34 protein-coding genes are annotated in these 43369 nt (G+C 69.6%); 11 read left to right on the top strand and 23 right to left on the bottom strand.

Features of this window, described 5'->3' with window-relative positions:
* Positions 1–187: 187 nt before the first annotated feature.
* The 4 genes from ACLQ2O_RS40625 to ACLQ2O_RS40610 all read right to left on the bottom strand — a co-directional run bounded on the left by ACLQ2O_RS40625 (position 188) and on the right by ACLQ2O_RS40610 (position 4690).
* The gene (locus tag ACLQ2O_RS40625; protein ID WP_425842987.1) at positions 188–1159 is read right to left on the bottom strand and encodes a TRM11 family SAM-dependent methyltransferase; all 972 of its coding nucleotides are present in this window, start codon (positions 1157–1159) and stop codon (positions 188–190) included.
* Between the two features lie 1182 nt (positions 1160–2341).
* A complete protein-coding gene (locus ACLQ2O_RS40620; RefSeq protein ID WP_425842985.1) occupies positions 2342–3988 on the bottom strand; it encodes an NAD(P)-binding protein in 1647 nt (548 codons plus the stop codon).
* Positions 3985–4110, bottom strand: coding sequence for a hypothetical protein (locus ACLQ2O_RS40615; protein WP_425842983.1), 126 nt, complete (start codon positions 4108–4110; stop codon positions 3985–3987). Before ACLQ2O_RS40615 ends, ACLQ2O_RS40620 begins: the two co-directional genes overlap by 4 nt.
* A gap of 142 nt (positions 4111–4252) precedes the next feature.
* The gene (locus tag ACLQ2O_RS40610; protein ID WP_425842981.1) at positions 4253–4690 is read right to left on the bottom strand and encodes a DoxX family protein; all 438 of its coding nucleotides are present in this window, start codon (positions 4688–4690) and stop codon (positions 4253–4255) included.
* A 56-nt stretch (positions 4691–4746) separates the two neighbouring features.
* Between ACLQ2O_RS40610 and ACLQ2O_RS40605 the strand changes: the two genes are divergently transcribed.
* The gene (locus ACLQ2O_RS40605; RefSeq protein ID WP_425842979.1) at positions 4747–5601 is read left to right on the top strand and encodes a sigma-70 family RNA polymerase sigma factor; all 855 of its coding nucleotides are present in this window, start codon (positions 4747–4749) and stop codon (positions 5599–5601) included.
* A 306-nt stretch (positions 5602–5907) separates the two neighbouring features.
* Here the strand turns inward: ACLQ2O_RS40605 and ACLQ2O_RS40600 are convergent, their stop codons facing one another.
* Entirely contained in the window at positions 5908–6042 is a 135-nt protein-coding gene (locus tag ACLQ2O_RS40600; RefSeq protein WP_425842977.1) for a hypothetical protein, read from the bottom strand.
* A gap of 1275 nt (positions 6043–7317) precedes the next feature.
* On the bottom strand, positions 7318–8778 hold the full coding sequence (locus ACLQ2O_RS40595) for an NAD-dependent succinate-semialdehyde dehydrogenase (protein ID WP_425842975.1): 1461 nt from the start codon (positions 8776–8778) through the stop codon (positions 7318–7320).
* 87 nt (positions 8779–8865) lie between these two features.
* Here ACLQ2O_RS40595 and ACLQ2O_RS40590 point away from each other — a divergent pair, with 87 nt between their 5' ends.
* Positions 8866–10122 (top strand): aspartate aminotransferase family protein, encoded by a 1257-nt coding sequence (locus ACLQ2O_RS40590; RefSeq protein WP_425842973.1) that lies wholly within the window; start codon positions 8866–8868, stop codon positions 10120–10122.
* Positions 10123–10182: 60 nt separating this feature from the next.
* Here ACLQ2O_RS40590 and ACLQ2O_RS40585 read toward each other — a convergent pair whose 3' ends face one another.
* Positions 10183–11556 carry an MFS transporter gene (locus ACLQ2O_RS40585; RefSeq protein ID WP_425842971.1) on the bottom strand — a complete coding sequence of 458 codons (1374 nt, stop codon included), beginning with the start codon at positions 11554–11556 and terminating at the stop codon, positions 10183–10185.
* Positions 11557–12502: 946 nt separating this feature from the next.
* Here ACLQ2O_RS40585 and ACLQ2O_RS40580 point away from each other — a divergent pair.
* The gene (locus ACLQ2O_RS40580) at positions 12503–13267 is read left to right on the top strand and encodes an N-acetyltransferase (protein ID WP_425842969.1); all 765 of its coding nucleotides are present in this window, start codon (positions 12503–12505) and stop codon (positions 13265–13267) included.
* Positions 13268–13815: 548 nt separating this feature from the next.
* Here ACLQ2O_RS40580 and ACLQ2O_RS40575 read toward each other — a convergent pair.
* The gene (locus tag ACLQ2O_RS40575; RefSeq protein WP_425842967.1) at positions 13816–14526 is read right to left on the bottom strand and encodes a TetR/AcrR family transcriptional regulator; all 711 of its coding nucleotides are present in this window, start codon (positions 14524–14526) and stop codon (positions 13816–13818) included.
* A gap of 93 nt (positions 14527–14619) precedes the next feature.
* Between ACLQ2O_RS40575 and ACLQ2O_RS40570 the strand changes: the two genes are divergently transcribed.
* A complete protein-coding gene (locus ACLQ2O_RS40570; RefSeq protein ID WP_425842965.1) occupies positions 14620–16128 on the top strand; it encodes a DHA2 family efflux MFS transporter permease subunit in 1509 nt (502 codons plus the stop codon).
* Between the two features lie 40 nt (positions 16129–16168).
* Here ACLQ2O_RS40570 and ACLQ2O_RS40565 read toward each other — a convergent pair whose 3' ends face one another.
* From ACLQ2O_RS40565 to ACLQ2O_RS40540, 6 genes are all read right to left on the bottom strand, one after another.
* Complete coding sequence (locus tag ACLQ2O_RS40565) at positions 16169–17149, bottom strand: glycine betaine ABC transporter substrate-binding protein (protein WP_425842963.1); 981 nt, start codon at positions 17147–17149, stop codon at positions 16169–16171.
* A complete protein-coding gene (locus ACLQ2O_RS40560; protein WP_425842961.1) occupies positions 17146–17967 on the bottom strand; it encodes an ABC transporter permease in 822 nt (273 codons plus the stop codon). The genes ACLQ2O_RS40565 and ACLQ2O_RS40560 overlap by 4 nt, the downstream gene beginning before the upstream one ends.
* The gene (locus ACLQ2O_RS40555; RefSeq protein WP_425842959.1) at positions 17964–19169 is read right to left on the bottom strand and encodes an ABC transporter ATP-binding protein; all 1206 of its coding nucleotides are present in this window, start codon (positions 19167–19169) and stop codon (positions 17964–17966) included. Before ACLQ2O_RS40555 ends, ACLQ2O_RS40560 begins: the two co-directional genes overlap by 4 nt.
* On the bottom strand, positions 19162–19803 hold the full coding sequence (locus ACLQ2O_RS40550) for an ABC transporter permease (RefSeq protein ID WP_425842957.1): 642 nt from the start codon (positions 19801–19803) through the stop codon (positions 19162–19164). Before ACLQ2O_RS40550 ends, ACLQ2O_RS40555 begins: the two co-directional genes overlap by 8 nt.
* Before the next feature lie 230 nt (positions 19804–20033).
* Complete coding sequence (gene erpA, locus ACLQ2O_RS40545; protein ID WP_184793950.1) at positions 20034–20396, bottom strand: iron-sulfur cluster insertion protein ErpA; 363 nt, start codon at positions 20394–20396, stop codon at positions 20034–20036.
* A 167-nt stretch (positions 20397–20563) separates the two neighbouring features.
* Complete coding sequence (locus ACLQ2O_RS40540; RefSeq protein WP_425842954.1) at positions 20564–21658, bottom strand: glycerate kinase; 1095 nt, start codon at positions 21656–21658, stop codon at positions 20564–20566.
* A 341-nt stretch (positions 21659–21999) separates the two neighbouring features.
* On the opposite strand from ACLQ2O_RS40540, the gene ACLQ2O_RS40535 reads away from it, so the two are divergent.
* Both ACLQ2O_RS40535 and ACLQ2O_RS40530 read left to right on the top strand, forming a co-directional pair.
* Complete coding sequence (locus ACLQ2O_RS40535) at positions 22000–22884, top strand: endonuclease V (protein ID WP_425842952.1); 885 nt, start codon at positions 22000–22002, stop codon at positions 22882–22884.
* Between the two features lie 275 nt (positions 22885–23159).
* Positions 23160–23642, top strand: a complete 483-nt coding sequence (locus ACLQ2O_RS40530; protein WP_425842950.1) for an NUDIX domain-containing protein — start codon at positions 23160–23162, stop codon at positions 23640–23642.
* Here the strand turns inward: ACLQ2O_RS40530 and ACLQ2O_RS40525 are convergent.
* Positions 23623–24969, bottom strand: a complete 1347-nt coding sequence (locus ACLQ2O_RS40525; RefSeq protein WP_425842948.1) for an NAD(P)/FAD-dependent oxidoreductase — start codon at positions 24967–24969, stop codon at positions 23623–23625. The two genes, ACLQ2O_RS40530 and ACLQ2O_RS40525, sit on opposite strands and share 20 nt — an antisense overlap.
* Positions 24970–25072: 103 nt before the next feature.
* Between ACLQ2O_RS40525 and nadA the strand changes: the two genes are divergently transcribed.
* A complete protein-coding gene (gene nadA, locus ACLQ2O_RS40520) occupies positions 25073–26254 on the top strand; it encodes a quinolinate synthase NadA (RefSeq protein WP_425842946.1) in 1182 nt (393 codons plus the stop codon).
* Between the two features lie 288 nt (positions 26255–26542).
* Here nadA and ACLQ2O_RS40515 read toward each other — a convergent pair whose 3' ends face one another.
* The 5 genes from ACLQ2O_RS40515 to ACLQ2O_RS40495 all read right to left on the bottom strand — a co-directional run bounded on the left by ACLQ2O_RS40515 (position 26543) and on the right by ACLQ2O_RS40495 (position 30880).
* Positions 26543–27862 (bottom strand): glycosyltransferase, encoded by a 1320-nt coding sequence (locus ACLQ2O_RS40515; RefSeq protein WP_425842944.1) that lies wholly within the window; start codon positions 27860–27862, stop codon positions 26543–26545.
* On the bottom strand, positions 27859–28275 hold the full coding sequence (locus ACLQ2O_RS40510) for an adenylyltransferase/cytidyltransferase family protein (protein ID WP_425842942.1): 417 nt from the start codon (positions 28273–28275) through the stop codon (positions 27859–27861). Before ACLQ2O_RS40510 ends, ACLQ2O_RS40515 begins: the two co-directional genes overlap by 4 nt.
* Positions 28275–29021, bottom strand: a complete 747-nt coding sequence (locus ACLQ2O_RS40505; RefSeq protein WP_425842940.1) for a CDP-alcohol phosphatidyltransferase family protein — start codon at positions 29019–29021, stop codon at positions 28275–28277. Before ACLQ2O_RS40505 ends, ACLQ2O_RS40510 begins: the two co-directional genes overlap by 1 nt.
* Entirely contained in the window at positions 29018–29455 is a 438-nt protein-coding gene (locus ACLQ2O_RS40500) for an adenylyltransferase/cytidyltransferase family protein (RefSeq protein WP_425842938.1), read from the bottom strand. The genes ACLQ2O_RS40505 and ACLQ2O_RS40500 overlap by 4 nt, the downstream gene beginning before the upstream one ends.
* Positions 29456–29710: 255 nt before the next feature.
* The gene (locus ACLQ2O_RS40495; protein WP_425843041.1) at positions 29711–30880 is read right to left on the bottom strand and encodes a glycosyltransferase family 4 protein; all 1170 of its coding nucleotides are present in this window, start codon (positions 30878–30880) and stop codon (positions 29711–29713) included.
* A 129-nt stretch (positions 30881–31009) separates the two neighbouring features.
* Between ACLQ2O_RS40495 and ACLQ2O_RS40490 the strand changes: the two genes are divergently transcribed.
* From ACLQ2O_RS40490 to ACLQ2O_RS40480, 3 genes are all read left to right on the top strand, one after another.
* Positions 31010–32713, top strand: coding sequence for a right-handed parallel beta-helix repeat-containing protein (locus tag ACLQ2O_RS40490; protein WP_425842936.1), 1704 nt, complete (start codon positions 31010–31012; stop codon positions 32711–32713).
* Positions 32714–32992: 279 nt separating this feature from the next.
* Positions 32993–34705: a right-handed parallel beta-helix repeat-containing protein gene (locus ACLQ2O_RS40485; RefSeq protein WP_425842934.1), complete on the top strand. Its 1713-nt coding sequence runs from the start codon at positions 32993–32995 to the stop codon at positions 34703–34705.
* An 840-nt stretch (positions 34706–35545) separates the two neighbouring features.
* Positions 35546–37339, top strand: coding sequence for a right-handed parallel beta-helix repeat-containing protein (locus ACLQ2O_RS40480; protein ID WP_425842932.1), 1794 nt, complete (start codon positions 35546–35548; stop codon positions 37337–37339).
* 610 nt (positions 37340–37949) lie between these two features.
* Here the strand turns inward: ACLQ2O_RS40480 and ACLQ2O_RS40475 are convergent.
* The 3 genes from ACLQ2O_RS40475 to ACLQ2O_RS40465 form a co-directional block, all read right to left on the bottom strand.
* Positions 37950–39377 carry a mannitol dehydrogenase family protein gene (locus ACLQ2O_RS40475; RefSeq protein WP_425842930.1) on the bottom strand — a complete coding sequence of 476 codons (1428 nt, stop codon included), beginning with the start codon at positions 39375–39377 and terminating at the stop codon, positions 37950–37952.
* Between the two features lie 316 nt (positions 39378–39693).
* Complete coding sequence (locus ACLQ2O_RS40470) at positions 39694–40629, bottom strand: sugar kinase (protein ID WP_425842928.1); 936 nt, start codon at positions 40627–40629, stop codon at positions 39694–39696.
* Between the two features lie 142 nt (positions 40630–40771).
* On the bottom strand, positions 40772–41755 hold the full coding sequence (locus tag ACLQ2O_RS40465) for a LacI family DNA-binding transcriptional regulator (protein ID WP_425842926.1): 984 nt from the start codon (positions 41753–41755) through the stop codon (positions 40772–40774).
* Between the two features lie 134 nt (positions 41756–41889).
* On the opposite strand from ACLQ2O_RS40465, the gene uxaC reads away from it, so the two are divergent.
* The gene (gene uxaC, locus ACLQ2O_RS40460) at positions 41890–43296 is read left to right on the top strand and encodes a glucuronate isomerase (RefSeq protein WP_425842924.1); all 1407 of its coding nucleotides are present in this window, start codon (positions 41890–41892) and stop codon (positions 43294–43296) included.
* Positions 43297–43369: the final 73 nt, after the last annotated feature.

Here is a 43369-nt window from a genome sequence, read left to right as displayed (position 1 = left end):
TCGCCTGCTCAGCCGGGCGCGTGCTCGTCGGTCGACTATCGCCTGCTCTGCCGGGCGCGTGCTCGTCGGTCGACTATCGCCTGCTCTGCCGGGCGCGTGCTCGTCGGTCGACTATCACCTGCTCTGCCGGGCGCGTGCTCGTCGGTCGACTATCACCTGCTCTGCCGGGCGCGTGCTCGTCGGTCGACTATCGCCTGTTCTGCCGGCGTCGCGTGCCGGAGAGCACGAACACCGTCGGCGTCGCTCCGGAGTACTTCAGCAGGCGTTCGCGGACAATCTTCACCTCGGGCGTCCGCGCGACCGAGTCCTTCAGCAGCCGCTTGTCCTCGGTCAGCAGGACGGCGCGACCGTCGGGGCGCAGCACCCGCGCGATCTCCTTCAGCACCGCCGGGTAGAGCTTCGCGTTGTCGCCGTGGCTGCCGACGAGCTTGCCGAACGGCATGTTCGTGATCACCCGGTCGATGCTCCCGGAGGCAAGCGACGACTTCTCCGCCTGCCCGACCGACAGCTCCGCCGTGATCCCCGCGCGAGCGACGTTCTCGCGGGCGAGCTCGATCGCCTTCTCGTCGCGGTCCGAGCCGACCAGCCGGCCGTACGCGAACGGGTGCGCCGCGAGCAGGATCGTCCCGGTCCCGCAGAACGGGTCAAACACGTGGTGCTCGGTCCCGACCTTCGCCAGCCGGACCATCACCTCCGCGACCACCGGCTTCGTCGACCAGGGCAGGCGTTCGAGTTGCGGGTAGTTCCGCGACCAGTGCAGCGGCCCGATCTCGCCGAGCCAGCGACCGCCGGCGGCCGGATCGGCGACGAAGTTGACCGCCCAGTCGGACGTGTTCTCCGACCAACCGAGATTGTCGACAAGCAAATCCCACAGGGCGCGCGCGTCCGGCGTACCGGGTGCGATCCGGAACCGGACCGGCTGGTCGATTGCTGACAATATGCCGGACTCGGCCGACCGGAGGACGGCGGCTTCGTCTGGCAGCGGTACGGCGGCCGTCAGGTAGAGCCGCGTGTCGTACAGGAGCCGCAGCGGACCGTCGATCCGGCAGGTGATGGCCTCGTCGGCGCGATGGGTGATGTCGAGTCCGGTGATCAGGTCCTCGGCACCGCCGACCGTGGTGAGAACGATCTGGTCCTGGACAGGCCGATCCAACTGCAAGGTGAACTCCTGAGGTGAGCGCCGGACTCGGCAACCACCGACCGTACCAGCGCCGGCCGCCCGGCGAAGGTGTCCGGGCCGGACCAGTCACACGGACCGTCTCGCAGCCCTCCCTGGCGGTGTGGGGGACAGTTGACCGCCAGGTCCCGGCCGTCGGCCCAGCGGCCAGTAACACGGATGTGCGGTACTGGACGGTGCTGGAGCGGGATCTTCGTGTGCATCGGTCGGCGGACGACTTTCTGCGACATCTGCGGTTCGGTCGCGGGTGCGTGGAGAGTACGACGAGGGCATACGCGACGGCGGTGTGCCTGTACTTGTTGTGGTCGCGGCAGGTCCGTCGCGATTGGTGGGATGCGGTCGATCGGCTGGGTGCCTTCATGCTGTGGCTACGCCACGCCCAGGGCCCCGCCGTCGGCCCAGCGGCCGGCCAGGTCTCCGGGATCGTGGTGCGGCAGCCGGGCAGGATCAACGCGGTCCTGGTCGCGGTGCGGGAGTTCCTGAAGCACGCTGTCGCTGTTGGCGATGCGCCGTCGCGAGTGTTGTCGGTGGTGTACGAGATCGGCGTGATATCGCACGGCGACGTCTGCAGGTCCACAACGCGATTGCCGCGCAGACCACCGCCGGAACGCCGGCCACGGTGTCCTCGATCGCACGGACAGCCCGAGTGCGCCGAAGCTTCATCCACCGCCACCCAGACCTCCAGGCAGCCGTACCGGCGGCAGCTGCTGTCCCGGCTGACCTTGACCACCTCGCGCCACTCTGTCGCCTCGTCGACATCGGCGGCCACCGGAGACAACTGCAGCGGGGGGCAACCCGCCCCGAGAGCTCCCAGCCGGGTACGGCGACGATCCAGCGCATCGGGCGTACGTCGATGCTGTCGACGGCGAGGAGGTCGAAGGCAACGAACGACGCCGGCTGAGCGGGCGCGAGGCGCCGTACGGTGTTGGCGGTGTTGGCCATGCCCTGCTGCAGCGCATCGAATCGAGACGCTCCCGGTTCACACCACCAGCTCGCCATCGAGCACACGGGCGACGTCGACCTGGGCGGCGGGCGCGGCATGGACGTCGGGGAACTTTCGCGGTGAAGTCGTGGCCGTTGCGCGACCACGACCGCACCTGGCCGCCGCGGCAGACCGCCCGCCGCGGCTGGTCGACTGAACTCTCTTTCGCGGCCAGTCGATGCTCACCACGTTGCCTGCCGGCCGGGTTCCGGCAGATCGTTGACAGCGCGCTCACCGGCGTCGATCGCCACCTGAGCCCAGCCGAACCTGTGGGAGTCGACGCCCGCGACTGCCAGGCCCTCGATGGGCCGTCGCGTCTTCTTCATCTCCGCCACGAAGGCATCGCGATCATCGACCAGGCTGTTCCAGGGAGGCGAGTAGGTGTGCGGCCAGGCGTTCACCACGACGTCGGCAATGTCACGCTCGGCGTCGAACCCGTAGGGCCCCAGGAGCGCGTCCAGCTGGTCGACGACCGCCGACCGGAACGACTCCGCCCGCGTGTCCAGAAGGGCTTGGCTCGCTTGTCGTGCCTCGTGCCGGAAGTCGATCCCCGCATCATCGCCCAGCGGTCGATGGACCAGCTCGAGTATCCCGGCCCCGCCTCGCGGGCCACCCGCCGGCACTCGAAGCGCCACGTCGTAGAAGAACTCGTCGGGGGACCACACCTCGCGGGCACCCAACGACACCATGCTCTCCCAGGAGCGGACTGCCACGTTCACGTAACACATCGGAGGTTTGACCACGCGCTCGAGCGCGTCGTGGACGTCGACAGGAAGGCCCTCGACCACCCGGGCCATCGAACGGGCCGAGCCTGCGAACACGACCCGGGGTGCCTGGAAGTGGCTCGGCCCCGTCGGCCCGTGGGCCGTCACCGCCACGCCGTCGGCTCCGGGGGTGATCGAGAAGACCCGGTGGCGTAGCGTGACGTCGACCTGTCCCCCTCCGCTCGCCGCGCGGTCGTGGAGCCTTGACAGGAGCGACTCCGCGACAGCGGCCAGGCCGTCGGAGTACTCCAGGGCTGGTTCGTCAATCCACGAGTACCGCTGAACCCCCAAGGACGATGCATGTGCTTCGCCGGGCATGCCGGCGGCGAGCGCATCGAAGGCGGGCACGCGCTCCGCGGGTGAGCCGAAGGTGCCGATCGTCCTCCGGCGAAGGAAGTCCGTGGCTTCGGGCCCGGCGCCGAGATGATCGGCGAGGAAAGACCGATAGCTGATCGCGCGTAACTGGTCGCTGGACACGGGCGCGGGTGCCTTGTCCGGACACCAGATGCGTGTCAGGTCATCACGAACCCGACGGGGAGCGGGCAGTTCGTCGATCGCTCGTCGTACGGCGGGGTCCTGGTCAGGCGTCCAGCACTGAAAGAGCGCGTCAGCAGCGACGACGCGGCCCGGGGACGATCCGGCCCGTCCCATGTGAACCATCTTGTGCAGCCCGTCGAGGGCGGCCGGGTTGGGGTCGGACGCCAGCAGTCCCAGTTCGTTCAGCAGGCCGTGACAGAGAGGGGATGTCCAGCTCCGCGTACCGGAGAAAGCGCGGGCTCCCCCGTTGGTGGTGAGGCGCTGGGTGCCGACCGAGAGCTCTACCCGCTTGGCCATCCCACCGACGCGCGCGGACTGCTCCATGAGAACAATCCGTAGTCCGAACCCGAACCGGCGCTGGGCGAAGTAGGCAGCTGCCAGTCCGCTCAAGCCGGCGCCGACCACCACGAGGTCGGCCTCCTCGATGGAGTTCGGTTCCCCCGGCCGGATCCCGCGGGTGGCGCTGGCTCGATCGGTGGGTGAGTGCAGCCAATCGGGTTCGGTGTCCACGCGTAGCGAGAAGGTCATGCGGCGGAACCTGGGAGCTCAACCGCACTGGAGATCAAGCCCGGCAAGGCCACAGCACCTGCCATGATCATCGCCGGGCCAATGGCCAAGAGACCAGCAACGACACACAGTGCGTTGTTCATGAGCTTCTCCTTCAGGGTGATCACGAGGCTTGCGGTTCATCACCAGTCACGACGAGACTCGCGCGAGGAAGGTAACGGCGCAGGTTTCCCGGATGAGCGGATTTCAGGGATCCTGGGCCGTCCCGGTCGAGCCGGGGCCATGTCAGCCGGGGAAGGACTCCGGCCCCAGGCGCCCCCAGGCCACGAAAACGATCGGCAAGAGATACGCCAGGTCCAACAACATTGCCTTGGGCTCGCGGCGCCGGATGCGTAGGGTCACAGCACCCGCCATGATCGTCGCCAGACCAAGGGCAGCCAGTGGCACCAGAATCGGCGCGATGTCGAGGAGAGCTGGCAGGATCAGGCCGATCGCGCCGACGATCTCAAGGGCTCCGAGGGTCCTGACGAAGACGGGTCTGACATCGTTGACCCATCCCATGGCGCCATGGGACTCGGCCATCTTCTCGTCGCTCGCGACCAGCTTGCCGCCCCCAGCGAGAAGGAAGAATGCGGCCAGGAGGCCGGCAACGATCCATAGAGCGGTGTTCATGAGTTTCTCCTTGTCGGTTACGTCGGGCCCCCCAAGCCCGTCATCACTCATGACGGAACTCGCTCGAGGGAGGTAACGACATGACCGGATCTGGTCCGGGGGACTCCGTGGCGGAGGCGTTCGAGGAGCAGCGCGGCCGCCTGGTGGCGGTGGCGTACCGGATGCTCGGATCGCGGGCGGACGCCGAGGACGCGGTGCAGGAAGCATGGCTGCGGCTCGCGCGTCAGGACGCGTCCGGAATCGAAAACCTCGCCGGCTGGCTGACGACGGTGGTAGGCCGGGTGTGCATCGACCTGCTGCGTTCGCGCCGGGCCAGGCCCGCGGCGTCGTACGAGGATCGGCTGCCGGAGCTGGTGGTGGCCGAGGCCGACGGCGCAACACCCGAGGACGAGGCGCTGCTAGCCGATTCGGTTGGGCTGGCACTGCTCATGGTACTCGACAGCCTGCGCCCTGCTGAGCGGCTGGCGTTCGTGCTGCACGACATGTTCGCGGTGCCGTTCGAGGAGATCGCCGAGATCGTCGGCAGATCCACCGACGCGACCAAAATGCTCGCCAGCCGGGCCCGTCGCAAGGTACAGGGCACCCATCGTCCGACCGACGACCGGCCACGGCAGCGGGCAGTCGTCGAGGCATTTCTGGCCGCGGCGAGGAGTGGGGACTTCGAAGGGCTGCTGCGGCTGCTCGACCCGGATGTCACGTGGCGCGCCCACACCGCACGTGGCGTGGTCGTCAGGCGCGGGGCCGCCGAGGTAGCCGCGAAGTTTCAGGAGGGGGCTCGCGCCACGTCGAACACCCGCCCTGTCCTCGTCAACGGACAGCCGGGGATCGTGGCGTACGCCACGAACGGCAAGCCGGTGAGCGTGATGGCATGCACTGTGGTCGACGGCCAGATCGTCGAGATCCTCTCACTGATCGACGCGAAACGGCTGGCCTCCACGGACATCCCGGGACGGTCGGACTGAGCTGAAAATGGCGTCCATCCACCGCGCGTTCTGCGCCCGCCGACCCAAGCCGGGTCCACTATCAGAATCGCCGAGACCGTGCGCGCCGCGGACCAGAAGAACCAGACCTCCGACGGCGACAAAGTCCGGTGAAGGTAGCCGTCCCGCTTCAACTCGTAGCGGGCAACCGCCCGTCAGCGCCCGTTCACGGCAGCCGCTCGACCGCCTGGGCCAACGTCAGTCCGACCGGGCCGAGAAGGTCGCTCGCCAACGTGGCCATGCCGTCAGTGTCGCCCCCGTTGTGGGGTGGCGCAGCCCGGCGCGGTGTCAGGCGGCGTTCAGTTCGCCGACGAGCTTTCCGATGCGAGCGCGGATCTCGTCGCGGACCTGGCGCACGACGTCGTCGGTGTCATCACGCTCCGGAGCGTGCCCCGTGATCGGCTTTCCTTGCCAGAGAAACATCGATTCACCATCGGCCTTTCAGCGGCGCAATTGCCTCGGGAACCTCGCCAGTAGATTCGGCGCCGACTCTCTATTGCCACTCTGCCAACTGATAGTACTGCGACAGCCGCACCACCACATCAATTCGGAGTGAGGTCGTCGCGGCAAAGGCTTCCGCCCCGGACATCATGATCAATGCGCCTGGATCGATGGGCCTTCAGCAGATATCGAGGCGATTGAAGTGGTACGTCAAGGAGTCCGCGACCAAGTAGATCGTGTTCTTTCGAGGGAGGTTGATCCCGCCCTTGGGCCCCAGCAACGAACTTGGGCTCCGCCAGTCTGGTTGTTGCGAACAGCCAGCGCGTCGATGAAGTTCGAGAGCGACCGCGTACCGCACTTGAACAGGTGGTAGATGCGGTGCTTGCCATCGCCTTGGCCAACCGACACGCAGGCGATTCCGCTGGCCCAGGAGCACGCAACCAGCCTGTCGTTCCGATTGGCACTCGACACATTCCGCTCTACCGACCCACCCGAGAACAGCGGGTAGATCTCCGGTGTCCATGCCGTCGTTCCGGCCGCGACGTTCGGCGCTGCCTGCGCTGGCGCCTAGGCCGCCAGCGGGACAAGGACCACCGCGGCGATCATCGTCAGACCGTTGCAGCCGCATGTTTTCCGATTCTTCTCAATCGCATTTGATCTCCTCTGTAGTCGCAACCGATGCAGCCATTCCCGACTCACCTGCTGACTCGCTTCCGACCGTGTCGACGCGTATTCGTTGGAGATCGGAGAGGTCCAGCGTGGCCGGACAGGCCTTGCTCACAGCATGATCAACAGTGCGCTCACCCGGCTCGGATCGCTGGCCGGGCATTTGGCGACCGCCGTCGCCGGTCTACGAGGTTGCCGAGCAGGCCGGCGTCGGCGGTCGAGCGCATCCCAGCAGCTCGATCGACTGCGGCGCGATGGCGTCGTCACGGCCCAAAGGGAAGACGGTGCTGCACCGGGCAGACAAGCAGGGAAGCGCCACCGCACTCGCTGACCTACAGGCTTACCGTTAGGGCTGCTGCTGACCACGCACGGCGCCGCTCGGCGAGTTGGTAAATGGTGCGGCGCCGCTTCTCGTCGACTCGGAACATTCTCGGCGGCAGCGGCGGCAGCGGCGGCGGTGGCGGTGGCGGTGGTGGCGGTGGTGGCGGTGGCGGTGGCGGTGTACCGCAACGCTCTCTGCCGACTCCCCGTGAGCGGCGCCGCTGAGCGACCGCTCACGGGGCACCGCGACATGGCAGTGGCCGGCGCCGGCTACTTGAGCGCGATTCCGATGTACTTGGTCTCCAGGAACTCGTCGATCCCGTTCGGCCCGCCCTCGCGGCCGAGGCCGGACTGCTTGATGCCGCCGAACGGCGCGGCCGGGTTGGAGACGACGCCCTGGTTGAGGCCGACCATGCCGGTCTCCAGCGCCTCGGCGACGCGCAAAGCGCGCCGTAGATCGTTGGTGTACACGTACGCGACCAGCCCGTACTCCGTGTCGTTGGCCGCAGCGACCACCTCGTCCTCGGTGTCGAACGGGGTCAGCGGCGCGACCGGGCCGAAGATTTCCTGGTCGGCCATCAACGCGTCCCGCGGTACGCCGGTGAGCACGGTCGGCGGGTAGAAGTATCCGTTGACCTCAGCAACAGTCCCGGAGGTCAGGACGGTCGCGCCGCGATCGACCGCGTCGGCGACGAGTGTCCGCACCTTGTCCAACGCGGCCGCGTCAATCAGCGGGCCGACCTGGACGCCGTCGCCGGTTCCCTTGCCGACAATCAGCGCATCCATCCGCGCGGCGAGCCGCCGGCCGAACTCGTCGATTGTCGACGATTGCACGAAGATCCGGTTGGCCGCCGTACAGGCCTCGCCCATGTTGCGCATCTTGGCCGCGATCGCGCCGTCGACGGCCTCGTCCAGGTCGGCGTCGTCGAACACCACGAACGGCGCGTTGCCGCCGAGCTCGAGCGACGTCCGCAGCACCTTCTCGGCGCACTGCTCCAGCAGGATCCGGCCGACGCGGGTCGAGCCGGTGAACGACAGCTTGCGCGCGTCGCCGGAGCAGATCAGCGGCTCCATCACACCGTTGGCGTCCATCGCGGTCACGCAGTTGACGGCACCGGCCGGTACGCCGGCCTCAGCCAGGATGTCCATCAGCGCGAGCATCGAGAGCGGGGTCTGATGGGCGGGCTTGATCACGCTGGTGCAGCCGGCCGCGATCGCCGGGCCGAGCTTGCGGGTGCCCATCGCCATCGGGAAGTTCCACGGCGTGATCAGCAGGCACGGGCCGACCGGCTGCTTGGCAACCAGGAACCGCGCTCCCCCGGCCGGCGCGGTCTGATATCCGCCGTCGATTCGGACGGCCTCCCCCGCGAAGTGCCGGAAGAACTCGGCGGCGTACGTGATCTCGCCGCGCGCCTCGGCCAGCGGCTTGCCCATCTCGAGCGTCATCAGCAGGGCGAGGTCGTCGATCCGCTCGTGCAGCAGCTCGAAGGCCGCAGTGAGCATGTCGGCCCGCTCGCGCGGTGAGGTCGCGGCGAAGGATTTCTGCGCCGCGACGGCCGCGTCCAGCGCGGCCCGGCCGTCGGCGGGAGCCGCGTCGGCGACCGCGCACAGCGTCTCGCCGGTCGACGGATCCAGTACGTCGAAGGTCTGGCCGCCGGTGGCCTCGACCCACTGCCCTCCGACGTACAGCCGCTTCTCGACGGCGGCGACCACTTTCGCTTCCTGCTCCACGGATATTCGGACCCCTTCACCATCAGAGTCTGCTGAGATACGCTGATTGTCGACAATCTACCAGTCTACGAGCAAGGGGGAACCCCCGTGGCCGAGCTCTCGCAGCTCCTCAAGCAGGCGACCGGTGTCCTGGCCGCCCGGGGCGAGGGCGTCCTGCTGTACGACGAGGACGACCGCCGCTACCTCGACTTCACCGCCGGCATCGGGGTGACCAGTACCGGCCACTGCCACCCGCGCGTCGTCGAAGCGGCGCAGCGCCAGGTCGGCACGCTGATCCACGCCCAGTACACGACGGTCATGCACCGCCCGCTGCTCGACCTGGTCGACCGCCTCGGCGAGGTGCTGCCGGCCGGGCTGGACCGGATGTTCTTCGCGAACTCCGGCAGCGAGGCGATCGAGGCGGCGCTCCGGCTGACCCGCCAGGCGACCGGCCGGCCGAACGTGATCGTCTTCCACGGCGGGTTCCACGGCCGGACCGTCGCGGCGGCCTCGATGACGACCTCGGGGACCAAGTTCCGTTCCGGCTTCAGCCCGCTGATGGGCGGCGTCCATGTGTCGCCGTTCCCTGACCCCGGGCACTTCGGGTGGCCGGTCGAGCAGGCGACGGACTTCGCGCTGGCCCAGCTCGACTACGTGCTGCAGACCCTCAGCACGCCGGCCGACACCGCGGCGTTCTTCGTCGAACCGGTGCTCGGCGAAGGCGGTTACGTGCCGGCCAACGAACGGTTCCTGGCCGGGCTGCGGGAGCGCGCCGACGCGCACGGGATCCTGCTGGTGATCGACGAGGTGCAGACCGGGTTCGGCCGGACCGGGAAGTTCTGGGGTGGCGACCACTTCGGTGCCCGCGCCGACGTACTGGTGACGGCGAAGGGGCTGGCGTCGGGATTCCCATTGTCTGCAATCGCCGCATCCTCGGCGCTGATGGAGAAGGCCTGGCCGGGATCGCAGGGCGGCACGTACGGCGCGAACGCGGTCGCGTGCGCGGCGGCACTGGCGACACTCGACGTGATCCGCGACGAGAAGCTCGTCGAGAACTCGGCCGAGCGTGGGGCGCAACTGAAGCAGTCGCTGCAGACTGTTGCCGACAAGCACGAGCAGATCACCGATGTGCGTGGGCTGGGGTTGATGATCGGCAACGAGTTCCGCGACGCGGACAACAAGCCGGACCCGGTCACCGCGACCGCCGTACAGCAGGAGGCGGCCCGGCGAGGGTTGCTGCTGCTGACCTGTGGGGCTTGGGGGCAGGTCGTTCGGTTCATTCCGGCGCTGGTTGTTTCTGCCGATGAGATCGACGAGGCCGTGGGGGTTTGGTCCGACACGGTGAACGCGATTGTCGACAACTGACAAGCGCTCTGGCCGGGACAGTTCGTCCCGGCCAGAGCGCTTCGACCCCGAGCTCTTCGGTCAGGTCTTCGCGGGCTCCAGTTCCACCGGGGGCGGGGCACCTTCGGTGCCGGGAGTTTCGGTGCCGTTCAGCGGGCAGCGGGTGGTTTCGGGGACCTTGACCAGAGCGATCGCGCCGACCACGCAGGCGGCCATCATGTAGTACGCCGGCGTGAGGTTGTCGCCGGTCTTCTCGGTGAGCCAGTCGTTGACTGCGGGCGCCGTACCGCCGAACAGGGACGTCGACACGTTGTAGGCGATCGCGAAACCGGCGTACCGGACGTGGGTCGGGAACATCGCCGGGAAGGTCGCCGAGATCGTCGCCAGCTGCGGCACGTAGAGCAGCCCGAGGATGGCGAAGCCGAGTACCGCGCCGACCATGTTGGTCCCCATCAGCAGGAACGCCGGCACCGCGGCTATGAACAGCCCCGCCAGCGACACCCACCACAACGGTTTGCGCCCGACGCGGTCGGAGAAGTGGCCCGCGAACGGCAGGAAGCACATCATGGCCAGCTGCCCGATGATCGGCACGATCAGCGACTGGTCGGCGTTGAGGTGGATCTCCTTCTCCAGGTACGTCGGCATGTAGGTCAGCAACGTGTAGTTGACGACGTTCAGCGCGACCACCATGCCGCCGAGCTGCAGGATCGGCTTCCAGTAGCCGGCCAGCAGGTCCTTGAACTGGGTGGAGGTGTTCTCCTCCTTGTCCCCGGCCGCCTCCAACTCCTTGAACACCGGGGTGTCCTCGAGGCGGGACCGCAGGTACATCCCGACCAGGCCGAGCGGCGCGGCGACGAAGAACGGCAGCCGCCAGCCCCACGAGCCCATCGCGTCGTCGCTGAGCACCAGGGAGAAGCCGAGCATCAACAGCGCACCGAGCGAGAACCCGGCCAGCGTGCCGAACTCCAGGAAGCTGCCGAGGAACCCGCGCTTGCGGCTCGGCGCGTACTCGGCCATGAAGGTCGCGGCGCCGCCGTACTCGCCGCCGGTGGAGAAGCCCTGGATCATCCGCAGCAGCACCAGCAGGATCGGCGCCCACAGGCCGATCGAGTCGTACGACGGTACGAGGCCGACGCACAGGGTCGCGCCGGACATCAGCAGGATCGTGATCGCCAGGACGTGCTTGCGGCCGAGGCGGTCGCCGAGCGGCCCCCAGACCAGGCCGCCGAGCGGCCGGACCAGGAACGAGACCGCGAACGTCATCAACGCGAGCAGCGTCGCGCTCTCGGTGTCGCCGGGGAAGATCGCGGCGGAGATGTAGGTCACGCCGTACGCGTAGATGCCGTAGTCGAACCATTCGGTCGCGTTGCCGATCGCGGACGCGGCGATCGCCCGCTTCAGCACACCGGGCGGTGGATCGGTCTCTACGGTCGGCTGAACATGCTCGGAACCCACGGGAGGGCCTCCTTGGTTCGTCAATCGGCAACAGCGTCAAGCTCCGTGCCCAATTGGGCACGAATGTAACCGCTTGCTGATTCGCTCGTAGTTTTGTTGACAATCCGAAGGTTAGCCATGTGCGATCGTGAACAGCAAGCACTCGACCGCTACCTGTCATCGCGCCGCCGCCGGAACGCCGCTGGTCGGACTCTTGCGGGAGCAGGCGGTCTACGGGCGGGTATTCGAATGACTGAGGGCGGGCGCGATATCTGGTCGATCCCGTGATGCCATGCCAGTCGCACGGGCCTCGCGGTGTCAGCCCGGGGGCGGGCTCCTGGCGGGTCAGGCTCGTGTTGGGCTCCTGGCGGGTCAGGCTCGTGTTGGGCTCGTGGCGGGTCGGGCTCGTGGCGGGTCGGGCTCGTGTTGGGTCGGGCTCGTGTTGGGTCGGCCCCGGGGCGGGGCTGGATTGAGTCGGGTATGGGTCGCTGGCCGGGGCCGATCCGGAGCCGGATCCAGAGCCGGATCTGAGGCCTGGGGTCGGGGTCCGACGCCGGGTCCAGGGCCGCGCCGGTTCGAGAACAACGCCGGGTCCGGAGCGGGTTCGAGGCCGGGGGTCGGGGCCGGAGGCGGGGGGCGGGAGCCGGCTCGGGGTCCAGCGCTGGGTCCTCGGCCGGGGCCGGGGCGCGCCCCGAGCCGGGTCCGATGTCCCCGCGCTGGACAACCGCCCGAACGAGTCGGTTCGCGCCGGAAGCAGGCGGGCGACGCGCTGATGCTGGCTGCTCGGTTGTTGTGCGGGTGATCGAGGCCGCCCCGCTGGCGATGGAGATGGTGCGCGACATCGGCGTCGTACGGGAGCACCCGCGCAACCCGCGCTCGCGCCCGACAGCCCGACAGCCCAGGCCGGGCGACCTCGGCGGACGTAAATCGGGAGCCAGCAGCCGTTCCGGTCGCGAAGATGATCGATATGAGACACCTCCTGGGGTCGGGGCGCGCTGTCGAGATCACGACCGTCGCACAACGGCCGGAGTTCGCGGGAGCCGCGATCGACGTCGGCGGCTGGGGCGACTTCATGCGCCACAACCGGATCTCCGAGGCCTACTTCTGGCAGACCCTCGAAGCGTTTCCGGCGACCTGCCTGGTCGCGACCGCGGAGGACGGCTCGGTTGTCGCGGACGCACATGCGGTGCAGCTGAGGCTGGGCGGCCGGGATCGCGCGCCGTTGCCTGCGGGCGGTTGGGAACAGGCCGTCGTTTGGGCCTTCGCCGATGCCCGCCATGGCGTCGTACCGGACACTGCGTGCGCGCTCAACATCAGTGTGGCCCGGGGCTTCCAGGAGCAGGGTTTGGCGAGTCGGATGCTGACCGCTCTGCGGGAAACCGTTGCTGGCTTGGGCTTGGGCAATCTGCTGGCGCCGGTACGGCCGACTTTCAAGGAGTTCGAGCCGCGTACGCCGATGGTGGAGTATGCGCGGCGGGTTCGCCCGGACGGGCTGCCTTGCGATCCGTGGCTCAGGACCCATGTCAGAGCCGGCGGACAGATCGTTGGGATCGCGCCTACGTCGTGGCTGGTGTCGGGAACGCTTGATGAATGGCGGAGATGGACCGGACTCGCGTTCGATCGCAGCGGTGCTGTTGAGGTGCCGGGCGCGCTGACGACTGTGCACTGCGACATCGATTCGGGATGGGCCGTGTACGTCGAGCCGAACGTCTGGGTTCGGCACGAGATCTGACGATCGAGCTTCTCGCGGATTGCTTGAGCGCAGGTAAGTGGGGTGCGGGCCGACGTGATCCGGGGTGCCGAGAGCCCGTGCTCGGCCGGGGCCGGGGCTAGGGGGTTTGCGCCGGAGTCCCGGCGGACGCGGGGTCCAGAGCCGGGGGCCGGGTTCAAGCCTGGGCCGGGTTCAAGCCTGGGCCGGGTTCAAGCCTGGGCCGGGTTCAAGCCGGAGCCAGGAGCCAGGGCCGGGGCCGGGGCCACGGGGGGCCGTGGCCGGAGCCGGGCCGAGTCCAGGGCCAGGGCCGGAGCCGCGCCGGGGCCGCGCCGGAGCCAGGGCCGGGCCGGAGCCGGGGCCGGATCAAGGGCAGGGGTGGTTGGGACCGGATCCAGGGCTAGGGACTCGCTGAGGTTCGCGCTCTCGCTGGCCGACGTGAGTCGTTCTGTCGTACGGCGCGCAGGCGGCCGCGGGCAATGCGGTGCTGCCGCCGAACACGTTCGGCGGTTGACGGCGTACTGCCGCAGGTCAGGGAGCAGCGCTCACCGGGCCTTGGGGCGTTTGGTTGCTTATGCCTCTGGCGGGACCATCGAGGCCAGGCCGGCGATGATGACCTTGGCGCCGAAGTCGAAGCGTTCGTCGCCGCTGGCGCCGGTGGTCATCGCGCCGGCGAGGGCGATGGTCAGCGGGAAACGGGCCGGGTCCAGGGAGCTGAAGAACGAGCGGAGCTGGTCGACGAAACCCTCGAGGTCTTCGGGGGCGAAGTCGGCGGCGCCTTGCACGCTTTCCTCGAAGGCTGTTGCGGTGATGAACAGCGGGATCAGGTCCACCGCCCACGCGGCCGCCTGGTCGGGGACGCGGCCGGCCTTGAGGATTGTCAACATTCTTTCGGTGCTGAGCATGGCGTACTCCCCCATCGGCACCTGACCGATCGCCGCGCGAGCGAGTCCGGGGTACGCGCGCATCACCCGGAGGATCTCGTCCATCGCCGCCTTGAGCTGCTCCTGCCAGTGCTCCGGGTCGGCGTCGGGCAGCTTCATGTCCGCGGCGGCGCGGTCGAGCATCAGCTGGTCGAGCTCCTTCTTGTTGGCAACGTGCGCGTAGAGGGAGGCCGGGCCGGTGTCGAGCGCCTGGGCGACCTTTCGCATCGACACGGCCTCGTAGCCCTGCTCGACCAGTAGGTGCAGCGCGGTGTCGACAATCCGCTCCCGGGTGAGCCGCTCCCGGGCTGGGCGGGCCGGCTTGGCGGGAGTGATCGGCTGCCACGGCGACTGGTTCATGCGCCCACTGTAGCGAACACCGTACTTGACACGAACGCTGTTCGTGAGTAGAACGGTGTTCGAAAGCGAACACCGTTCGAACTTGGAGCTTCGATGACTACCTCACCCACCACGCCACCCGGCGACGCGGCCTCAGGCCCCGGAGCCGGCACAGCAAGCCTGGTCACCGGCGACCCAACAACACCCAGCGCTACAGCACCCGCCGGTACGCCGTACAAGTGGCGCTGGATCGTGCTCGCGACCGTGCTGATCGCCGAGATCATGGATCTGGTCGACGCGACGATCGTGAACATCGCCGCGCCGTCGATCCAGCGTGAGCTCGGTGGCTCGAACGCCGCGGTGCAGTGGATGCTGGCCGGGTACACGCTCGCGTTCGCGATCGGGCTGGTCAGCTTCGGCCGGCTCGGGGACCTGGTCGGGCGGCGCAAGTTGTTCGTGATCGGCGCGGTCGGGTTCACCGTTGCCTCGGCGCTCTGCGGGCTGGCCACCTCCCCCGGGCTGCTGATCGGGAGCCGGGTCGCTCAAGGGCTGCTCGGCGCCGTGATGATTCCGCAGGGCTTCGCGATCCTGAAGTCGGTCTTCCCGCCGGACGAGATCGGCAAGGCGTTCGGGCTGTTCGGGCCGGTGATGGGGCTGTCCGCGGTCGCCGGGCCGGTGCTGGCCGGCGTACTGATCGACGCCAACTGGTTCGACGCGGGCTGGCGGATGATCTTCTGGATCAACGTGCCGATCGGGCTCGCCGCGATCGTCGGCGCGTTGCGCTGGATGCCTGAGGTCAAGACGCCGGGCGCTCGCGGGCTCGACCCGGCCGGGGTGATCCTGGTCAGCCTGGGCGCCGGGCTGCTGATCTACCCGCTGGTCCAGGGGCGTGAGCTGGGCTGGCCGCTGTGGACGATCGCGATGATGGTTGCCTCGATCCCCGTGTTCGCGCTGTTCGGCCGGCGTGAGCGCCGGTCGGGCAACCCGGTGATTGACCCGTCGCTGTTCCGCAGTCGCGGGTACGTCGCGGGGCTCGGGGTGATCAGCACGTTCTTCCTGGCGATGTCCGGGTTCACGCTCGTGCTCAACCTGTTCACCCAGCTCGGGCTGCACTACAGCCCGCTGAAGGCCGGCCTCGCGATGGTGCCGTTCTCGCTGGGGATCGCGATCGGCGCGCCGCTGTCCGCCGGGCTGCTCGCGCCGAAGCTCGGCCGGGTCGCGCTGCAGCTCGGGATCGGCGTGATGACGCTGGCGATGGTGTGGGTCTGGATCACGCTCGTCCGCAACGGTGACGCCACGACGATCTGGGACCTGGTGCCACCGCTGCTGCTGGTCGGGATCGGGTCGGGCATGGTGTTCGCGCCGCTGTTCGACATCATCCTGGCGTCGATCGACGACAGCGCGGCGGGCTCGGCGTCCGGCGTACTGACCGCTATGCAGCAGTTCGGTGGCGCGATCGGGGTCGCGGTGATCGGCACGATCTTCTTCCAGCTGCTGCCGACGGACGGGTTTCTCGGCGCCGCCAAGACCAGCACGCTCGTCGCCACCGGGCTGTTCGTCGTCGCCCTGGCGATCACCTGGCTGCTCCCCCGGCGCGCTCGCGCCGAGGTCGCCGCCGACTGATCGGTGAGGTGCGGTGCGCGGGGCCGGTCCGGCCGCAGGCTCAGTCCCGGCTGACGAAGCCTTCCTTGGTCAGCCAGTCCATGGCGACGTCGGCGGGTTCGCGGCCGTCGACGTCGACCTGGGCGTTGAGCTCGATCAGGACCGGGTCGGTGAGTTTGGCCGAGACCGGGGCCAGCAGGTCGCGGAGCTGGGGGTACTGGTCGAGGACCTTCTTCGCGATCACCGGGGCGACGTTGTACGCCGGGAAGTAGTGCTTGTCGTCCTGGAGCACGACGAGGTCGAGGGACTTGATCCGGCCGTCGGTGGTGTAGATCTCGCCGAACAGGCAGTCGCCGTTGTCGGTGGCGGCGTAGACGGCACCGGTGTCGAGGGTGCGCACGTTGTTGCGACTCACGCCGGAGCCGAGCGGGACGCCGTAGTGCTTGAGCATCGGCTCGAAGCCGTCGTTGCGGTTCGCGAACTCGGACTCGACGCAGAACGTGCGCTCCTTCAGCGGGATCTGGCTCAGCTGGGACAGCTTGGTCAGGCCGAGCTTCTCGGAGTTCTTCCGGGTCACGCCGAAGGCGTAGCTGTTGTTCATCGGGGCCGGTTCGAGCCAGACCAGACCGTACTTCTGCAGGTCCTCGGCAGCGACGGCGTCGTACTGCTTCTGCTTGTCGGGGATGCCGGTGTCGTGGCCGAGGTAGGAGATCCAGGCGGTGCCGGTGTACTCCCACGACATCTGGATCTGACCCTGCAGCATCGCCTGGCGCGAGGTGTCGCTGCCGGGCATGTTGGTCAGGTCCTTGACCTTGGCACCGGCCGACTGCATCAGGATCGCGGCGATCTTGCCGAGGATCAGCTGCTCCTGGAAGTTCTTCGACCCGATCCCGATCTCCAGCCCGTTGAGATCCTTGGCCGAGGCAAGCGGTCCGGCCAGCGTCGCGGTCGGGACGTACCCGCCGCTGGTGCCCAGACCGCAGCCACTCAGGCCGGAGGCAACAAAAACAGTTGCCGTCAGCAACCCAACGACGCGCTTCATCGCAGCCCCCTCGGCCGGGTGATCTCTTCCAGGATCCGGCCGGCCCAGTCGATCAGCAGAGCCAGTACGCCGACCAGCAGCGCGCCGCTGATCAGGACCGGGTAGCGCAGCAGGCGGATACCGGTCGTGATCAGGCCGCCCAGGCCGCCGGCGTCGATGAACGTCGCGAGCGTCGCCGTACCGACGACGAGGACCAGCGCGGTCCGGATGCCGGCCATGATCACCGGTACGGCGAGCGGGAGCTCGATCCGGCCGAGCACCGCGCGGGTGGACATGCCCATCCCCCGGCCGGCCTCGACCAGGTTGCGGTCGACGCCTTGCAGGCCGACGATCGTGTTGCGCAGGACCGGCAGTACGGCGTACAGGCACAGCGCGAGGATCGCGGTCCAGAAACCGAAGCCGAGCCAGATCGCGAGCAGCACGATCAGGCCGATCACCGGCGCGGCCTGGCCGGCGTTGGCGAACGCGACGACGATCGGCGCCGCACGACGCATCCGCGGGCGGGTCAGCGCGATACCGAGCGGGACGGCGATCAGCAGAACGATGATCGTGGCAACGACCGTGAGTTTGAGGTGCTGGACGGTGAGCGTGCCGACGACGCTCCAGGCGAGCTGGCGTTGCTCGATCGAGTCGAGCTCGGCCTGCGAGCGCCAGATCACCCACGCGGCGAGGACGACGGCCACGAAAACAGGCTGCCCGAGCAACAGTCCCCAGCTCGGCCGGCGACGGCGTTCGGACGCCAGCCCGGCGGCGGCCGCCTTGGCGTCGGCGAGGTTGCGGCGTTCGTCAGCGGAGGTGCCGGGATCGAGGATGGTCATGAGACCACCTCGTCGGCCTCCGGGGATTGGATCCGGGCCAGCACCGCCTGGAAGTCGACGACGCCGAGGTACTCGTCCCGGCGGCCCGTGACGACAGCGCTGCCGTGGCTGGAGACCAGCATCGTGTCGAGCGCGTCGTTCAACGTCGCGCGGCGGTCGATCGTCACCAGGTCGATGCCCTCGGCCGGTGCGGGTACGCGGTCGATGTCGGCCAGGTCTCGGGTCCACATCCAGTCGATCGGGCGCCGCTTCGCGTCCAGTACGACGACCGAGTCGTCGCCGGCCGCCTGCGCGGACCGGAGCACGTCGGCGGCCGCGTCGCCCACCGACGCGACGGTCGGCTGGCCGAGGTCGATCTCGCTGACCCGGCTCAGCGTCAGCTGCTTCAGCGCCGCGCCCGCGCCGACGAAGTCCGCGACGAACCGGTCGGCGGGGTTCGCCAGGATCGCTTCCGGTACGTCGTACTGGGCGATGTTGGCGCCCTCGGTGAGGATCAGGATCCGGTCGCCGAGCTTCACCGCCTCGTCGAAATCGTGGGTGACACAGACGATCGTCTTGCGCAGCTCCTCCTGGATGCTGAGCAGCTCGTCCTGCAGCCGCTGCCGCGTGATCGGGTCGACCGCGCCGAACGGCTCGTCCATCAGGATCACCGGCGGGTCCGCAGCCAGGCCGCGCGCGACGCCGACGCGTTGCTGCTGGCCACCGGACAGTTCGCGCGGGTACCGGCCGCGGTACCGGTCGGAGTCGAGGCCGACCAGCTCGAGCAGCTCGTCGACGCGTTCGGTGATCCGGCTCTTGTCCCAGCCGAGCAGGCCGGGCACCATCGCGATGTTCTGCGCAACCGTCATGTGCGGGAACAGGCTGCCGCCCTGGATCACGTACCCGATGTGCCGGCGCAGGTCGTCGTCGTCGCGGCCGCTGATGTCCTCGCCGCCGATCCGGATGCTGCCGGACGTCGGCTCGATCAGCCGGTTGATCATCTTCAGCGACGTGGTCTTGCCGCAGCCCGACGGGCCGACGAACATCACGATCTCGCCGGCCGGGACGTGCAGCGACAGGCCCTCGACCGCCGGCTTCTGCTGGCCCGGGTAGCGCTTGACGACGTCGATCAGGTCGATGTCGACGCCGCTGACCTCGTGCTCGTCAGGCGTGACCGGGTGGGCGGCCGTGGGCTCGGCGGACGTCGTACGCGAATCAGACACGGATCCCCCTGGGGGTCGTCAGCCGGCCGACGCCGAGCAGCAGCGCGTCCAGCACGAGCGCCAGAACCACCACCCCCAGCGTTCCGACCAGGGCGGAGTTGAGAGCGTTGGCGCCACCGATCTGGGTGAGGCCGGTGAAGATGAAGCTGCCCAGACCAGGGCCGAGCACGTACGCCGCGATCGCCGCGATGCCCATCGACATCTGCGCCGAGACCCGGACACCGGCCAGGATCACCGGCCACGCGAGCGGGAGCTCGATCCTGACCAGCGTGCGGACCCGGCCCATGCCCATGCCGCGGGCGGACTCGACGAGCGTCGCGTCGACGCCGGCCAGACCGACGACCGCGTTCCGCAGGATCGGGAGGGTCGCGTAGAAGGTCACGGCGATCACCGACGTCGCCGTACCGATGCCGGCCAGCGGGATCAGCAGGCCGAGCAGCGCGAACGACGGGATGGTCAGGCCGACCGCGCTGATGCCTTCAGCGGCGGACGCGATCTTCGGGTTTCTGTGGACGAGCACGGCCAGGACGACGGCGATCACCGTCGCGAGCACCACGCACTGGATCACCAGGCTCAGGTGCTGGTAGCCCTGGTAGAGCAGTTGCGACTGCCGTTCGGTGATGTAGTCCCACACGGTTTCGATCGCCCTCCCACGGGTTTCGCTCCCCCGTCGAAGGGGTCGGTACGCCGGGTGCCAGCTTCACACCACCCTAGTCAGCCGACTGGTCCCCGGTCGCCCGGCAGCACAAACCCTCCAGGTCACCCGGCGTGTCGCCGCCGCTGCCGGCGGTGACCCGAAAGGCCCCGGAAACGCCGAAGCCCCCGGCACCGTGGGTGGTCGGTGCCGGGGGCTTCGGATCAGGCTCAGTTGAACGAATCGCCGCAGGCGCAGGAGCCCGTCGCGTTCGGGTTGTCGATCGTGAAGCCCTGCTTCTCGATCGTGTCCACGAAGTCGATCGAGGCGCCCTTGAGGTACGGCGCGCTCATCCGGTCCGTGACGACGCTCACACCGTCGAAGTCCGCGACGACGTCCCCGTCGAGCTGACGCTCGTCGAAGAACAGCTGGTACCGCAGGCCGGAGCAACCGCCCGGCTGCACGGCGACGCGCAGCGCGAGGTCGTCGCGACCTTCCTGGTCCAGCAGCGCCTTCACCTTCGAGGCGGCCCCGTCCGTCAACAGGATCCCCGTCGCGGCGGCGGTGGCCTGCTCGGTCTGCGCTTCAGTCATTCCTGACTCCAGTCATCTCTTGAGCGCCCGGCTGCTGATGGGCAGGCAGCCACGCGCGGAAAATCCGCTGTCAACACGGGCCAACACCTACCGGTCCGCGCTCATTCCCATGGTCGCACACCAATTTCGAGGATCAACAACTTGCCTCACCCACCGGGCAGGGGCGCTCAGCGGGCCCAGGTCCGGGCGACGCGTTCGGCGACCGTCGCCAGCGAGCCGTGCGGATCGGCGAAGGCCTGCTCCTCGCCGACGGCGTCGATCAGCGAGTACGCCGACTCGACGCCCATCGTGCGCATCTCCCGGGAGCCGATCTGCACCTTCCCGGCCAGGACGACGCACGGCCGCATCGCGTCGTTCGCGATCTTGGCGACCCCGGCGATCACCTTGCCGTCGCGGGACTGGAAGTCGAAGGCGCCCTCGCCGGACAGCACCAGGTCCACCCGGCCGGCCTTGTCCTTGAGCCCGGTCAGCTCGGCCACCAGGTCGATCCCGGAAACCCGCTCGGCGCCGAGCAGCAGCAGCGCGTACCCGAGTCCGCCCGCGGCACCGGCGCCCTTCTGGTCGGCCGTCTTGCGGTCGGCGAGCTCGGCGAAGTGGGTCAGCCAGCCGTCGACGACCGGCTTGCGTTCGTCGGTGACACCCTTCTGCGCGCCGAAGATGTTGGTCGCGCCGCGCAGCCCGAGCATCGGGTTCTCGACGTCGCTCGCGGCGACGAACTCGATGCCCGCCATCCGCGTCTGCGCCGGTTCGAGGTCGACCGCGGTCAGGCCGGCCAGGCCGGTCGCGCCAGCGTCGAGGCTGCCGCCGGCGCCGGTCGCGCCGAGTGCCGCGAGCAGACCGGCGCCGGCGTCGTTGGTGCCGGAACCGCCGAGACCGAGGATGATCCGCTTCGCGCCGGCGTCGACCGCGGCGGCGATGAGCTGACCGACGCCGTACGTCGTACCGTCCTCCGGTCGTCGATCCGCCGGCTCGACCAGGTGCAGACCGCAGGCCTGCGCTGTTTCGACGTACGCCGTCTCGCCCGCGACCAGGACGGTCGCCGGGACCTCACCGCCGAGCGGGCCGCGGACGGTCACCGACAAAAGGGTGCCGTCGACAACGGCCGACAGGACGTCGATGAAGCCCGGTCCCCCGTCGGCCATCGGCGCCACCAGCACCTCGGCCTCAGGATCCCTGCGCCGCCACCCCTCCTCGATCGCGGCCGCAGCCTCGACCGCCGTCAACGTCCCAGCGAACTTGTCCGGAGCAATCAGCACGCGCATGCGCCCATCCTCGCAAACCCGTCCCCCGTCGCGCGCCACCGCGGCCATCTGCCGGACGCGCCTCTCAGCGCGATAGGCCGGGCCTATCAGTTCGGCTGCGGGTCTATCAGTCCGGCTGCGGGCCTATCAGTTCGGCTGCCTGGCAATCCAGCTGGGCCGATCAACCCGCCTGTACCTGTTGCCCGGGTGTGCCTCTCACCTCGGCCCTGCTTGGTGACCGGCCGTGCCTCTCACCCCGGCCGCGCCTGGTGACCGGCCGTGCCTCCCACCCCGGCCGTGCCTGGCGACCGGCTCTGCCTATTGTCAACAAAAGGTCGGGGCCGCCCGGTAGCGTGCGCCCGGTGCAGCCCACCGTCGCGGAGGCGATCGCTCTCCAAGAGGAACTTCGTCTGATTGTCGACACCACCGACCGCGACTCAGGCGTGCCGCGGTACGTCGCCGGGCTGGACGTCGCGTACGACGGCGACGAGTACGTCGCGGCGGTCGTCGTACTGGCCCGCGTCGAGAGCCTCCCCGGCCCAGACGGTCCCGGCGCAGACAGTCCGGGCGCCGACCGCCCGGGCGCAGACCGCCCGGGCGCAGACCGTCCGGGCGCAGAAAATCCCGGCGCAGAAAATCCCGGCGCCGACGTCCCCGGCGCAGACGGTCCGGGCACAAACAGACCCGGCGCAGACGGTCCCGGCGCCAACGTTTCCGGCTATGACGGCCCGGAGATGAAGCGGGCGGACGGCGGGCTCGCGGCCGGGCTGCGGGAGGTGGATCGGGCTGTGGTGCGGGGGCGGACGTCCTTCCCGTACGTCCCCGGGCTGTTCGCGTTTCGTGAGGTGCCGGGGTTGGTGGCCGCGCTCGAGCGGCTGCGGGTGACGCCGGACCTGTTGGTGTGTGACGGGCAAGGGCTGGCGCATCCTCGAAGGTTCGGGCTGGCCTGTCACCTGGGAGTGGTGACGGGGTTGCCGAGCATCGGCGTCGGGAAGACGGCCTTCGTCGGGGACTGGGAGGAGCCGGGGCCGGAGCGTGGCGCGGCCAGCGATCTCGTGCTCGAGGGCGAGGTCGTCGGGAAAGTGCCGCGGACGCAGAACAAAACCAAGCCGGTGTTCGTCTCAGTGGGGCATCTGGTGTCTCTGGGGACGGCGGTGGAACGGGTGCTCGAGCTGGCGCCGCGGTTCCGGTTGCCGGAGACGACCAGGATGGCCGACCGGGCCTGTCGGGACGGTCTGGCGGGGTGAACTGGCCGGGAGGGTCTGGCCGGGTGAACTGGCCGGGACGTCTGGCAGCCGATCACCAACCGGCTCACTCCGTTCGGGTGAACTGGCCGGGACGGTCTGGCCGAGCGACCGAGCGGACCGAGCGGACCGACCGGGCGGACCGGCCGGGCGGACCGGCCGGGCGGACCGGCCGGGATGATCGGGCCGGGCGGGATGGTCTGACCGGCCGGGATGGTCTGGCCGAGGGCTGAAGGCTGAGGTGCCGGGTGACGTGCAGGAACTACCAAGGAGAGTGGATGACGATGCACGAGTACGACGTACGGACTGACACGAGAGCCCCGCTGCGGCCGGGGGCCTCGGCGGCGGTGCTCGACGGGGACCGGTTGTTGCTGACCCGGCGGAGTGACAACGGCGAGTGGTGCATGCCGGGCGGTGGGATCGATCCGGGCGAGCGGCCGGCTGAGGCGGCCGAGCGAGAGGTCCTGGAGGAGACCGGGTTGCGGGTGCGGGCGACCGGGCTGCTCGGGGTGTACTCCGACCCGGATCTCGTCGTCGTCTACCCCGACGGGAACCGGGTGCAGATTCTCGGCATCCTGTTCCGTGCCGAGGTGGTCGAGGGGTCGGCCGGGCTGTCGGACGAGGTGACCGAGGTCGGCTGGTTCACGGCGGCGGAGGCCGCCGAGCTGACGGTGATCGCGAATCATCGACCGTTGCTGCCGACGGCGTACGGCGAGGCCGGGATCTACTTCAACCAGCCCGCTAGGCCAGATACTGCGTGACCGCGTTCGCCGCCCGGCGGCCGGAGACGAGGGCGCCTTGGATCGACGCCGTGTCGCGGTGGTCGCCGGCGATGAACCGGCCTTCGCCGAGGTCGACCGGGCGGCGCGGGGTGAGCGGCGGCGCTTGATGCGGGAGCGCTTCAGCAATGTCGTGCCGTACGACGACCTGCCACGCTCCGGCCGAGCGCCCGTACATCCGGGTCAGCTGGAGCCGCACCTCGCTCTCGGCGGCATCGGTCGGCCAGAGCGTGGTCGCCTGGATCAGGTGCTGGCCGGGCGGCGCGTACGACGGTGCGACGTTCGAGATAACGGCCGTGTTGACCACCGGGCCGCCGCGGCGGCCGTCGATCACGAGCAGCTTGTCGGTCCGCGGCGGTTCGTCGGTGGTGAACCAGTAGGTGCTGAGGCCCTTGAGCTGAGGCGCTCGGACCTGGAGCAGCTCGGCCGCTGACGACGGGTCGGTCGCCACGACGACGGCTCGGGCTCGGAGCTCGCCGTTGATCGTCCCGACGGCTACGTCGTCGCCGGCTCGGACGGAGGTCACCGGGTGCTCTAGCTGCACGGGATCGCGCAGGCGGCCGGCCAACTGCTCGGGTAAGGCAGCCATTCCGCCGGCGGGGAGGCTGGGGGTGCCGAGGAGGAAGCTGCGGAGAAGCAGGCGGACGAATGCTGCGGAGGTCGAGCCGTCTGCTTCGGCCAGCACTCCGGAGAGGAACGGTTCGAGGATCTCCCGGCGAAGGCGGCCGTCCACCCCGGCGCGGTCGAGCGATTCCCGGAGAGACAGATCTCCCGAGTCGGGCTGACGAGTGGAGCGCCCCGAAGCCTCGGCGCCGCTGCCGGAAGCAGTCCCCGTGCCGGAAGCACTCCCCTCGCCGGGAGCACTCCCCGCGCCCTGAGCACTCCCCACGCCGGCGGCCTCGGCCAGGAGGCGGTGGACCGGGCCCAGCGCTGGGGCAGTCCACGCAGCCAAGCGGGCGAGCTCGAAGGGCTGGATATAGCCGCTCACCAGGGACCTGGCCAGCAGGCTCGGGCTGCGGCGCGGGTCGGCGACGACCGTCGTACCGGCCACTCCGGCGACGGCCACGCCCGCGGTGAACGACTGGAGGTCAAGGGCCGGCAGGTCGACGTACCGGCGTACGGCGGGATAGGCCGGGTTGAGCAGCTGGAAGCCGCGGTCGCACAGGTAGCCGTCGAGGCGATCGGTGCGGACCCGGCCGCCGACGGCGTCAGCGGCCTCGAGGACTGTGACGTCCAGGCCTCGGCTCTGCAGAGTGAGGGCGCAGTTCAGCCCGGCGAGTCCAGCTCCGACGACGATGACGTCTGTCATCTTCCGATGCTTGCACACCCGGCGATCAGGACCGGTGATTTCGCATGATGGGCAGTGAGGTGCACCACGCGGCACGGAGGCGTCGGCGTGCGACGATGTTGACGTGACGACGATCGCAGACGGCCCGAAATCCCTTCCGCTGCTGTTCCTTGGCCGCGACACCGATCCGCACTCCGAGCGTGGTGTCGAGTGCCCGGGCGCTCTTCCGCCGGCCTCCGACCCGGACCTGGTCGAGCGGGCGACGAAGGCCAAGGCCGCGCTCGGTGACCAGGTGTTCGTGCTCGGGCACCACTACCAGCGCGATGAGGTGATCCAGTTCGCGGACGTCACCGGCGACTCGTTCAAGCTCGCCCGCGACGCGGCGAACCGGCCGGACGCGCCGTACATCGTGTTCTGCGGCGTGCACTTCATGGCCGAGTCCGCCGACATCCTCACCAGCGAGAACCAGACGGTGATCCTGCCCGACCTCGCGGCCGGCTGCTCGATGGCCGACATGGCGCGGATCCAGCAGGTCGAGGCGGCCTGGGACGCCCTGGCCGACGCCGGCGTCGCGGACGTCACCGTCCCGGTCACGTACATGAACTCCAGCGCCGACATCAAGGCGTTCTGCGGCCGCAACGGCGGAGCGGTCTGTACGTCGAGCAACGCCGACGTCGCGCTCGACTGGGCCTTCCAGCAGGGCGAGAAGGTGCTGTTCCTGCCCGACCAGCACCTCGGCCGCAACACCGCGGTGCAGAAGATGGGGATCAGCCTGGACGAGTGCGTGGTGTACGACCCGCACAAGCCCGGCGGCGGTCTGACGCGTGAGCAGCTGGCGGCCGCGAAGATGATCCTGTGGCGCGGGCACTGCTCGGTCCACGGCCGCTTCACGCCCGAGTCGGTCGACGACGTTCGCGCGCGCGTCCCCGGCGTGAAGGTGCTGGTGCACCCCGAGTGCCGCCACGAGGTCGTCACCAAGGCCGACCTGGTCGGCTCGACGGAGTACATCATCAAGGTCCTCGACGAGGCCGAACCCGGTACGTCGTGGGCGGTCGGCACCGAGCTGAACCTGGTCTCCCGCCTGGCCAAGCAGCACGCCGACAAGAACGTCGTCTTCCTCGACAAGACCGTCTGCTACTGCGCGACGATGAACCGCATCGACCTGCCGCACTTGGTCTGGACCCTGGAGAACCTGGTCGCCGGTCACGTCGTCAACCCGATCAAGGTCGACCCCGACACCGAGCACTACGCCAAGATCGCCCTGGACCGCATGCTGGCCCTGCCGGGCAAGACGGCAAGAGACTGATAGCAGGCGGGTGAGCGACTCGGCGTACCACCTGGTGGCGTTGGGCCGGGTTGTCTCGGAGGCAGTGGCTGTTGTCGATCGGCTGTTCGAGTTCCACGGGTCCGAGTGGACGTCGAGTATGAGACCGACAGCCACTCCCTGAAGGGCGTCGCCACCCGCGAAGGGGACCGGCCGGCTTTCGGGTGTACGTCGAGACGCGTTCAGGCGACGGCGAACTGGCGCACCGGCTGGCTGCTCGGGCCAAGCTCAGCGTTCTTGCCGATCCCGAGCACCTCTGACGGGCGCCACTCAGGAGTTGGTGACGCGGGCGTCGGCGTACCAGGTGGTGAGCAGGTCGGGGAGGCGGTCGGGGCCCCAGCGGTCGACCGGGGTGATGCGGCCGTTCAGGGACGCCAGGCCCTTGGCGAGTTCGCCGACGACGTCGCCTCGCCAGTTGACGGCGACGCCTTCGTCGGGGCCGACGATGACGGACGGGCCGCCTCGGTCGACGCAGACGACGGGGCAGCCGCTGGCGAGGGCTTCGGTGACGGCCCAGCCCGCGGCCTCGCGGAGGGCGGGGGCGAGCAGGGCGTCGGCGCGGAGCAGCGAGGCAAGGACCTCCTCGCGCGGGAGCTGACCGGTGAACTCGACGCGGTCGCGGACGCCGAGGTCCTCGGCGAGGCGTTCGGCGCGACGCCAGTCGGGGCCGTCGCCGATCACCCGGAGCTCCCAGTGGGCGGCCTCGGGACGGGCGAGCGCGCTGATCGCGATCAGCAGGCCCTTCCACGGGATCAGCCGGCCGACGAACAGCGCGGTCTTCACGCCGGGCCCGCCGAAGGGCTCGTACGGGCCGGAGGCGCTGGCGAAACGCCGGATCGCGACGTTCGGCTGGACGACGATCTCGCGCGCGTGCGCTCCGAAGACCTCGGCGACATCCTTGTTCTGGGCAACGACCAGGTCCGCGCGCTGCGCGAGCTGCCGGCCGATCAGCCGCCGGGCGACACCGGTCCACGCGCGCCGGACCAGCTCCCCCACGACTCCGCTCGACCCGAGCCAGTGCGCCATCGAGAGCGGTACCGCGGTCGATCCGCCGACCGGTCCCCAGATCACCTTCGCCGACGTACGCCGTACGACGCCCGCGGGCATCCAGTCGACCGCGAACGTCAGGTGGTGGATCACGTCGAACGACAGTTCCCGGTGCAGCCGCTCGGCGACCTGCCCGGCCTTGCGCTGCCACAACGGGTAGTACCAGTAGACGTCCGCGTGCCGGCGCCGCAGCTTGAGCAGGAGCTTCGACAGCTCCAGCGGTACAACGGTCAGCCCCGGCACCGGCCGGACCGCGAGCTCCTCGTCGATCTCGTGCGCGAACTTGCCGCGGGTCAGCAGCCAGACATCGTGGTCCCGCGCGGCGGCCTTCGCCCAGGCCCACCCTGCGCCCGGCTCCGAGCCGCCCGTGGGGCGGCACGCGTACGCGCTGACGAGGATCCGCCGCCGCGCCGGCACCGCGGCCGCCGCACCGCCGGCACCCGGCCCGGTCGCCGGCGAAGCGTTGCCGGCCCGCCCGGTCCCGGCGCTCGCCGCCGGTCCCGCGGCGGTTCCAGTTCCAGCGTCGTCCACCGGATCACTCACAGCGTTCCCTCCAACAGCCGGCGCAGGTCCGTGCTGGACGTCGACGCCGTGTACGGGAAGTAGTGCACCCGCGCCCCGACCTCGCCGAGCAGCTTCTCCAGCCGGAGCCCCTTCTCGGTGCCTTTCCAGTCGTCGCCCTTGAACAGCACGTCGTACCGCAGCTGCTTCCACATCTCGAACTTGTCGCTGGACCAGTCGCTGACCACCTCGTCGACGATGCCGATCGCGCGCACGACCTCCATCCGTTCGTCGTGCGGTACGACGGGCGGCCGGCCCTTGATCCGGGCGACGACGTCGTCCTCGACCACGCCGGCGATCAGCACGTCGCAGTGCTCGCTGGCACGGCGCAGGATGTTCAGGTGCCCGATGTGGAACATGTCGTAGACGCCCGGGGCATACCCCACGACACCCATCAGCCCCGCACCTCCGGCGACACTGTTGCCTTGGGCACCAGTAGCGCCATCTCCCGGTACCACTTGGCGATCGCCGCCAGCAGGAACAGCAGGTTCGCCAGCAGCATCAGCCCGTACAGGACGCCGAAGACCGTCGGCCACCCGAAGGTCAGGAACACCAGGCAGAGGATCCCGTAGTCGGTCGGCGCGATCACCAGCGACTTCAGCACCGAGTCGCCGCGCACGTTGGCCGTCGACGCGCCGTGCCGCCGGCGCAGCTGGTCGATCAGGATCAGCCCGAAGAACATCACCGCCGACACGCACAGGTAGGCGAGCGGGACCAGCAGCACCAGTTCGTTGCTGAAGGCATCGAATCGGTAGAACGAGATCAGCACCGCGGAGTGCAGCAGCGCGATCTTCACGCAGTCGATCATGTGGTCGAGCCACTCACCGAGCGGCGAGCCACCGCCGCGCAGCCGCGCCAGCTGGCCGTCGGCCGAGTCGAGCGCGTACCCGAGCACGAGCAGGGCCGTGACCACCAGCGCCAGCGGCAGGCTCGGCTCGATCGTCGCGATCAGCACGATGCCGACCAGCGAGCAGAAGCCGCTGGACAGGCTGACCTGGTTGGGTGTCCGGTTGAGCAGGAACGCGCCGGCGGCCAGGTACCGGCCGAGCTTGCGGTTGACGAACCGCGAGTACGCCGGCGTACCGGCCGAGGGCTTCTGGGCGCGCGCGAGCCGCGCGACGGCGTCGCCGTACGAGCTCATGCGACGGAACTGCGCGACTGCCGCTGGTCGATCGCGGCGCGCAGAATCTGGCTGCGGGACTCACGACGGCTGGGCAGCTCGCTGATCAGCTCGGCGGGGATCCCGCCCAGCTCGTCGGCGGCCAGCACACCGTCGGTCCCGTCAGCGGCGAACACGGTCCGTATCCCGCGGCCTGAATCAAATCCGTCGCCGGTCAGCCATCCGGCCTCTTCCACCACGACAACCTCGTCCACGCACCGCAGTTGCTCGAGGATCTGCGCGCGCTCGACGACGGGCACGAACGGCCGCGCGCCCCAGGCGTCCAGCGCCCAGTCGTCGGTGAGCACGCCGACCACGAGCCGGTCGCACTGCTGCTGAGCCTGCTCGAGCAGGTCGAGATGACCGACGTGGAACAGGTCGAAAACTCCGGTCAGATATCCGATGCGTTGCGGCACCCTGCGCTCCCCCACTGAGCCCCCGCGGACTCGTCCCCTCCGACGCATCCGAACCCGCTCGGGCCGGTACGGCGAACACTTGTGCAACGAACTCCTGGTGAACGTCCGGGCAACCGGTCCCCACCAGCTGGTGACGAGACCCCCCTCGCCTCCGCGCACTTTACACCGAGTAATCGCCGTCGGCCTAGCGATTCGGCTCTGCGGGTTGCGCGGCGATTGCTGCCCCGGCAGGTAGTCCGAGGGCAGGCGGCCCGGTCAACGGTCGGCCGCGTGCCGCGCGATCGCATCGGCGTAGATCCTCTCCGTGGCCGCCAGGTCGCGCTCCGGGGTGAAGCGCTCCACATAGACCTGACGGGCCCGCTCGCCGCAGGCTATCGAAGTGGCCGGGTCGGTGATCAACCGCAGTGCCTTCCGCAGCCCGTCCGGGTCGCCCGGCTCGGCCAGCGCGCCGGTCTCGCCGTCGTCGACGAGCTCGGCGAGCGCGCCGATCCGGGACGCGACCACCGGCACACCGTGGGCGAATGCCTCGACCACCACGAGGCCGAACGTCTCGTAGGAACGAGCCGGTACGACGACCGCGCGCGCCGTACGGACGACCTCCATGCTCTCGGCCCACGGCAGTGACCCGAGCACCCGCACGGACGGATCCGCCGCGGCGCGCGCGTCGGCCGCCGCGCGCAGCGGCCCGTCGCCGACGACGACCAACTGCCCCAGCGACGAGTCCCAGGCCTCGAGGAGGTCGGCGAAACCCTTCTCCTCGGTGAGCCGGCCGAGGAAGACCACGGCCTCCCCCGCACCGTCGCGGACCTGCCCGGCGAACGGGACCGCGTGCGGTTTGACGACGATCTGCTCGGGCGCGAACCCGCCGGCGACGTACCGGGACCTGACGAACTCCGACGGGGCGATCAGCGTCGTGACGTACCGCTGCCAGGTGCGCAGGCCTTGGTGGACAGTGATCCCGGCGACCAGCGGCAGGCTCTGCACGGTCGACTCGCGGTAGCAGCCGTGCACGGCGCCGCGCCACGGGATCTTGCCGACGCAGGACTCGCACGGTCCGCCGTCGCGCTGCAGGACGCCGTTCGCGCACATCAGGCGGAAGTTGTGCAGCGTGGCCACGACCGGAAGGCCGGCGCGGTACGCGGACCGCAGCACCGAGGGACTCCACAACGGGAACGTGTTGTGCACATGCACGATGTCCGGACGCGATTCCTGCAATCGGAATGTTAAATCGCGTTCGGCCGAGAATGACCATACGGAGCGGAACGGTAACAGCGCGCGATCTTTTCGATCCATGTGCGCGATCGAGTCACTGTTCTGCGCGTAGAGCTCAACAACATGTCCTGAACTACGCAAAAAATCAGCCGTTTGATCGACCACGGTGTTTTCACCACTGGGTTGACCCGAACGATAACGGTTGTGCAACATGGCGACCCGCATGGCACCACCTTAGATCTTCCCGGTGGTGACAACTGGTACGTGAGGCCGCACCTGGGGACGTTTCACCGCGCGCCGATACACCCGGAGGGTGCTTTGAGAAGGACGTCGTCCAAGAGGTTGCTGTTCGCAGCTGTCGTCGCCACGGCGGTCGCTGTCGTCACAGTCGCCTATCCCGTCGTCTCCAACCAGAAGAACGCGGCAACCGCCGGAAAGTCACGCACGACCGATCAGGACGCGGCCGCCGGCGCGGGAATTCTCCCGTCGCAGCGGCCGACGACGAAGCCGACGAAACCGGCCACGACGCAACCGCCCGGTACGGCGAGCAAGCCGCCGACCGTCGTACCGTCGAAGAAGCCGAAGCCGTCGGACCCGACCGGCAAGCCGACCGTTCCCGAGCCGACCGCCACCGGTAAGCCGGTCGTCGTCCCCGGCAAGGGCAGCGCCGGACCGGCGTACGCGGGTGCGTGCGACGGGGTCGCGATCAAGCCGGGCCAGAACGCCCAGTCGGTCGTGAACTCCAAGCCGGCCGGTACGACGTTCTGCTTCACCGCCGGTCTGCACCGGATCGGCCAGACGATCCGGCCGAAGGCCAACCAGACCATCGCCAGCGACGAGCGCGCCGTACTGACGGGCTCCGTCCCGCTGACCGGCTGGGCCCGCTCCGGCGCGGCCTGGGTGACCCGTGGCGCGCTTCCCTCGGCGTACGGCAAGGCCGGGCAGTGCGAGGACAACAAGGCGAACATCTGCAGCCTGCGCGAGCAGGTCTACCTGGGCGGCGCGCACCTGCCCCGGGTCGGCTCGGTCGCCGCGGTCAAGAGCGGGACGTTCTACGCCGACTACGCCACCAACGCGATCTACGTCGGCAGCAACCCGGCCGGCAAGGCCGTCGAGATGGCGAGGACCGCGACCGCGATCGAGTCGAACCAGCCCGGCGTCACCGTGCGCGGGCTGACCGTCGAGCACTTCGCCAGCCCGGCCCAGGCCGGCGCGCTGGTCTCCGGCCCCGGCTGGAAGGTGAAGGCCAACGAGGTCCGCTGGAACAAGTCGGTCGGGCTGATGCTGGTGAAGGCGAACAACGCGCGGATCGAGCGCAACCTCGTGCACCACAACGGGCAGCTCGGCCTCGGCCAGTACAACTCGCTGAAGGCCGACGTCACCTCGAACGTGATCAGCCAGAACAACACCGACGGCTTCTGGATCGCCGACTGGGAGTCCGGCGGGATGAAGTCGACCCGCTCGTCCGGCACCGTCAGCGGCAACCTGATCCAGGCCAACAAGGGTGTCGGGATGTGGGCCGACGTGGCCGACGACGGCCGGGTGATCAGCGGCAACAAGATCGTCTCCAACGCCGCCGACGGGATCCGGTACGAGATCAGCCGCAACGGCACGATCGAGAACAACACGATCACCGGCAACGGCTTCGGCACCGGGCGTGGCTCCGGTACGTCGCTGTGGGACGGCGGCGGGATCAACGTGAACACCTCGTCGAACGTGACGGTGCGCAACAACGTCGTCAGCGGCAACGTGAACGGGATCTCGATCCAGTCCCGGACCCGGGGCGACGGGCCGTGGGGCAAGTACCTGCTGCGCAACGTCCGTGTCACCGGGAACTCGGTGCAGATGACGGGTGGCACGCAGGCCACCGGCATGGTGCAGAACTCCGGCGCCGAGGTGCCGGCCGGGCAGTTGGTGTTCAGCGGGAACCGCTACCAGCTCGACCAGCTCGCCGCGCAACGCTTCGCCCGGTTCGGCACCAAGCTGACCGCCCAGGGCTGGCGCGCCGCCGGCCACGACACGGCCGGGAGCTTCGCGACGAACTGACACTGACTTCCCAGCCCGATGCCCCGGGCACCTGTTCTGTTGTGCACGACTCCAGCGTTTGCGCTGGGCACCGGAGTAGGGGCCGGGGGCAACGGTTGCGGAGAAGTGCCGATTTCGCTGGCCACCGCCTCGGTGGTCAGGGAGGCCTGATCGGCATTGTGGGGGAAGGCGGACGCGACGAACTTCGCGTCCTGTCACGACTACTTCAAGCAGTAGTTTTCTGGGGAAGGCCGCACCAGGGGGGTGCAACGTTTTCACCCATCCCCGAAGGGTCCTCGAGTGAAGAAGTCACTGACCATCATCTCTGTCGCGGCAGCCGGTGCGGTCGCCGTCACAGGGATCGTCACCGGAACGGCGTCGAACATCGCTTCGGCGTTCGGCCCGGACCACAAGGCGGAAGGTTCCGGCATCCTGCCGGGCGACAACCCGAAGCGCCCGCGGCCCCGGCCGCGACCGACCGTCACCCGGCCGACCGTGACGATCCCGACGGTGACACCGCCCGCGTCGCCGACCAAACCGCCCACCACCGCCCCGACCACGCCGCCGGTGACCACGCCGACGCAGCCGCCCACGACCACGCCGAAGCCGCCGACGCAGGGCGACTTCCCGGCGGGACCGTCGCAGGCGCCTGCCTGCTCCGGGGTCGTGGTCAAGCCCGGCGAGAACGCCGCGCAGATTGTTGACAATGCTCCGGCCGGTGCGACGGTCTGCTTCGCGGCCGGCGTGCACCGGATCGACCGGACGCTGCGGCCGAAGGCCAAGCAGACCCTGGGCAGCGACCAGGGCGCCGTACTGACCGGGTCCGTCCCGCTGACTGGCTTCACGGCCGACGGTGGCGACTGGGCCGTCAAGGGCGTGCTTCCGAAGGCGTACGGCCAGATCGGGCAGTGCGAGGACAACGTCGCGAACATCTGCCACCTGCGCGAGCAGGTGTTCCTGAACGGCGAGCAGCTCAAGCGGGTCTCGTCGCGCGACAAGGTGGTGCCGGGAACCTTCTACGGCGACTACTCCGGCAACGCCGTGTGGATTGGTGACAATCCGGCCGGCAAGTCGGTGGAGATGTCCAAGACGCCGACCGCGATCGACGGTGGGCAGTCCGGGGTCACCGTGCGCGGGCTGACGATCGAGCACTTCGCGTCCGCGCCGCAGGCCGGCGCCGTCGTACTGGGCGGTGGCTGGACCGTGTCGGCGAACGACATCCGCTCGAACCACGCGGTGGGCGCGATGCTGGTCAACGCCGACGGCGCCAAGCTGGAGAAGAACCTGATCCGGTCCAACGGGCAACTGGGTGTCGGCCAGTACAGCACCGCCAACGGGTCGATTGTCGGCAATCAGATCAGCGGGAACAACACCGACGGCTTCTGGATCGCCGACTGGGAGTCCGGCGGCATCAAGACCACCTGGTCCACCGGTGGCTCGGTCACCGGCAACCTGATCCAGGCCAACAAGGGCGTCGGCCTGTGGAGCGACGCGTACGACGACGGGCGGACCTTCGCGAACAACCAGATCGTCGACAATGCTGCTGATGGCATCCGCTACGAGATCGGCCGCAACGGCGTGATCGAGAACAACACGATCACCGGCAACGGCCTCGGCACCGGCCGCGGCTCGGGCAAGTCGCTCTGGGACGGCGGCGGGATCAACGTCAACACCTCGACCAACGTCCAGGTCCGCAACAACACCCTGTCCGGCAACGTCAACGGCATCTCGATCCAGTCCCGCACCCGCGGCAACGGCCCGTGGGGCCTGAACGTCCTGCGCGACATCGTCGTCACCGGCAACAAGGTGAGCATGAAGGGCGGCACCACCGCCACCGGCATGGTCCAGAACGCCGGCGCCGCGATCCCGGCCGGCGAGGTCACCCTCAAGGACAACCACTACACCCTCGACAGCCTGACCGCCGACCGGTTCCAGAAGTTCGGCCAGTGGTTCAGCGCCACCGAGTGGAAACAGTCCGGCCTCGACACCAACAGCAACTTCACCACCGGCTGACGAGTACCACATGCCCCGTCCCGCCGTCCCGCTCGCCCTGCGAGCGGGGCGGCGGTGTTTTGGGGCGGCGGTGTTTTGGGGCGGCGGTGCTTCGGGGCGGCGGTGCTTCGGGTGGCGGTGCTTGAGGCAGCGTGCTACCGGGCAGCGGCGCCGTGAAGCAGCCCATGCTGTGAGGCAACCTCGCCTCGACGCAGCCGTGCTGTGAGGCGGCGCGACGAGCGCGGTCGATCTGCGGGTTGAGGCCCGGACCCCGGTCAGCCGCCGATCGAAGGAGCGCCACCGATCGGCCCTGTCGTGAGGCGGCGCGACCAACGCGGTCGACCCGCAGGTCGAGCCCCGGAACCTGGCCAGCCCTCGATCGAGCAACTGCCGCCGATCAGCCGTGCCGCGCGGCGGACGTGGTTTGGGGCGGCGGTGCTGTGGGGCGGCGGTGCTGAGCATTCCTGTCGGGGTGAGTCAGCGGACTGGCCACGGCGTGGGCAGCGCAGGACCGCGCCCGGTGTGGAGGAGCCGGCCTGGCAGCGGCGCAGTGTTGAAGGAGTTGGAGGCGCGCGGCGACCGAACGACCGCACCGGTGGCGTGCCAGCGCGCCACCACGTCCTCCTCGTACGTCGACGCCGCCCGGATCGACACGCTGTTGTCAGCTTGTTCACCAGTTGACGGAGCGTAGTTGCGCAGCGGGGAGATGATTGCACCCCGCAACCGAGTAGACGCCTAAGGCAACTTAATAGGGGCAAAACGCAACAGAATGTGTTGCGGAGGGCACGCGGGGTACTAGTCTGCACAAGTAGTTGCACCGGGGGGTGCCGATGGACAGTCACGCCCCGGAGGCCCGACCACATGAGCAAACAAGTGACGATTCTCGCCGCGACCGCGCTCAGCGCTCTGACCGTCGTCGCGGTCGTCAGTACGACCGTACAAGCCGCTGCGTCGCCGTTCGAGCCGGCTCCCACCAGGGTGCCGGACAGCGCCATCAGTTCACCAAGTGTTGCCGATGACGCAGGCGTTGCAGACGAGGAGTCTGATCGCCACGGGTATGACACCCGCTGGACCGAGGCAGCGGGCTCGTCGATGCCGCGGACAACGATCGCGACCCCCGCCGTACCGCGGACAACGATCGCGACTCCCGTCGTACCGCGTCCGACCATCACGCTGCCGACCATCACCTTGCCGATCATCACGCCGCGGTCGAGGCGCCCTTCGCCGCCGCCCCCGGTTCCGGGCGCGAGTTTCGCGGTAGGTCCGTCGCAGGCGCCCGCCTGCTCAGGTGTCGTGGTCAAGCCGGACGAGAACGCGGCCGATATCGTCGACAAGGCCCCGGCCGGCAGCACCATCTGCTTCGCTGCCGGGCTGCACCGAATCGACCGGCCGCTGCGCCCCAAGGCGAAGCAGACTCTCGGCAGCGACCAGGGCGCCGTACTGACCGGATCCGTCCCGCTCACCGGCTGGACCGCGAACGGCGGCGACTGGACGATCAAGGGCGTGCTGCCGAAGCCGTACGCGCAGATCGGCCAGTGCGAGGACAACGTCGCCAACATCTGCCACCTGCGCGAGCAGCTGTTCCTGAACGGCAAGCACCTGAAGCGGGTCGCGACCCGCGAGAAGGTCGTGCCGGGCACCTTCTACGGCGACTACGCCGGCAACACCGTGTGGATTGGAGACAATCCGACAGGCAAGTCGGTCGAGATGTCGAAGACGCCGACCGCGATCGGCGGCGGGCAGGCGAACGTGACCGTGCGCGGGCTGACCGTCGAACACTTCGCGTCGGCACCGCAGGCCGGGGCGGTCGAGCTGAGCGGCGGCTGGAACGTGTTCGCCAACGACATCCGCTGGAACCACGCGGTCGGCGCGATGCTCATCAACGCCGACGGCGGACGGCTGGAGAAGAACCTGATCCAGTCCAACGGCCAGCTCGGCATCGGCCAGTACAGCACCACGAACGGGTCGATTGTCGGCAATCAGATCAGCGGCAACAACACCGACGGCTTCTGGATCGCCGACTGGGAATCCGGCGGCATCAAGACCACCTGGTCCAAGGGCGGCTCGGTCAGCGGCAACGTGATCAAGGCCAACCTCGGCGTCGGCCTGTGGAGCGACGCGTACGACGACGGGCGGACTTTTGCCAGCAATCAGATCGTCGACAATGCCGCCGATGGGATCCGGTACGAGATCGGGCGCAACGGCGTGATCGAGAACAACACGATCACCGGCAACGGCCTCGGGACCGGGCGTGGCTCCGGCCGCTCCCTGTGGGACGGTGGCGGCATCAACGTCAACACTTCGTCCAACGTCCAGGTCCGCAACAACACGGTCGCCGGCAACGTGAACGGCATCTCGATCCAGTCCCGTACCCGCGGCAACGGCCCGTGGGGCCTGAACGTCCTGCGCGATGTCGTTGTCACCGGCAACAAGGTGACGATGAAGGGCGGCACGACGGCGACCGGCATGGTGCAGAACGCCGGCGCCGCGATCCCCGCCGGCGAGGTGACGCTGAAGGCGAACCAGTACTTCCTGGACAGCCTGTCCGCGGACCGGTTCCAGAAGTTCGGTCAGTGGTTCACCGCCAAGGAGTGGCAGCAGTCCGGCCTCGATGCCGACAGCAACTTCCTCCTCGGCAAGCGGATCATCCGCTGAGCGGCGGCCGCGTTCTGCGCTGAGCGGCGACGCCGTTCTGCGCTGAGCGGCGTTCCGGACGGTCCGGGCGGTGTGCCGGACTGTCCGGGCCGGGGCGGCCTACTGGACCTTCCCGCGTCGGGGCGGCGTACCGGACCCTCCTGCGCCGGGGCGGCCGTGCCGCCCCTCCCGCGCCGGGCGGCGTGCTGGACTGTCCGGGCCAGGGCGGTGTGCCGGACCGTCCGGGCCAGGGCGGTGTACTGGCCCTCGCGTGCCGGGCGGCGTGCCCGACCTCCGGGCCAGGGCGGCGTACTGGACCGTCCCGCGCCGGACGGCGTACCGGCTCGCTCGGGTATGCGGGCTCGCTTGCTCGGCGTGCCCGCCTGGGGAGGCGGGCTCGTCTTGCTCGGCACGCCCGCCCGAGTGGGGTGCCCGGGGTGCTCGGCGTGCTCGGGAGCCCGCCTGGCTCGGCATGCTCGCCCGGGTATGCCGAGCCGGGGCGCCGGGGCGCCGGGGCGTGCCCGGGGTCCCGGGGTCCCGGGGTCCCGGGGTCCCGGGGCCCCGGGGTGCCGGGGTGCCGGGAGTGCCGGGAGTGCCGGAGTGCCCGGCTGGCACGGCTGGGGCGCGGGTGTTAGCGGGTGAGGTGGGTTACGTGGTTTACCAAGAGGGTGCGGAAGGGGTTGCTCTGCTGGAGGTCCTTGGGGAAGACCGTGTCGACGGCTAGCAGGGCGTCGACCAGGGCGGTGGGGGTAGCTGCGTTCGCGGTGGCTGACTTGAGGCGGTCTGCCTGCGGGTCGTCGACCGTGGTGCTGCGGGCTACGTAGACCATCCACGCGGCGACTGCGAGCGCTGCTGAGGCCGGTTCGGCGTTGGCGGCCAGACGGTCCTGGATGGTGCCGAGCAGGCGGACGGGGAGTTTGACCGAGCCGTCCATCGCGACCTGGGTGGTCTTGTGCTTGAGCGCCGGGTTGGCGAAGCGCTCGAGCACCGACTCGCCGTACGACGCGAGGTCCAGACCGTCGGGTGGGGTGAGGGTGGGGATGACGTCGGTGCTGATCAGCTCGCGTGCTGTGGCGGCGAGCTCGTCGTCGCGGACTGCTTCGGCGATGGTCTCGTACCCGCGGAGGGCGCCGAGGTAGGCGAGCATCGAGTGGGTCGCGTTGAGCATCCGCAGTTTCGCCTGCTCCCACGGAGCGACGTCCGCGGTGAGGACCGCGCCGGCGGTCTCCCACGCGGGGCGGGCGCCGGCGAAGTGGTCCTCGATCACCCACTGCAGGAACGGTTCGGCGACGACCACGGCCTCGTCCCGTACGCCGAGCAGTCGCGCGGCCTCGTCGCGGTCGGCGTCGGTGGTGGCGGGGACGATCCGGTCGACCATGCTCGCGGGGAACGCGGCCGCCTCGAACTGCTCGCCTCGCAGGCCCGCGGCGTCGGCGTACTCGTGCACGAGTCGCTGCAAGAAGGGGCCGTTGGCAACGAGGTTGTCGCAGGAGAGGATCGTGAGCGGTTCGCCGGTACGGCGCGCGAGGCCGGCCGCGAGCTGGCCGACGACGGTGCGCGGCGGGCGTCCGGTGAGGTCTGCCTGGATCTCCGGGTCGGACAGGTCGAGCCCGCCGCCGGAGGCTGCGCGGTAGCCCTTCTCGGTGACGGTCAGCGTGATCACCGATGTCCGATTGTCAACAATCCGCGCAACCACTGCGTCCGGGTCCTCCGGCGCGGTCAGAACCTCGCGGATGCTGCCGATCACCTCGATCGAGGTCGAGTCGGTGCCGCGTGTCAGGACGGAGTACAGGCCGTCCTGCGGCGCGAGCTGCTCCCGTACGGCGGCCGACCGCTGGCTGATGCCGGCAATCCCCCACCGGGTCTCCCCGCTGAGCTGGGCGGCCCGCTCGGTGAACACCGCCTGGTGCGCCCGGTGGAAGGCGCCCAAACCGAGGTGGACGATTCCGACACTCAGCTCGCCGGGGTTGACCGCCGGCTTGGTCGGCAGGTTGTTCAGGCTCAGGCGATTCATCCGGACCTCCGTGGGCGCGGTCGGGTGGTTGTCGGGGGTGCTCATGCGGAGACCTCCGTGAGTGCGGGCGGCAGATTGTTGACAGCGCTCACGCGGGGACCTCCGTGGCCGCGGTCGGCTGGGGGCTCACGCGGAGACCTCCGTGAGTACGGTCTGCAGATTGTCGACAGTCCTCACGGGCGACCTCCGTGGCCGTAGTTGGCCGGTTGACGGCGGCGCTCCTGCCGCGACCTCCGTGGGCGCGGACTGCCAGTCGTCGGCGGTGCTCACGCGGAGACCTCCGTGAGGCGCGGTCTGCAGATTGTCGACAGGGCTCACGCGGAGACCCCCGTGGGCACAGTCTGCAGATTGTCGACAGGGCTCATGCGGAGACCTCTGTCGTGGCGGCGTGGGCTTGAGTCTGGGCCAGGGTTGGCACGTGGCCGGTGCCGCCGAGGCCGCCTACCGAGAGGGACGCGGCGGCCACGCCGAGGCGGACTGCGGTGAGGAGGTCGTCGCCGAGCGCCAGGCGGGCGGTGACGGTGCCGGCGAAGGAGTCGCCGGCGCCGGTCTGGTCGACGACGGCTGGGGCGGGGATGACTGGCACCTCGGTCAGGCGACCGGCGTCGTCGAGGAGGATGCCGTTCTCGCCTCGGGTGAGTGCGACGGCTTGGATGCCGAGGCTGCGGAGCGTCGTACAGGCTGTTGCCGGGTCGTCGATGTCGGCGACCAGTTGGGCTTCGCGGGGCCAGCCGGGGGTGATCAGGCGGGTGTACGGCGCGACGGCGCGGAGGTGGTCGGCGGCGCCGGCGGCGGAGACCAGGCGGGGGCGCCAGTTCGGGTCGTACACGAAGCACTTGCTGTGCTGGGCCGCCACGCGGACGGCCTTCGCGGAGAGTGGGGAGATGGCGCAGGCGATGCCGCTCGCGAGTACGGCGCCGACCTCGGAGACCAGGTCCAGCGGTACGTCGCCGGGGCCCAGGCCGGAGCCGGCGCTTCCTCGGCGTACGTAGGTGAACTCTCTCGCTCCCGACGGGTCCGCGTGCTGGAGGTAGAGGCCGTGCTGGCCCTTCACGCGGCGGACGAGCGTGGTATCGATGCCTAGGGCAACCACTCGGTCGAGGAGGCGGTCGCCGAGCTCGTCGTCGGGTACGCGGGCGAGGAGGGCCGTCCTGGCACCCGCGGCAGCCGATGCGGCCGCGGCGTTGAGGGCGTCGCCGGAGAAGTTGAGCGTGAGGTTGGTCCCGGCGTCCAAGGGCTCGGTGGAGCTGAGCTCGACGAGGATCTCCCCCAGCACCAGCACATCGGGCATCACCATCAGAAGTACCTCCAAGGGCGGGTCGGGGGCCGGGGCGACGAAAGGCGGGTCGGGGGCCGGGGCGACCAAGGGCGGGTCGGGGGCCGGGGCGACGAAGAGCGGGTCGGGGGCCGGGTCGACCGAGGGCGGGTTCGGGGCCGGTTCATCGGGGGGCCTCGGTGGTGGAGGCTCGGACCAGGAGATCGCCGGGGAGGACTCGGCGCTCGGGGGTGGTGGCCGGATTGTCGAGGAGGGTGAGGAGGAGCTCGACGGCCAGGCGGCCCGCTTGCTGCTTGGGGAGACGGATGGTGGTGAGGGCAGGGTGGGACATGGCCGACATCGCGATGTCGTCGATGCCGACCACGCTGATGCGGGCGGGGACGGGGATGTTGCGGGCGTGGAGGCGGGCCAGGAGGCCGATCGCGACGAGGTCGTTGTAGGCGATCACTGCCGTGGCGCCGGTGGCTACCACCTGGTCGGCGGCGGCCATGCCTCCGTCGTAGTGCGGCGGGAAGTGGCCGACCTCGACGAGGTCGACGCCATGGGCCGCGCTGGCTTGGGACAGGCCCTGGCCTCGTTGGTCGCTGGACCAGGAGGCCGCGGGGCCGCCGACCCAGGCGATGCGCTGGTGGCCGAGGGCGGCGAGGTGGGCGACTGCTTGGCGCATGCCGTCCTCGTGGTCGAAGACGACAGCGGGTAGATTGTCGACAATCCGGTTGAGCAGTACGACGGTGGTGTTGGCGGCGATCGCCTTCAGGTGCTCGGCGTCGGCGCGCGGGGAGCAGAGGATGAGGCCGTCGACCTGCTGCGCGAGAGCGCGGACAAGGTCCAGCTCGGCGGCGACGTCCTCGTCGGTGTCAGCGACGAAGACCGCTACGTCGGCGGCCCGGGCGCGGGCCTGGACGCCTTTGACGACGCTGGGGAAGAACGGGTTGGCGAGGTCGGGCAGGACGAGGCCGATGTTGCCGGTGCGGCCGGTGATCAGGCCGCGGGCGGCCTTGTTCGGTTCGTAGCCGAGGGAGTCGGCGGCCGAGCGGACCCGGGCGCGGGTCGACGGGTTGACCAGGTCGGGCAGCGAGAGCGCCCGGGACACCGTCGAGGTCGACACCCCGGCCAACCGCGCGACATCGCGAAGAGTCGCCGCCATCGGTCACCTCCAAGCTAGGTCCGCCGAGTCTGCAAGCGATTGCAGCATGCTGTCAACCAGCAGGGCTCTTGTGCTTACCTGAGGCTACTGCAATCCTTTGCAGAGCCGTTGCAGTCGATGCTCTGGAGGACGAAATGCCGAAGGCTCTGCAGCCCCATCCGGATCGGGCGTTGCCGGCTGGTGAGGCCCGGGAGGTCGCGCGCCGGATCCATGCGTCCACGAAGGAGCTGCCGTTGCTGTGCCTGCACGGGCACGTCGACGCGGGGCTGTTCGCGAGTGACGAGCCGTTCGGCGACCCGGCCGAGCTGCTCGTCGTACCGGATCACTACGTCACCCGGATGCTGATCTCCCAGGGCGTCTCCCCCGATCGGCTCGGGCTGCCGCGCCGCGACGGGACGACGACGGCCGAGCCGCGGGAGATCTGGCGCGAGTTCTGCTCGCACTGGCACCTGTTCGCCGGTACGCCGAGCCGGTACTGGCTCGAGCACGAGTTCGCCGAGGTGCTGGGGCTGACCGTGCACCCGTCGGCCGAGACCGCCGACCTCCTGTACGACGAGATCGCGGCGCGGCTCGCCCAGCCGGAGTTCCGGCCGCGGGCGCTGCTCGACGCCTTCAACATCGAACTATTGTCGACAACCGACGCGGCGACCGACGATCTCGCGCCGCACGCGAAGATCGCCGCCGACCTGCCCGGGCGCGTCGTACCGACCCTGCGCCCGGACGCCGTCGTGCACGTCGACCGGCCGGGCTGGAGCGACCTGATCGCGCTGCTCGGTGAGCGCGCCGGCACGGACACCACGTCGTACGCCGGGTACCTGGAGGCGCTCAGGCAGCGCCGCCAGACCTTCATCGCGGCCGGAGCGCGGGCCACGGACCACGGACACTTCAGCGCGGCCGCCACTCCCCTGACCGACGCGGAGGCCGAGCGGATCTACGCCGACGCGCTCCAAGGCCGGGCCAGCGCCGAGGACGCTCAGGCCTTTGCCGGCAACATGCTGTTCCAGATGGCCGCGATGTCCGCCGAGGACGGGCTGGTCATGCAGCTCCACCCCGGTGTGCTGCGCGACCACCACCCGGGCGTCCACGCGACGTACGGGCCGGACCAGGGGCACGACATCCCGGTGGCGACCGAGTTCACCCAGTCGCTGCGGCCGGTGCTGGAGCGGTTCGGGCACGCCGAGGGGTTCCGGATGGTGCTGTTCACCGTCGACGAGACCACGTACTCGCGGGAGCTCGCTCCGCTGGCCGGTGTGTACCCGAGTGTCCGGCTGGGTGCGCCCTGGTGGTTCCTGGACAGCCCGGACGGCATGCGCCGGTTCCGGGAGCTGGTGACCGAGACAGCTGGGTTCTACAACACCTCGGGCTTCGTCGACGACACCCGCGCGTTCCTGTCGATCCCGGCCCGGCACGACCTGGCCCGGCGCATCGACGCGGGCTACCTGGCTGGCCTGGTCGTCCAGCACCGCCTGGACGAGGACGACGCCTTCCAGGTCGCCCAAGACCTTGCGTACAACCTGGCTCGTACGACGTACCTCAGCTAGATGTACTGACCTGTGAGGTTGGTGACGCGGGTGGCTGGTGGTTGGCCGCCGAGTGCGGTGTGGCCGCGGTGGT

Origin of the sequence: Kribbella sp. DT2, from assembly GCF_049844575.1 — a bacterium.
Classification (GTDB): Bacteria; Actinomycetota; Actinomycetes; order Propionibacteriales; family Kribbellaceae; genus Kribbella.
The sequence above is the reverse complement of the archived record's forward strand: the minus strand, read 5'-3'. Positions and strand labels throughout refer to the sequence as shown.

Coding starts and splice junctions, on each gene's coding strand:
- ACLQ2O_RS40620 (WP_425842985.1), bottom strand. CDS start 3,988: ATGACCTTCTCGCTACGCGTGGACACCGAACCCGATTGGCTGCACTCA.
- ACLQ2O_RS40615 (WP_425842983.1), bottom strand. CDS start 4,110: ATGAACAACGCACTGTGTGTCGTTGCTGGTCTCTTGGCCATTGGCCCG.
- ACLQ2O_RS40610 (WP_425842981.1), bottom strand. CDS start 4,690: ATGAGTGATGACGGGCTTGGGGGGCCCGACGTAACCGACAAGGAGAAA.
- ACLQ2O_RS40600 (WP_425842977.1), bottom strand. CDS start 6,042: ATGTTTCTCTGGCAAGGAAAGCCGATCACGGGGCACGCTCCGGAGCGT.
- ACLQ2O_RS40580 (WP_425842969.1), top strand. CDS start 12,503: ATGAGACACCTCCTGGGGTCGGGGCGCGCTGTCGAGATCACGACCGTC.
- ACLQ2O_RS40575 (WP_425842967.1), bottom strand. CDS start 14,526: ATGAACCAGTCGCCGTGGCAGCCGATCACTCCCGCCAAGCCGGCCCGC.
- ACLQ2O_RS40570 (WP_425842965.1), top strand. CDS start 14,620: ATGACTACCTCACCCACCACGCCACCCGGCGACGCGGCCTCAGGCCCC.
- ACLQ2O_RS40565 (WP_425842963.1), bottom strand. CDS start 17,149: ATGAAGCGCGTCGTTGGGTTGCTGACGGCAACTGTTTTTGTTGCCTCC.
- ACLQ2O_RS40560 (WP_425842961.1), bottom strand. CDS start 17,967: ATGACCATCCTCGATCCCGGCACCTCCGCTGACGAACGCCGCAACCTC.
- erpA (WP_184793950.1), bottom strand. CDS start 20,396: ATGACTGAAGCGCAGACCGAGCAGGCCACCGCCGCCGCGACGGGGATC.
- ACLQ2O_RS40540 (WP_425842954.1), bottom strand. CDS start 21,658: ATGCGCGTGCTGATTGCTCCGGACAAGTTCGCTGGGACGTTGACGGCG.
- ACLQ2O_RS40530 (WP_425842950.1), top strand. CDS start 23,160: ATGACGATGCACGAGTACGACGTACGGACTGACACGAGAGCCCCGCTG.
- ACLQ2O_RS40525 (WP_425842948.1), bottom strand. CDS start 24,969: ATGACAGACGTCATCGTCGTCGGAGCTGGACTCGCCGGGCTGAACTGC.
- ACLQ2O_RS40510 (WP_425842942.1), bottom strand. CDS start 28,275: ATGGGTGTCGTGGGGTATGCCCCGGGCGTCTACGACATGTTCCACATC.
- ACLQ2O_RS40505 (WP_425842940.1), bottom strand. CDS start 29,021: ATGAGCTCGTACGGCGACGCCGTCGCGCGGCTCGCGCGCGCCCAGAAG.
- ACLQ2O_RS40495 (WP_425843041.1), bottom strand. CDS start 30,880: ATGTTGCACAACCGTTATCGTTCGGGTCAACCCAGTGGTGAAAACACC.
- ACLQ2O_RS40480 (WP_425842932.1), top strand. CDS start 35,546: ATGAGCAAACAAGTGACGATTCTCGCCGCGACCGCGCTCAGCGCTCTG.
- ACLQ2O_RS40475 (WP_425842930.1), bottom strand. CDS start 39,377: ATGAGCACCCCCGACAACCACCCGACCGCGCCCACGGAGGTCCGGATG.
- ACLQ2O_RS40470 (WP_425842928.1), bottom strand. CDS start 40,629: ATGGTGATGCCCGATGTGCTGGTGCTGGGGGAGATCCTCGTCGAGCTC.
- ACLQ2O_RS40465 (WP_425842926.1), bottom strand. CDS start 41,755: ATGGCGGCGACTCTTCGCGATGTCGCGCGGTTGGCCGGGGTGTCGACC.
- uxaC (WP_425842924.1), top strand. CDS start 41,890: ATGCCGAAGGCTCTGCAGCCCCATCCGGATCGGGCGTTGCCGGCTGGT.